General features: G+C 50.4%; 50 protein-coding genes. 23 read left to right on the top strand and 27 right to left on the bottom strand.

The window, feature by feature from the left end:
- Positions 1 to 47 precede the first annotated feature (47 nt).
- The 6 genes from O4H49_RS16005 to O4H49_RS15980 all read left to right on the top strand — a co-directional run bounded on the left by O4H49_RS16005 (position 48) and on the right by O4H49_RS15980 (position 8629).
- Positions 48 to 941 (top strand): MurR/RpiR family transcriptional regulator, encoded by an 894-nt coding sequence (locus O4H49_RS16005; RefSeq protein ID WP_269424445.1) that lies wholly within the window; start codon positions 48 to 50, stop codon positions 939 to 941.
- Between the two features lie 460 nt (positions 942 to 1401).
- Positions 1402 to 2370 (top strand): TAXI family TRAP transporter solute-binding subunit, encoded by a 969-nt coding sequence (locus tag O4H49_RS16000; RefSeq protein ID WP_269424444.1) that lies wholly within the window; start codon positions 1402 to 1404, stop codon positions 2368 to 2370.
- Positions 2371 to 2502: 132 nt separating this feature from the next.
- Entirely contained in the window at positions 2503 to 5325 is a 2823-nt protein-coding gene (locus O4H49_RS15995) for a TRAP transporter permease (protein ID WP_269424443.1), read from the top strand.
- A gap of 13 nt (positions 5326 to 5338) precedes the next feature.
- Positions 5339 to 5767, top strand: a complete 429-nt coding sequence (locus tag O4H49_RS15990) for a universal stress protein (RefSeq protein WP_020593083.1) — start codon at positions 5339 to 5341, stop codon at positions 5765 to 5767.
- Positions 5768 to 6257: 490 nt separating this feature from the next.
- Complete coding sequence (gene xsc / locus O4H49_RS15985) at positions 6258 to 8033, top strand: sulfoacetaldehyde acetyltransferase (protein ID WP_269424442.1); 1776 nt, start codon at positions 6258 to 6260, stop codon at positions 8031 to 8033.
- 191 nt (positions 8034 to 8224) lie between these two features.
- Complete coding sequence (locus O4H49_RS15980) at positions 8225 to 8629, top strand: DoxX family protein (RefSeq protein ID WP_269424441.1); 405 nt, start codon at positions 8225 to 8227, stop codon at positions 8627 to 8629.
- A 79-nt stretch (positions 8630 to 8708) separates the two neighbouring features.
- Here the strand turns inward: O4H49_RS15980 and O4H49_RS15975 are convergent, their stop codons facing one another.
- Positions 8709 to 9947: a multidrug effflux MFS transporter gene (locus O4H49_RS15975; protein WP_269424440.1), complete on the bottom strand. Its 1239-nt coding sequence runs from the start codon at positions 9945 to 9947 to the stop codon at positions 8709 to 8711.
- Between the two features lie 117 nt (positions 9948 to 10064).
- Positions 10065 to 11006 carry a LysR family transcriptional regulator gene (locus tag O4H49_RS15970; RefSeq protein WP_269424439.1) on the bottom strand — a complete coding sequence of 314 codons (942 nt, stop codon included), beginning with the start codon at positions 11004 to 11006 and terminating at the stop codon, positions 10065 to 10067.
- A gap of 175 nt (positions 11007 to 11181) precedes the next feature.
- On the opposite strand from O4H49_RS15970, the gene betC reads away from it, so the two are divergent.
- Both betC and O4H49_RS15960 read left to right on the top strand, forming a co-directional pair.
- The gene (betC, locus tag O4H49_RS15965) at positions 11182 to 12699 is read left to right on the top strand and encodes a choline-sulfatase (RefSeq protein ID WP_269424438.1); all 1518 of its coding nucleotides are present in this window, start codon (positions 11182 to 11184) and stop codon (positions 12697 to 12699) included.
- 243 nt (positions 12700 to 12942) lie between these two features.
- Complete coding sequence (locus tag O4H49_RS15960) at positions 12943 to 13836, top strand: ATP-binding protein (RefSeq protein WP_269424437.1); 894 nt, start codon at positions 12943 to 12945, stop codon at positions 13834 to 13836.
- Between the two features lie 94 nt (positions 13837 to 13930).
- On the opposite strand, the gene O4H49_RS15955 is transcribed toward O4H49_RS15960, so the two are convergent.
- The 11 genes from O4H49_RS15955 to O4H49_RS15905 form a co-directional block, all read right to left on the bottom strand.
- Positions 13931 to 15118 carry a PP2C family protein-serine/threonine phosphatase gene (locus tag O4H49_RS15955; RefSeq protein WP_269424436.1) on the bottom strand — a complete coding sequence of 396 codons (1188 nt, stop codon included), beginning with the start codon at positions 15116 to 15118 and terminating at the stop codon, positions 13931 to 13933.
- Positions 15119 to 15193: 75 nt separating this feature from the next.
- Complete coding sequence (locus O4H49_RS15950) at positions 15194 to 15502, bottom strand: STAS domain-containing protein (protein WP_269424435.1); 309 nt, start codon at positions 15500 to 15502, stop codon at positions 15194 to 15196.
- 19 nt (positions 15503 to 15521) lie between these two features.
- Positions 15522 to 16619 (bottom strand): methyl-accepting chemotaxis protein, encoded by a 1098-nt coding sequence (locus O4H49_RS15945; RefSeq protein ID WP_269424434.1) that lies wholly within the window; start codon positions 16617 to 16619, stop codon positions 15522 to 15524.
- A gap of 62 nt (positions 16620 to 16681) precedes the next feature.
- The gene (locus tag O4H49_RS15940) at positions 16682 to 17749 is read right to left on the bottom strand and encodes a protein-glutamate methylesterase/protein-glutamine glutaminase (RefSeq protein ID WP_269424433.1); all 1068 of its coding nucleotides are present in this window, start codon (positions 17747 to 17749) and stop codon (positions 16682 to 16684) included.
- Between the two features lie 12 nt (positions 17750 to 17761).
- The gene (locus tag O4H49_RS15935; RefSeq protein WP_269424432.1) at positions 17762 to 18430 is read right to left on the bottom strand and encodes a chemotaxis protein; all 669 of its coding nucleotides are present in this window, start codon (positions 18428 to 18430) and stop codon (positions 17762 to 17764) included.
- A 2-nt stretch (positions 18431 to 18432) separates the two neighbouring features.
- Complete coding sequence (locus O4H49_RS15930) at positions 18433 to 19281, bottom strand: CheR family methyltransferase (protein WP_269424431.1); 849 nt, start codon at positions 19279 to 19281, stop codon at positions 18433 to 18435.
- 47 nt (positions 19282 to 19328) lie between these two features.
- Positions 19329 to 22025 (bottom strand): methyl-accepting chemotaxis protein, encoded by a 2697-nt coding sequence (locus O4H49_RS15925; protein ID WP_269424430.1) that lies wholly within the window; start codon positions 22023 to 22025, stop codon positions 19329 to 19331.
- Positions 22026 to 22242: 217 nt separating this feature from the next.
- On the bottom strand, positions 22243 to 22812 hold the full coding sequence (locus O4H49_RS15920; RefSeq protein WP_269424429.1) for a chemotaxis protein CheW: 570 nt from the start codon (positions 22810 to 22812) through the stop codon (positions 22243 to 22245).
- Positions 22812 to 25040 (bottom strand): chemotaxis protein CheA, encoded by a 2229-nt coding sequence (locus O4H49_RS15915; RefSeq protein ID WP_269424428.1) that lies wholly within the window; start codon positions 25038 to 25040, stop codon positions 22812 to 22814. The genes O4H49_RS15920 and O4H49_RS15915 overlap by 1 nt, the downstream gene beginning before the upstream one ends.
- Positions 25041 to 25161: 121 nt before the next feature.
- Positions 25162 to 25530, bottom strand: a complete 369-nt coding sequence (locus tag O4H49_RS15910; RefSeq protein WP_269424471.1) for a response regulator — start codon at positions 25528 to 25530, stop codon at positions 25162 to 25164.
- Positions 25530 to 25832, bottom strand: coding sequence for an STAS domain-containing protein (locus O4H49_RS15905; RefSeq protein ID WP_269424427.1), 303 nt, complete (start codon positions 25830 to 25832; stop codon positions 25530 to 25532). The genes O4H49_RS15910 and O4H49_RS15905 overlap by 1 nt, the downstream gene beginning before the upstream one ends.
- A gap of 412 nt (positions 25833 to 26244) precedes the next feature.
- Here O4H49_RS15905 and phnD point away from each other — a divergent pair, with 412 nt between their 5' ends.
- The 4 genes from phnD to phnE (O4H49_RS15885) all read left to right on the top strand — a co-directional run bounded on the left by phnD (position 26245) and on the right by phnE (O4H49_RS15885) (position 29764).
- A complete protein-coding gene (phnD, locus tag O4H49_RS15900) occupies positions 26245 to 27222 on the top strand; it encodes a phosphate/phosphite/phosphonate ABC transporter substrate-binding protein (RefSeq protein WP_269424426.1) in 978 nt (325 codons plus the stop codon).
- 114 nt (positions 27223 to 27336) lie between these two features.
- Positions 27337 to 28140 carry a phosphonate ABC transporter ATP-binding protein gene (gene phnC, locus O4H49_RS15895; RefSeq protein WP_269424425.1) on the top strand — a complete coding sequence of 268 codons (804 nt, stop codon included), beginning with the start codon at positions 27337 to 27339 and terminating at the stop codon, positions 28138 to 28140.
- A complete protein-coding gene (gene phnE / locus O4H49_RS15890) occupies positions 28137 to 28946 on the top strand; it encodes a phosphonate ABC transporter, permease protein PhnE (RefSeq protein ID WP_269424424.1) in 810 nt (269 codons plus the stop codon). The genes phnC and phnE (O4H49_RS15890) overlap by 4 nt, the downstream gene beginning before the upstream one ends.
- Complete coding sequence (gene phnE, locus O4H49_RS15885; RefSeq protein ID WP_269424423.1) at positions 28946 to 29764, top strand: phosphonate ABC transporter, permease protein PhnE; 819 nt, start codon at positions 28946 to 28948, stop codon at positions 29762 to 29764. Before phnE (O4H49_RS15890) ends, phnE (O4H49_RS15885) begins: the two co-directional genes overlap by 1 nt.
- A 91-nt stretch (positions 29765 to 29855) precedes the next feature.
- On the opposite strand, the gene O4H49_RS15880 is transcribed toward phnE (O4H49_RS15885), so the two are convergent.
- Positions 29856 to 30554 carry an SDR family oxidoreductase gene (locus tag O4H49_RS15880; protein WP_269424422.1) on the bottom strand — a complete coding sequence of 233 codons (699 nt, stop codon included), beginning with the start codon at positions 30552 to 30554 and terminating at the stop codon, positions 29856 to 29858.
- A 122-nt stretch (positions 30555 to 30676) separates the two neighbouring features.
- On the opposite strand from O4H49_RS15880, the gene O4H49_RS15875 reads away from it, so the two are divergent.
- Positions 30677 to 31147: a flavodoxin family protein gene (locus O4H49_RS15875; RefSeq protein WP_269424421.1), complete on the top strand. Its 471-nt coding sequence runs from the start codon at positions 30677 to 30679 to the stop codon at positions 31145 to 31147.
- A 27-nt stretch (positions 31148 to 31174) separates the two neighbouring features.
- Here O4H49_RS15875 and O4H49_RS15870 read toward each other — a convergent pair whose 3' ends face one another.
- From O4H49_RS15870 to O4H49_RS15860, 3 genes are all read right to left on the bottom strand, one after another.
- Positions 31175 to 32689, bottom strand: a complete 1515-nt coding sequence (locus O4H49_RS15870; protein ID WP_269424420.1) for an aldehyde dehydrogenase — start codon at positions 32687 to 32689, stop codon at positions 31175 to 31177.
- A gap of 67 nt (positions 32690 to 32756) precedes the next feature.
- On the bottom strand, positions 32757 to 33680 hold the full coding sequence (locus O4H49_RS15865; protein WP_269424419.1) for an NAD(P)-dependent oxidoreductase: 924 nt from the start codon (positions 33678 to 33680) through the stop codon (positions 32757 to 32759).
- A gap of 76 nt (positions 33681 to 33756) precedes the next feature.
- Positions 33757 to 34941: a mandelate racemase/muconate lactonizing enzyme family protein gene (locus tag O4H49_RS15860; RefSeq protein ID WP_269424418.1), complete on the bottom strand. Its 1185-nt coding sequence runs from the start codon at positions 34939 to 34941 to the stop codon at positions 33757 to 33759.
- A gap of 213 nt (positions 34942 to 35154) precedes the next feature.
- On the opposite strand from O4H49_RS15860, the gene O4H49_RS15855 reads away from it, so the two are divergent.
- On the top strand, positions 35155 to 36072 hold the full coding sequence (locus O4H49_RS15855) for a LysR substrate-binding domain-containing protein (RefSeq protein ID WP_269424417.1): 918 nt from the start codon (positions 35155 to 35157) through the stop codon (positions 36070 to 36072).
- A 42-nt stretch (positions 36073 to 36114) separates the two neighbouring features.
- On the opposite strand, the gene O4H49_RS15850 is transcribed toward O4H49_RS15855, so the two are convergent.
- Positions 36115 to 37608: an aldehyde dehydrogenase family protein gene (locus O4H49_RS15850; RefSeq protein ID WP_269424416.1), complete on the bottom strand. Its 1494-nt coding sequence runs from the start codon at positions 37606 to 37608 to the stop codon at positions 36115 to 36117.
- 76 nt (positions 37609 to 37684) lie between these two features.
- A complete protein-coding gene (locus O4H49_RS15845) occupies positions 37685 to 38836 on the bottom strand; it encodes a mandelate racemase/muconate lactonizing enzyme family protein (protein WP_269424415.1) in 1152 nt (383 codons plus the stop codon).
- 174 nt (positions 38837 to 39010) lie between these two features.
- On the opposite strand from O4H49_RS15845, the gene O4H49_RS15840 reads away from it, so the two are divergent.
- The gene (locus O4H49_RS15840) at positions 39011 to 39889 is read left to right on the top strand and encodes a LysR substrate-binding domain-containing protein (protein ID WP_269424414.1); all 879 of its coding nucleotides are present in this window, start codon (positions 39011 to 39013) and stop codon (positions 39887 to 39889) included.
- Between the two features lie 34 nt (positions 39890 to 39923).
- Here O4H49_RS15840 and O4H49_RS15835 read toward each other — a convergent pair whose 3' ends face one another.
- The 3 genes from O4H49_RS15835 to O4H49_RS15825 form a co-directional block, all read right to left on the bottom strand.
- Complete coding sequence (locus O4H49_RS15835) at positions 39924 to 40466, bottom strand: glutathione peroxidase (RefSeq protein WP_269424413.1); 543 nt, start codon at positions 40464 to 40466, stop codon at positions 39924 to 39926.
- 97 nt (positions 40467 to 40563) lie between these two features.
- Complete coding sequence (locus O4H49_RS15830) at positions 40564 to 41442, bottom strand: DMT family transporter (RefSeq protein ID WP_269424412.1); 879 nt, start codon at positions 41440 to 41442, stop codon at positions 40564 to 40566.
- A 127-nt stretch (positions 41443 to 41569) separates the two neighbouring features.
- Positions 41570 to 42079 (bottom strand): Lrp/AsnC family transcriptional regulator, encoded by a 510-nt coding sequence (locus O4H49_RS15825; protein ID WP_269424411.1) that lies wholly within the window; start codon positions 42077 to 42079, stop codon positions 41570 to 41572.
- 167 nt (positions 42080 to 42246) lie between these two features.
- Between O4H49_RS15825 and O4H49_RS15820 the strand changes: the two genes are divergently transcribed.
- Entirely contained in the window at positions 42247 to 42576 is a 330-nt protein-coding gene (locus O4H49_RS15820) for a hypothetical protein (RefSeq protein ID WP_269424410.1), read from the top strand.
- 3 nt (positions 42577 to 42579) lie between these two features.
- On the opposite strand, the gene O4H49_RS15815 is transcribed toward O4H49_RS15820, so the two are convergent.
- Complete coding sequence (locus O4H49_RS15815) at positions 42580 to 44646, bottom strand: FAD-dependent oxidoreductase (protein WP_269424409.1); 2067 nt, start codon at positions 44644 to 44646, stop codon at positions 42580 to 42582.
- Positions 44647 to 44952: 306 nt separating this feature from the next.
- Here O4H49_RS15815 and O4H49_RS15810 point away from each other — a divergent pair, with 306 nt between their 5' ends.
- From O4H49_RS15810 to O4H49_RS15785, 6 genes are all read left to right on the top strand, one after another.
- Positions 44953 to 45963, top strand: a complete 1011-nt coding sequence (locus O4H49_RS15810) for an ArsJ-associated glyceraldehyde-3-phosphate dehydrogenase (RefSeq protein WP_419715233.1) — start codon at positions 44953 to 44955, stop codon at positions 45961 to 45963.
- Positions 45964 to 47211, top strand: a complete 1248-nt coding sequence (gene arsJ / locus O4H49_RS15805; RefSeq protein ID WP_269424407.1) for an organoarsenical effux MFS transporter ArsJ — start codon at positions 45964 to 45966, stop codon at positions 47209 to 47211. It abuts the gene before it with no gap.
- 79 nt (positions 47212 to 47290) lie between these two features.
- Complete coding sequence (locus O4H49_RS15800) at positions 47291 to 48487, top strand: TRAP transporter substrate-binding protein (protein ID WP_269424406.1); 1197 nt, start codon at positions 47291 to 47293, stop codon at positions 48485 to 48487.
- 108 nt (positions 48488 to 48595) lie between these two features.
- Positions 48596 to 49318 (top strand): DUF1007 family protein, encoded by a 723-nt coding sequence (locus tag O4H49_RS15795; protein WP_269424405.1) that lies wholly within the window; start codon positions 48596 to 48598, stop codon positions 49316 to 49318.
- Complete coding sequence (locus O4H49_RS15790; RefSeq protein WP_269424404.1) at positions 49315 to 50391, top strand: nickel/cobalt transporter; 1077 nt, start codon at positions 49315 to 49317, stop codon at positions 50389 to 50391. The genes O4H49_RS15795 and O4H49_RS15790 overlap by 4 nt, the downstream gene beginning before the upstream one ends.
- Positions 50392 to 50506: 115 nt before the next feature.
- Positions 50507 to 50818 (top strand): hypothetical protein, encoded by a 312-nt coding sequence (locus O4H49_RS15785; RefSeq protein WP_269424403.1) that lies wholly within the window; start codon positions 50507 to 50509, stop codon positions 50816 to 50818.
- Positions 50819 to 50999: 181 nt separating this feature from the next.
- On the opposite strand, the gene O4H49_RS15780 is transcribed toward O4H49_RS15785, so the two are convergent.
- Positions 51000 to 51983: a sensor histidine kinase gene (locus O4H49_RS15780; protein ID WP_269424402.1), complete on the bottom strand. Its 984-nt coding sequence runs from the start codon at positions 51981 to 51983 to the stop codon at positions 51000 to 51002.
- 371 nt (positions 51984 to 52354) lie between these two features.
- Between O4H49_RS15780 and speB the strand changes: the two genes are divergently transcribed.
- Positions 52355 to 53176, top strand: coding sequence for an agmatinase (gene speB / locus O4H49_RS15775; protein ID WP_269424401.1), 822 nt, complete (start codon positions 52355 to 52357; stop codon positions 53174 to 53176).
- A 69-nt stretch (positions 53177 to 53245) separates the two neighbouring features.
- On the opposite strand, the gene O4H49_RS15770 is transcribed toward speB, so the two are convergent.
- The 3 genes from O4H49_RS15770 to O4H49_RS15760 form a co-directional block, all read right to left on the bottom strand.
- Positions 53246 to 55324 (bottom strand): methyl-accepting chemotaxis protein, encoded by a 2079-nt coding sequence (locus tag O4H49_RS15770; RefSeq protein WP_269424400.1) that lies wholly within the window; start codon positions 55322 to 55324, stop codon positions 53246 to 53248.
- Positions 55325 to 55517: 193 nt separating this feature from the next.
- On the bottom strand, positions 55518 to 57218 hold the full coding sequence (locus O4H49_RS15765; protein WP_269424399.1) for a U32 family peptidase: 1701 nt from the start codon (positions 57216 to 57218) through the stop codon (positions 55518 to 55520).
- A 178-nt stretch (positions 57219 to 57396) separates the two neighbouring features.
- A complete protein-coding gene (locus O4H49_RS15760) occupies positions 57397 to 57648 on the bottom strand; it encodes a DUF1289 domain-containing protein (protein ID WP_269424398.1) in 252 nt (83 codons plus the stop codon).
- Positions 57649 to 57671: the final 23 nt, after the last annotated feature.

The raw sequence follows: 57671 nt of genomic DNA, 5'->3' as shown, positions 1-57671 counted from the left end.
TAACATTTGTTATTATATTGCCATTAGTGATCTGTGAAGGAAACTTGATGGGGTTGAAAACCAAGTCTCTGGTTGTTGAGCAGTTGACGAGCGCACTACCAAGCTATCCAAAGTCATTGCGTCGTGCTGCGATCTTTATCATTGATAATCCTGCGGAATTTGGAATGAATTCCATTCGGGACAGCGCTGAAGCCACAGGTGTCAGTACAAATACTTTGGTGCGTTTGGCACAAAAATTAGGCTTTGAGAGTTATCAACAGTTAAGAGAACCTTTTCGTCTCGCCCTGACATCCAATGTTGCGACGGCAAACACAAGCCAGTGGGTTAATGAGCTCTATGAACGTGGTGACAAAGAACGTATCAGGGCCGATACAGTAACCAGTGTTGTTGGCAATGTGACAGAAGCTCTTCGCCAGAATGATACTGACGCGATCGAACTGGCCGCTGAGTTAATTCTTGCTGCCGAAAATGTTTACCTAATGGGGACGCGGGCTTCATATACCTTGGTACATTACCTGTATTATATCGGACGTATGGCTCTGCCAAACCTGATTGTAGCTCCCCGCCATGCAAATTCTCCCTTAGATGAAATTCTTGGAGTGTCGTCCAAGGATATGGTGATCGCAATCTCTATCACCCCCTTCGCCAAAGAGACAATTGAGGCCTGCAGATACGCCAAATCGAGGGGGGCAAAGCTGTTACTTCTTTCTGACAGTACCGCTAACTCCCTGCCGCTGAAGCCGGATATAACACTTATTTCGCCGGTAGGGACGCCCCGGCATTTTGAAAATTTTTACGGCTTTGACAGTTTTGTCGGATTTTTTGCTCTTTCCGAGTGGTTGATTACCGCCTTGGTAGAAAAGGGAGGAGACAAGATAACTAAAAGAATTCAATCAGTTAATTATCTTAGGAAAAGTGCCAAGGTTTATTGGCAGCCATAACGTTAAAGTGAAAAAAACAGACGCCATCTTGTTGATCAATGATGCTGGAACGCTGTTATATCAAAAAATAACAAATGTTATCTGTTGACCTGAAATAATACATCCGCGACCATATAGCACAGAACAAACCTTATAGTTTCAAACTTATTCTTAGGGAGAAACATGTTGCTGAGTATCAAGCGGATCAAAAAGAATTCCGCAGTAACAATGCCTGCATCATAAATGTTCGGTAGAGGCGGGTTTCCTGCAGTTTAAGCTCATAAAACATGAGAAAAGCATCATTTTCCAGGGATGTTTTGTTACCGATTTTAGTTGCGGGTGAGATGTTTCCCCGTGGATATCAGTCGGCTGACAATCTTGTCCAAAAAAACCTGGAATGCCGGGGTGACTTAATCTTGACCCTGAACTCGGTATCTGTAAAACGTTCGTAACAAAATAGTATTCAAACAAGGAGTTAGGCATGTTTGTACGTAAACTGGCACTCACTGCGGTTGCAGGTGCGGCCCTGCTGTCATCCGCTGCTTTTGCTGCCGATACCAAACACGTTGTGATTGGTACAGGTGGGCAGACAGGAGTTTATTATCAGGTAGGTGGTGCAATCTGCCGTCTGGTAAACAAGGGCTCCAGTGATCACGATATCAACTGTACCCACAAAACCGGCGGATCCGTTGCTAATATCAATGGTATGCGCTCGGGTGATCTGGACATGGGCGTGGCCCAGTCAGACTGGCAGTATCATGGGTATAACGGAACTGCTCCCGATACCTTCCCGGATGGGGCTTATCAGGAACTCCGGGCTGTTTTCTCTGTTCACCCAGAGCCCTTTACTGTTGTTGCCAGATCTGATTCCGGCATCAAGACCTTTGAAGATCTGAAAGGTAAAAAAGTAAACGTCGGGGATCCGGGTTCCGGTGCGCGGGCGACCATGGAAGTCGTGATGGAGAAAATGGGCTGGGCCATGGATGATTTCTCCTTTGCCGGTGAATTGAAATCTTCCGAGCAGGCTGCTGCACTTTGTGATGGCAAGGTAGATGCGATTGTTTTCACAGTTGGTCACCCAAGTGGAACCATCAAGGAAGCAACGACTTCTTGCGAATCAAAATTGATCAATGTCGATAACGATGTGATCCAGAAACTTGCTGCTGATAATGCCTATTATGACATGACATCCATCAAGGGCGGAACCTATACAGGTACTGATGAAGACATCACGACCTTTGGTGTTGGCGCAACTTTCATCAGCTCAACCGCTGTTGATGAAGAAGTCGTCTATCAGATGGTGAAAGCAGTTTTTGATGACTTTGGTCGTTTCAAGAAAATGCATCCTGCATTTGAGCACCTTGAAGAAAAAGACATGATTGTGAAAAATCTGTCTGCTCCTTTGCACGAGGGTGCGATCCGTTATTACAAAGAACGCGGCTGGATGTAATCCGGTCCAGTGATGCGGGCGAGAGGACCTCGAGTCTTCCGCCCGTATTTGCGTTGATCTCAATCTGCACAAAATCCTGATCATGAAAGCTCGTAGAAGCCGACGCTCAGGTGAGAAAACAGGGAATTGGGGATGGCTAGAGATAATTCTGACAATGCGACGCTGAGCGAAGAAGAGCTCCAGGACCTCGTCGCATCGACCGATACGGGAGGGCGTATCCCGACCAACCGGAAAATTGTGTTGCTTATGGCCGCGACGGCGCTGATCTGGTCAATATTTCAGATCTGGATCTCATCTCCTGTCCCGTCGGCTATTTCCTGGGGATCGTTCTCAGCCAAAGAAGCTCGTCCCATTCACCTGGCGTTTGCCATCTTTCTGGCTTTTCTGGCTTATCCCGCATTCAAAAATTCCCCCCGTCGCAGCATTCCGATGTTTGACTGGGCTTTGGCGTTATTAAGTGCGTTTTGTGCTTTTTACATTTTTATTGCTGATACAGCCCTGGTCAATACATTGACAGGGTCAAGACTGTCCAGTCGCCCGGCAAGTCCAAACCAGATTGACATTGTTGTCTCCATTATCGGAATGGTACTTTTGTTGGAGGCAACCCGTCGGGCACTTGGCCCTCCGCTGATGGTGGTGGCTATGGTTTTTCTCGGCTACACCTTCTTTGGGCCCTTTGCCCCTGATCTGATCGCCTGGAAAGGCTCGTCGTTTGGCGGGGTCGTTGATCAACAGTGGCTGTCTTCCAATGGCGTCTTTGGCATTGCTTTGGGGGTCTCGACGGATCTGGTTTTCCTGTTTGTCCTCTTTGGAGCATTGCTTGATCGGGCTGGTGCCGGGAACTACTTCATTAAAGTTGCCTTCTCCCTGATGGGACATTTCAGTGGCGGCCCGGCGAAAGCTGCGGTTGTTGCCTCGGGTATGACCGGTCTTATCTCCGGGTCATCCATCGCTAACGTTGTGACGACGGGGACCTTTACAATCCCGATGATGAAGCGTGTCGGCTTCAGCGCTGAAAAAGCCGGAGCCGTCGAGGTTGCCTCTTCTGTGAACGGTCAGATCATGCCACCGGTGATGGGGGCAGCGGCTTTCCTGATGGTGGAATATGTAAATATTCCTTATTTTGAAGTCGTCAAACACGCCTTTTTGCCCGCAATTATTTCCTATATTGCACTGGTGTACATTGTTCATCTTGAAGCCAAGAAGCTTGGTATGCAGGGTTTGCAAAAACCAGGTGTATCGAAATCCGGCAAGGATATTTGTCTGTCCTGGGCCATCACGATGTCCGTCATTTTGACTTTAATGGGGGGGCTGTATTATCTTTCCGAGGTCTATGCGGTGCTCGAAACTACAGCAATGCGGCTGGGGGCGGTGCTGTTTATCCTGGTGGTTCAATTTTTCCTGATCAAGTTAACAAAACGCTTGGCCAGCGATGAAACCTTCGCCCGGACGATTTCTACCGGAGCGATTGTTCTAGGCAATCTGGTGATCGGCTCCTTTGGTCTGTTTTTCCTGACGGCACTGATTCAAAATTATGCCGGGGCTGTTTGGACGCCTTGGGTCATGGGCGGCCTGGTGCTGTTTGTCTATCTGCTTCTGGTCCGTTTCAGCTCATCCTATCCTGACCTTGTTTTGGATGATCCGAACGAACCTGTGATGACCTTGCCTGAGATCGGTGCGACACTTAAATCGGGACTGCATTTTCTGCTTCCCGTCGTGGTGCTGATCTGGTTGCTGATGGTCGAGCGCAAGTCGCCAAGTCTTTCAGCCTTCTGGGCAACTTCCTTGATGCTGTTTATCCTGCTGACACAGCGTTATGTTTTCGCTTTCTTCCGTCACGAAGACAAAACCGGGACTCTTGCCCGGGGGTTCAATGAACTGGTTGAAGGTATGATCGGTGGTGCCCGGAACATGATCGGCATCGGGATTGCAACGGCTGCAGCCGGGATTATTGTTGGTGCGGTTGATCAGACGGGTGTCGGCGGCAAACTGGCGGCATTGGTTGAGTTGCTTTCCATGGGGCAGATCATGTTGATCCTGATCTGGACGGCAATATTAAGTCTGATCCTTGGAATGGGCCTGCCGACGACCGCCAATTATATTGTGGTTTCAGCCTTGCTGGCCCCGGTGATTGTTGCTCTTGGACAGCAGAACGGATTGATTGTTCCATTGATTGCGGTCCATCTGTTTGTCTTCTATTTCGGGATTATGGCAGATGTAACGCCTCCGGTCGGGCTGGCTTCCTTCGCCGCTGCAGCGGTATCTGGGGGTGATCCTATCCGGACAGGCTTTGTTGCCTTCTTCTATTCCATGCGTACCGCGCTTCTGCCGTTCCTCTTTATCTTCAACACAGATCTTCTCTTGATCGACGTTACGATTATGGAAGGCATTTTTGTCTTTATTGTCGCGACGGCGGCGATGTTGATTTTTACTGCGGGGATGCAGGGGTATTTCCTGACCAAGTCAAAAATATGGGAATCTATCGCTTTGGTGCTGATTGCCTTCACCCTTTTCCGTCCGGGGTTTTGGCTGGATTACGTTATTCCTCCTTATGAGGAACGTGGGGGTGACCAGTTGGTGCAATCCCTGATGGATGCTTCTCCGAAAGATGAGCTACGGCTGCGGGTGGATGGTTTTGATGAAGTGGGGCAACCGATCAGTCTGACCATGCTTTTGGTTGTCGGAGATGAGCCGACAGGCGAGGAGCGTTTGGAGGCCTACGGGCTGGAAGTGATCGAACAGGATGGCAAACATATCATTGATGCGGTCACTTTCGATTCCCCAGCGGAAAAAGCCGGGTTTGATTTTGATCAGACAATTCTATCCATCGGGATGCCGGTGGAACGCCCCGCAAAGGAGCTTTTTTATATTCCTGCCCTGTTGTTTTTGGGGCTGGTTGTGATGTTACAGCGTCGGCGTGAGCGGACAGCTGATGGAAAACTGGTCTCGGCCTGAAGGAGAGAAACAGATGTTTAAACATATCCTATTGGCTGTCGATCTTCAGCAGGCGGATAGCTGGGACAAAGCTTTGCCTGCCGGGGTTGAATATGCCAATGCATTTGGCTCGACCTTGCATGTGATGACGGTGGTGCCGAATTTTGGCAGCAGCATTGTCAGCTCATTCTTTCCTAAAGATCATGAGGAAAAGGTGATGCAAAGTGCAACAAATGCCCTGAAGGCTTTTGTCATGGAGCATATCCCGAGCAAGATCAAGGTGCAGCATATTGTTGGCCACGGGAATGCCTATGAAGAAATTCTCAGAGTGGCCGATGAGATCAACTGTGATGTGATTATCATGGGGGCTCATCGTCCAAGAATGGAGGACTATCTGCTGGGTCCGAACGCTGCGCGGGTGATGCGCCATGCAAAGTGTTCGGTTCTGGTGGTGCGAAACTAGATGCTTCTGTTCTGATCTTGGCGGGGTGATACAAAAAAATCCGCTGAAGATGTTGTATGGATTATAATAGGGGGGCTGTCTCAACTGAGACGGCCTCCCTTTTTTTGTTGGGCCGTCTCGTCTGAAACATGTCTGAAGTAATAGAAAAGCGTTCTTTTTTCTGATCAAAAACAACCATTTTCGGAACGATTTTCTTGAGTGAAATATCTGGTCTCATTGATCCAACGATCTGGACCTATGCGCCTGACAATTTTGTTGCTTTTGTGAAGAGGTGATGAGTTGCAGGTGGTCGCAGTACAGGGTGAAGAGCGGCTCGGATGAGCCGGTGCTAACCAGACGCGGCAGTGCAAAGGTTACCGATTATTGAAACCGGCTGTTCTGATAATGCAGCCTCAAGGCGACAGAATAAAAATAACGGCTCAAACGGCCGAAACGGGTGAGAATTTTCTTGGTTCGAAGAGAAGAATTTTTAGGCAAGGGATTACGTAAGATGAAAATGACGACAGAAGAGGCTTTTGTAAAAGTCCTGCAGATGCACGGCATCGAGCACGGGTTCGGAATTATCGGTTCGGCTTTTATGCCGATTTCGGATCTCTTCCCCAAGGCAGGTATCAAGTTTTGGGATGTGGCTCATGAAACGAATGGCGGCATGATCTGTGACGGCTACACCCGTACAACCGGCAAAATTGCCATGTGCATTGCGCAAAATGGGCCTGGAATTACCGGTTTTGTCACCCCGATCAAGACGGCCTATTGGAACCATACCCCCATGTTGCTGGTCACCCCCCAGGCCGCAAACAAGACAATTGGTCAGGGTGGGTTTCAGGAAGTTGAGCAGATGGCTCTTTTCAGGGATATGGTCTGCTATCAGGAAGAAGTACGAGATCCTTCCCGGATGGCTGAAGTTCTTAACCGTGTGATTGAAAAGGCCATCAGAGGATCTGCCCCTGCCCAGGTCAACGTGCCGCGCGATCTCTGGACCAAGGTCATCGACATCGAACTGCCACAACGGGTCAAGATTGAACGTCCTGCAGGAGGCGCAACAGCAATTGCCGAGGCTGCAAGGCTGCTTTCCGAAGCAAAGTTTCCGGTTATTCTTTCCGGGGCGGGAGTGGTGATTGGTAACGCGATCCCTGATTGCCAGGCTTTGGCCGAGCGACTGGATGCGCCGGTTGCCAGTGGCTATCAACATAATGACAGCTTCCCGGGCAGCCACCCACTGGCCTGTGGTCCGTTGGGGTATAATGGATCCAAAGCGGCGATGGAGCTGATTTCCAGGGCTGATGTTGTCCTAGCGCTCGGCACACGTCTCAATCCATTCTCGACACTCCCCGGTTATGGTATCGATTATTGGCCGAAGCAGGCGAATATCATCCAGGTGGATATCAATGCAGACCGTATTGGCCTGACAAAAAAGGTAACGGTAGGTATCTGCGGTGATGCCAAGCTGGTTGCACAGCAGATCCTGGCCCAGTTGAGCCCAACAGCGGGTGATAAGGGGCGCGAAGAGCGTAAAGCGCTGATCCACCATACCAAGTCTTCCTGGTTGCAGACGCTTAGCAGTATGGATCATGAAGAAGATGATCCCGGAACCAGCTGGAATGCAGACTCTCGCAAACGAGATGCAGATCGCATGTCCCCGCGCATGGCCTGGCGGGCAATTCAGGATGGTTTGCCAAAAGAAGCAATCATCTCAAGCGATATCGGGAACAACTGTGCGATCGGGAATGCCTATCCAACCTTTGAGCAGGGGCGCAAGTATCTGGCGCCGGGGCTTTTTGGACCCTGTGGGTATGGTTTTCCTTCTATCATCGGAGCAAAAATCGGCTGTCCTGATACTCCCGTTGTTGGCTTTGCCGGTGATGGTGCCTTCGGAATCAGCATGAACGAAATGACTTCTGTTGGCAGAAAAGAGTGGCCTGCCATAACTATGGTGATTTTCCGTAACTATCAATGGGGTGCAGAAAAGCGCAATACAACCCTGTGGTACGATAATAACTTTGTCGGGACAGAGCTTGATCCGCACCTGAGTTATGCCAAGGTCGCCGAGGGCTGTGGCCTGAAAGGCGTAACGGTCAAAACCCAGGCAGAACTGACGTCTGCCCTGAAGGAAGCCTGTGCTGCGCAGAGCAGTGGTGTGACGACGTTTATCGAGGTGATCCTCAATCAGGAACTGGGTGAGCCTTTCCGTCGTGATGCGATGACCAAGCCGGTGCAGGTGGCAGGAATTGATCCCGCTGATATGCAGCCGCAGCAAGGTGTCTGATATTTTGACAGCCTTCACCTGATTTAAAGAAGAGAGCCATTCCTCTGGAGTGGCTCTTTTTTGTGTGTGCAATCAGATCGCGGATATGGCCAGTTATGCCGTTCTTGTCCTTCGTCGTCCGATAAAACAGCAGATCTGGAATTTATTCCGGATTTCTGTCATGCTCACGATGAAACAACATGGGGGCAACAATGCTTAGCATTTTCAACAATCCTGCTTTTGGTCTTTTATTGCTGCGTCTTACGCTTGGGGGGCTGATGATTTTTCATGGGTTTGCCAAGGTCGGTAATCCGGGTAGCCTTGATTTCATTGGCGGGAAGCTCCTTGAAATAGGGCTCCCTGGCTTTATTGCCTATGGTGTATTCCTTGGAGAGGTTCTTGGGCCTATCCTTATAATCTTCGGTGTATTCTCGCGGTTGGGTGCACTTCTTGTCGCGGGAAATATGATCTTTGCACTTATCCTGGTGCACTCGGACCAGTTTGCCAACTTCACCAAAAGCGGTGGTTGGGAACTCGAATTGCAGGGCTTTTTCCTGATGACAGCTGTGGTGCTGCTCTTTACTGGTAGCGGGCGTTACGCAATCAAGCCCGATTGATCTTATGATGCTTAAGTGATGAAACTCACAAGGGTCTCCGGATATATGACGGAGGCCCTTGTGGATTTAGCGCGCTGCCTCAGCGAGAAGTTGGCTGTGAGCCGATGGCAGTGGTGCTTTTGCGTTCTACCCAGAATACGATCAAGAGCGAAATCAGACCGAGTATTGCAAAAGAAGAAACCAGTGGCAGAACTGTGCCGTTATAGATCTGGCCAATGGTGACACCGATAGCCATACAGATGAAAGTTGTGACAGACCCAATAACAGCAGAGGCTATTCCGGCAATCTTGCCCAAGGGCTCCATTGCAAGGGCGTTAAAGTTGCTGAAAAGCAGGCCAATACAGAAAAAGCTTGTGATCATGTAGGCCATGAAGCCCCAGAGCGGGGGAGCACTGTTTGTCAGGGCAACCATAAGAGAGAAGCCCAGGGCCAGTATTGTCATGGCCACCAACGCTGTTTGTGAGAGCTTGCGCATACCGTGTTTGATAACAAGTTTCGCGTTGACGAAAGAGGCAATCCCGATTGAAAGGGCGAGGACAGCAAAATACAGCGGGAAGAGATCAGTGATAAAGTAAATGTCCTGGAAAATCTGCTGGGCGCTATTGAGATAGCCGACAAAAGCACCAAAAACAACGCCGGCTGCAATCATATAGGAACGCGATTGGCGATTGGCCAGAATGATTTTGATGCTGCCCCAGATATGAGTGCGGGAAAAGGGGCTGCGGTTTTCCAGTGAAAGTGTTTCCGGCTGACGCAGGGCGAACCAGATAAGGGCAATGGTGCCGAGAAGGCAGAAGCTGTAGAAAATACTGTGCCATTGGGCCAGTTGCAGGATCATCTGTCCGAGTGCCGGGGCGATTGTCGGAACCAGGATAAACACAGCCATGATAAAGGACATGATCCGGGCCATAGCCCGTCCTTCATATTGATCGCGGATCAGGGCGATGCTGATGGTTCTCGGACCAGAGGCCCCAATGCCTTGCAAGAACCGTCCGACCAGCATCAGTGTGTAATCGGTGGCCAGCGCAGAGATAACAGAGCCAGCCAGAAAAATGACGAGGCCAAGGTAGATTGCGGGCTTGCGACCATAGCTGTCAGACATTGGGCCAAAAAAGATTTGCCCGATAGCCAGCCCAAGGAAAAGAACACCGACCATCAACTGGGCATCATTGGAATTTGCCAGCCCGAGATCTTCTCCTATAAGGGGGAGTGCGGGTAAAATGGCATCAATTGATAAGGCGACCAGAGACATCAGCAAAGCCATTAGGGGAATGAATTCCCCGGCTTTCATCGGTTGGGCCTCGTGAGCTTGTTTCATAACGGATCACTTGCTTAGAGGAAATGTAGCTTGTGTCATACGCGTCCAAAAGCTGTTCAACAAGTCAGATTTGGATGCTCATCCATTCTGATCACCCCTTTTGCCGCTAAAAGGGGATTACTGTTTGGTAATCCAGTTGAAAACCGCTTCGACATTGGAACTTGTCGCTTTGCGGCGATAGAGAATATAGGCCCGGTTGCTTTTAACCGTGCCGGGGCAAGCGGGGACAAGCTGACCGCTTTCAAGAAACTTGTCGATCAGCCCATACCATCCCAGGGCGACACCCTGGTGATCCAGAGCTGCCTGTAGGACCAATGCGTAGTTGCTGAGGCTCGTGGGTGCATGCGTTTTGGGCCCGAGAATATCCTGGCTTTGAAACCAGCTGTCCCAGTTGTACCAGGGAGCTTCGGGGGCAGCAGAGAGGTTGAGAAGGGGAAGTTTCAACAAATCATGAGGGCTTGTAATCGGCCCATATTTTTCCAGAAATACAGGACTGCAAACAGCGAGGACCTCTTCGGCAAAGAGGATCTGGTTTGTTGGTGTGCTTTCTGGTGGCGTTGTCAGGGCAATGACCAAATCGCTTTCTATGTCCGATGAAAGGATCGTTACCTGTGCCGGATCTTTTGCCAGGGCGTCAGAAGGGGTTTGGGAGGTGAAGACCTGGATATCAAGATCCCGAAACTGGTCGCGAAGCAGTGGCAATCTGGGGAGTAACCAATGGGAGGCAAAGGCAAAGTCAGTGCTGATGCGAACGCGAGTGGTGGTTTTTTCGTTTTCAATCGAGTGAAAAACCTGAAGCAGGTCGTTAAAATTTTCCCGGGATGTTGCGTGGAGTAGCTGTCCCGCGCGGGTGAGGGTTATCCCGCGGTTCTGGCGGTGAAAGAGAGGTTCGCCCATATAGGTTTCAAGACGTTTGATTTTTTGGCTGAGGGCTGGCTGTGTCAGGCGTAACAGTTTTGCTGCTTTAGTCAGGCTCCCCTGTCGGGCGGCGGTGTCAAAGGCGTGCAGATCTGAAAGGTGATGGTGTAGTTTGTTGTACATATTATTTATGTCAGACATGAAAATTATCGATCTGTTGCCTGTTTTCTCTTTGGTGTAAGTTTTTTGAAGATAAAATATTTTATGAAGCAAGGCAATCGAAGCGTGAAGTTATGTCGTTTCTGGCTATCCAGAATGTCGCCACATGATACGCTGAAGATGTCTACCGGGGCCGATCTGGCTGAGAGGAAATTGTATGAGTAGCAAACCCAATATTCTGATTATCATGGTTGACCAGCTGAATGGTACTTTCTTTCCAGATGGTCCGGCTGATTTCCTGCATACGCCGCATTTGCGTGCTCTGGCAGAACAATCACTGCGTTTTAAAAACAATTATACGGCCAGTCCTCTCTGTGCCCCAGGTCGCGCATCCTTTATGTCCGGACAGTTGCCTTCCCGGACCCGCGTATATGACAACGCAGCCGAATATGCGTCTGATATCCCGACCTATGCGCACCACCTCCGGCGAGCGGGGTATTACACCTGTCTGAGTGGCAAGATGCATTTTGTCGGGCCGGATCAATTGCACGGATTTGAAGATCGTCTGACAACAGACATTTATCCGGCAGATTTTGGCTGGACGCCAGATTATCGCAAACCGGGCGAACGTATCGACTGGTGGTATCACAATCTGGGTTCTGTAACCGGAGCTGGCGTTGCCGAGATCTCCAATCAGATGGAATATGATGATGAGGTGGCTTATCACGCTCAGCAGAAGCTCTATCAACTGGCCCGAAATCAGGATGATCGCCCCTGGTGTCTGACGGCCAGTTTTACCCATCCCCATGATCCTTACGTCGCCAGACGTAAATTCTGGGATCTTTATGAAGATTGTGAATATCTCTCTCCTGTGATCCCTCATATTGCCTATGAGGATCAGGATCCGCATTCGCAGCGGCTATACAACGCCAATGATTACAGAAAATTTGATATTGCAGATGAAAATATCAGGCGATCCCGTCAGGCCTATTTTGCCAATATCTCCTATCTGGACGAAAAGGTAGGACAGTTGCTTGATGTGCTGGAACGATGCAGAATGCGCGACAACACGATTGTTGTTTTCTGCTCGGACCATGGCGACATGCTTGGTGAACGTGGCCTGTGGTTCAAAATGAACTTCTATGAAGGATCCAGCCGGGTGCCCCTGATGATTTCAGGCCCGGGGATTACACCAAGACTGGTTGATACGCCCGTTTCCAATCTGGACATCACCCCGACACTTGCGGCGCTTGCAGGCGTGGATCTTTCAGAAGTTCTGCCCTGGACAGATGGTGAATCTCTGCTGCCTTTGGGCAGGGGGGAAGAGCGAGCCAGTCCGGTTTATATGGAATATGCGGCTGAAGGGTCTTATGCGCCAATGGTCTCTATTCGAGAAGGAAGGTATAAGTTTAATCATTGTGAACTTGATCCTCCCCAGCTGTTTGATTTGGAAAGTGACCCTGGAGAACAGAGTAATCTTGCCGGTCTTCCGCAATGGAAAGAGCTGGTTGACAGCTTTATGCTGAAGGTTAAGTCCCGTTGGGATATGGCGTTGTTTGATTCTCAGGTCCGGGAAAGTCAGGCACGACGATGGGTTGTGTATGAGGCTTTGCGAAATGGAGGCTATTTCCCCTGGGATTTTCAGCCTCTGCAAAAGGCTTCAGAAAAGTATATGCGTAACCATATGGATCTCAATACGCTTGAAGAGAATGCCAGATATCCAAGAGGCGAGTAAAATACAGGGTTAAGTGCGATAGTGAAAACAGTTACAGGCGTCTCAGGTGAGATGCCTGTAACTGTTTTATCAAGAATGTGATAAGGTTTTTAGTAAAGGAATGTGTGACAACGATAACAATTTTGAGTGGTATTCATTCAGAATTTCTTTAGAAAATAAATCTAGAATTTCCGAAGGCTTATTGTTTCGTACCAAAGATCATCGGCAGGCTGCTTAAGTTGAACATATGGAGAATATGGGAACGTGGGATCACAGCGAATATTGCTTCTGGATCATGATGAAAAGACGCATTGTGATGTTTCACAAATACTCGGTGAAAAAAATCTGCAGGTGGTCACAGCTGAATGTCCTGATGAAGTTATTTTTGATTCCCTGGCCGAGACATCTCCTGTCAGTCTGATCCTCGTCTCTGATGATTTTGATCGAGAAACCCTGATGGCCTCATCCCTGTCAGGTGGTGGTAATGAAAAGCTCAAACAAAAAATTCCAATAATCGTGATGTCCCGGCAGGGGAAACGAAAACCAGCCTTTGAACGGCTTCTAGGAAGCTGCTTCCATATTATTTATAAGCCTCTGGTTCCCCAGAATCTCTGTTCTGCTGTTATGGCGGGGCTTGAACAATACAGCAATGTAAGGGACTTGCTGTTGCAACTGGAGCGGCGCTCTTCAGCTATCGGACTGATCACATCTGGTACCTTTGAGTTTCGCAGCCCAGAACAGGCCAGAAATTTAACGACCATGCTGGCGATTGCCAGTCCTTCGGCCGAAAGGGTGGTTATTGGGTTAAGCGAACTTCTGCAAAATGCCATTGAACATGGCAATCTCGAGATCGGGTATGCTTTAAAAACCGAGCTTCTCAGAAAGGGTAATTTACCCGAGGAAATTGAAAAGCGTCTGGCAACCGCACCTTACAAAGACAGACTGGTTACATTGTCATTCGAGCGTCGTGAAAAAGAAGTTATATTCATCGTTACGGATGAAGGAGCAGGTTTCGATTGGCGCAAGTACCTGTCCCTTGATGACGAACGACTTGCAGAGTCACATGGGCGGGGCATAGCTTTTGCCTCAATGATGGCTTTTTCAGAACTTGATTATAATGAAAAGGGTAACCAGGTCACAGCCAGAATGGAGATCTGATGCGCTTGAATGTTTTAGAGAATGTTTTGGTGAAAGCCGTGGGTTTTCGTTTGCTCTTTCTTCTGGTCAGAGACGCAAAATCGAAAAGACATTTTTAGTCGAGATAGTCAAAACTAACAGCGGTAAGGTCATCCTTGAGAAGGTGTCCTTTATTTTCATAAAAATCTTTCATGACCTGATCCAGAAGGTGTTTGTTTTCTGAAGCGGACGACAAACTTCTGACCTTTTCCAGCAGGAGATCACCTTCAAGGTATTTGCCATCTTTCATCTGGGTTTCGGTTAAGGCATCGCTATAGCAAAAGAGGAAATTGTCTTTAGAAAAAGCGATTTTTCTTGTTTCATAGCTTGCTTTCTCGCTTATCCCGAGAGGGAGGCCAGAGGTGTCGAGGTATTCGATGCTATCCGGGTCGGCCCATTTTCCATAAATCGGCTGTGGAGATGCGGCTGCTGCATAATAAAGGGTATTTTCTTCGCGTGAAATGATGCCGATCATCATTGTGGCAAACTGGCCAGTGGGAAGAATTCTGCATAGATCCAGATTGATCTGTTCGAGGATGGCACAGGGATTATCCCAATCATGATCAATGTTATACATGAGAGTATGCAAACGGACAGTATTGAGGGCAGAGACAACACCGTGGCCGGAGAAATCGGCGATATAAAATCCCAAAGAACCGTTTTTTAGAGGTTCTGCCCGCCAGAAGTCCCCACCGAGTTCGGAGGAAGGTTCGCAAACAGAGGCTATGTTGACTTGAAAACGGGATTTGATGTCTGCCAGAAACTGGGACGAGGGCAGCAAGTTTTGCTGAACATCTTTTGCCATGGCCAGTTCATCGGCGACACGGTTGAGATATCGTTCCTGTTTTTCGGCGAGGACAAGGTTCTGGAGATGTAACTTTGTCCGGGCAACGAGCTCCTGGGGATAGACGGGCTTGGTAATCAGGTCGCTTGCCCCGACAGCAAAGGCCTTGAGGCGTTCTCCCTGATTATCCATTGCGGTCTGAATAATAATGGGTATTGAGGCCGTATCTTCAATCTGGCGTGCCAGTCTGCAGACTTCCATGCCATCCATAATGGGCATCATCAGATCGAGAATGATCAGATCTGGGGGAGTGGCCGCGATTGTTGACATCGCTTCCATGCCATTTTCGGCCATGATTATATTGGTGAATCCCGCTTTTTTTAAAATTGAGTAGATTAGAACGCAAAGAGATTTTGCGTCGTCCACAACCAGAATTCTTCGGTTGAGAATGTCTTCTAGCGGAACTTTTTCGCTACTCACATGCAAGGATTATGTCCTTAGGTAAAAATCTGGAGGATGTCTCGAATGGTTTTTTGCGGGCAGACCTGGGCAGTTTTACTCATTAATTACCTGAATAAGTGTCTCCAGTTTTACCAGTTTGAACATGGTTTTTACCCGTTCTTTGGGATTGCTGATCCGGAGAGTCCAGTCTTCACTCTGGGCCCTCTCCTGGGCGACCAAAAACATACCCAGACCCGCAGAATCAACATAGTCTACGTTGGCGAGGTCAACCTGAATGGTGTGGGCACCTGTTTTGACGGCTTCGTCGATCATGCTTCTGAAGGTCGGATGATCGCTGAAGGTAAATTCCCCTTTCATGATGCACTTGACATTCTTTTTGTCGGGTAGAAGAGAATAATCCATGATGTTTTGATCTCCGGTTTTAAAATAGTTCTATATCGTCATCGTCAGCAGATACTTCATCACTTTCTGGGCTGTCTTTTGTGCTTTCGGTATCTTCATCATACAGTGCGTGCATGATAAATCTCTCACGCATCTCGCTGAGGTTGAAGCCATTGATCAGGGTGTCCAGCCATTCACGGTCAAGCTCCGGCGTGATATCCTCGCCCAAGGCTTCTTCTGTTCGTCTGATCATATCGTCATTGGCCTGTATCATGACCTGAAAGGCATCAAGAATATGGGCCAATCTTTGGCTGGTACGGTCTTGAAACTGCATCCCTTTGATCATCTCAGAGATTTTTTTAGTGATGGCATCAGAGCTTCCGGCGGATTGGGATATTGTGGCACTGAACTCTTTGTTCCGTTCAAGCATGCTGTTCATGATTTTGTCGATCTTATCTTTGGCCAGAATGTTTTCCGACATGTCGATCGATGTCACGTTTTCAAGAGTTATCCTGGTTTCTGCGAGACTCTTGGAAACGTTTGAAATCTCTTCCCGGATTTTTTTTGAAAGGTCTTTGACGGATTGGGACAATTCGCGCACGCCGTCTGCAACAACTGAAAAGCCTGCACCGGCGGAACCGGCTCGCATAGCCTCGATTTTGGCGTTGAGGGCAAGAAGATTGGTCTGCTTGTTGACCTTTTCGATGTCATCCACTCGGGTCTGTACTTTCTCGACATAGAGAAGGAGATCCTCAAGGGCGTAGGTCATACTCATACCGTGCTTGGAGATCCGTAAAATCTGCTCGACAACGCCCGATAGACTGTTCTCCAGTGTGGTTAATACTTCTGGCAGTGGTACATTGACCCCGTCGACAAGGACGTTGCCGGCAGTATCAACGATGTTTTTCAGCTCTTTTGCCTGTTGTCTGGAATATGTTGCCAGCTCTTGAAAGTTCTGCGAGAGATCATCTGTACTTGTTTCCACCAATGACGAGGCAATTTCGACCTCTTTTGTCAGGGCGCGGAATGTTCTTTTTTGCACATCGGACAGGCCGACCCAGAGTGTTATAAGCTGGTGCATGTCTTCAGCCTCCTGTCCGGAGGTGTCATTGAATTGTGCTTCTGCCGTCATTGCCATTGTTTTTTCTCCGCGGGGCCCTAGCTGCTCTGTATCTGGTTTCGTCTGCTTTCCCGTGCCGGTTAAACTCGAATATGCCTGTCCTGGATACTGCCGCAGGCATTCAGCATGGCCTCTGTAATGAGCCGAAGAGGAAGTTGCTGTTCAACTGCCCCAATTTCGAAAGCTGCCCGCGGCATGCCATAAACAACGCAGGATGTTTCATCCTGGCCCAGGGTTATTGCTCCGGCCTGGCGCAATTCCAAAAGGCCCGCTGCGCCGTCTTTTCCCATACCAGTCAATATGACCCCGACAGCATTTTTGCCTGCGGCCTCGCAGGTCGAGCTGAAAAGTACATCTACTGAAGGGCGGTGTCCTGACACGGGTGGTGTGTCGGACAACTGGCAGATATAGTTTGCACCAGAACGCTTTAACTTGAGGTGTTTGTTGCCGGGAGCGATATAGACATGTCCAGGCAGAACTCTTTCATCATGTCGTGCCTCACTAACAGAAACAGCGCTGACTTTATCCAGCCGCTCGGCAAAGGTCTGGGTAAATTTTTCTGGCATGTGCTGGGTAATCAGTACAGCCGGGCTGTTGGCCGGAAGTCGGCATATAACCTCTCGCAAGGCTTCAACGCCGCCGGTAGAAGCCCCGATCGCAATAATTTTTTCTGTTGTAGAGAAGTTTACAGAGGCAAGAAGGTTGGGCCTGTTCAATTCATGATCATTTTTTTGAAGGGCTTTTACGCGTGCCCCCGCGGCTGATTTTACTTTTGTGATCAGTTCGTCTGCGCGTTCCTCTATTCCTTTTTGCATTCCGAGTTTGGGTTTGGAGAAAAAATCAACCGCCCCGAGTTCAAGGGCCCTGATGGTCGCTTCTGCCCCTTTTTGGGTAAGCGAAGAAACCATGACGACCGGCATAGGGCGTAACGTCATGATTTTTTCGAGAAAAGACAGGCCATCCATTTTCGGCATCTCAATGTCGAGTGTGATGACATCGGGGAGCAGTTTTTTAATCATCTGGCGCGCCTGAAAAGGATCTGCGGCAGTGCCGACAACCTCTATTCCAGGATCCCGTGACAGGAGTGCCTGTAACAGTTCGCGCATCAGTGCTGAATCATCGACAATCAATACTTTGGTCTGTTTCAAGTCATCATCCTGTTAAAAGAGTTCTATGCTGCCTTCGATCGATTGCCTGTTCAGGGTGGTCAGCAATTCTTTTTCTTCAGTTTGCACCTGTGCATTTGAAGTGCGATCAAGGAGTTTCATCTTCACAATGCCGGTCCGGGGGAAATAGACGATCTTCCGTGCCTGTTCACCGCCCAGATGCTCGGCAAGAGTGGCGAGATGCTCGTTCTTAAGATATTTCAAGACAAACTTGATGTTTTTTTGCCCAACCTCGTTCGTGGTGTCGAGTACATGACCACCGCCAAAAAGCTTTATTTCCAGCCGGTTTTTAGCTCCACCCATCGACAATACGTCGTTCAGGAGTGTTTCCATGGCGTGGTTACCGTAACGCATGGCGGCATTTGCGCCGCTCCATTGACCTGTCTCGCTTTCTGGCAACATGAAGTGGTTCATGCCTCCTACTCCCAAAGCTGTGTCACGGATGCAGGCACTGACACAGGAGCCAAGGGTTGTGATTAACATTTCATCTCTGCGGGCTGTGACGTAATGGGTCCCTGGCATGATCTTGACAGCGAAGTGCTTGAATTTTGGATCAAAAAAACGTTTCGGTTCGCCGACATGCGGGTGTTGCAGGTCGGTGTCATCGGAGAAGTAGTGATCGACCTTGCCCTGCTGGTTTTTTGATGATGGAAGTACGGCCATCTCTATACCCGTTGATGTATGGTTTGCCCGATCAAAACTAGATCAGTGCGGTTATCCGAGAGACTTTCTGAATGACCGATGTACAACCATTTGCCGGGCCCGAGTTTCTCGGAGAAACGTCCGGTTAAGCTGAGCTTGGTGTCATGATCAAAATAAATCATTACGTTACGGCAAAAGATTGCATCAAAGGGACCCTTCATCGGCCAGGGAGCCATAAGATTTAGCTGCTTGAAGGTGATCAGTTTTCGTAACTCCTGATTCATCGTGCAATAGCCTGGTGCGTGTTCTCTTGTATAACGACTGCGGAACGGACGCGGCATGTCTTCGATTGCTTTGTGGCTGTATTCTCCCTCCATACCGGTTTGCAGCATTCTGGTATCCAGATCTGTTGCCAAAATCCTGACATCGACGGGACCAGTCTTCTTCATCAATTCATTCATGATGATGGCAATAGAATAAGGTTCTTCCCCGGATGAACATCCTGCTGACCAGATCCTCAATCGTTTCGGAAGACCTCTGGCGAGTTGGTCGGATGTTATGGCAAGGCAGGCCTGGTATAGGTGCCTGAAATGATGGGCTTCACGGAAAAATTTGGTTAGATTTGTCGTGATGGCATTAATCAGCATCCCGATTTCGGTATTCCCCTGATTTCCTTCCAGCAGGTCGAGATATTCCCTGAACGAGCTGAGTCCCAAGCTCCGTAACCGCCGGGCAAGACGTGCATAGACCATATCTTTTTTGCTCTCTTTCAGGACGATGCCTGTTTGTTGGTAAACCATGCTTGTCAAGGTTTTGAAGTCCTTATCAGTAAAGGGGAACTCCCGCTTTCTCAGTGATTCTGGCGCAGTCATTCAGGGGGGCTTTCCTCATTTTTCCACTGCTTGATCCAATCTGCGGTTTAAAACTCTGACCAATCGTCATCATCCTCAACTCCGACCGCTGATGAACGGGCTGCTGACTTGAGGACGGCAACTTTTCCAGGGGCTGAACCTGATCTGTGAGTGGCTTTTACTTCTTTCAGTGCTCTTGCAGGAGCAGCCCTTACATGGTCAGTTTTGAAGAAAGAAATCAGCTTGGTCAGGGCTTCTGCCTGCTCTTCGAGGGATCTTGCAGATGCAGAGCTTTCTTCAACAAGCGCAGCATTCTGCTGAGTCATTTCATCCATTGAAGTCACTGCCGTATTGATTTCTTCTACACCAGATGCCTGTTCTCTGCTTGAAGCGGCAATCTCTGCAATAATGTCTGCGACACGCTTGGAAGAGTCGACGATTTCCGCAAGAGTAGTACCGGTGTTATTTACAAGGCTTACTCCCTGCTTGACCTGATCATTCGCTTCAACAATCAGAGTTTTGATGTCCTTGGCTGCTTCACTGGAGCGTTGTGCCAGTGTACGAACCTCTGCCGCGACGACGGCAAATCCTTTACCTGCTTCTCCTGCTCTTGCTGCTTCGACGGCTGCATTGAGGGCAAGCAGATTGGTCTGGAAGGCAATCTCGTCGATGACGCCAATAATATCGGAAACTTTTTGCGAAGCCTGCTCAATGCCGGTGACAGCAATTACGGCTTGCTTGACAACTTCGCCACCTTTCCCGGCTGTTTCGCAGGCATTGATAGCCAGTTGATTGGCCTGTTGGGCGTTGTCAGCATTCTGTTTGACCGTGGTGGACATCTCTTCCATTGACGCAGCGGTCTGCTGCAGGCTGGAAGCCTGGGCCTCGGTTCTTTGAGACAAATCTATGGAACCTGCTGAAATTTCGGTTGAGGCACTACCTATCTCGTCAGCAGAGGCAATGATCTCTCCAACGGTTCTGGAAAGACGCTGTGCGGTTTGATTTACATCCTGTTTCAGGGTTTCATACATGCCCTTGTAATCGGTTTTGACCTGGTGAGTCAGGTCGCCACTCGATAGCGCAGCCAAGGCCGAGGCAACGTCGTTGACGACATTGTTAACATTGTTGTTTAGCGCATTGAGGGCATTAGCCAGGGCAAGCATGAAACCTGCTTTGCCTTCTGTGGAGAGAGATTTTGTGAAATCGCCTTCTGATATGGCATTGACCATGGAATCAACTTCCTGTTGGATTGCCAGTTCCTGGGTGATGTCACTCCACTCGACCACTGATCCAAGCCGCTCTCCCTGACTATTGACAATAGGGTTGGCGACCAGGTTGAAACTACGTCCACCGACAGAAATCTGACTTCTGTAAGTAGAGTTCAGAGCCTGTAAAATGGCCCGTTGATGGGCGGGGTTCTTGTGAAAGCGATCGATACTGCCGCCAAGGAGTGTCGCTGTGTTAAATTCGCGCAGATCTTTACGAAGATCAGCTTCGCAGTCTTTCATCATCGCGGTAACAGCTTCGTTCATATAGATAATGTTGAGATCGTTATCTGCGACCATGACATTGGCAGAGCAGCTGTCGAGGGCGACTCTCACGCGCATGTTTTCCGAGGCAATGCGCATGTTTTCGGTAACCATCTCATCCTGCTTAATCGCATTCTCCTTGAAAGTCTGAAGTGCAGAGGCCATTTCGCCGATCTCGTCACTGCGCTGCAGGCCTGTGATCTCGAAAGATTTATCGCCATTTGCCAAGAGCAACATTTCTGCGGTCGACTTCTGCAGAGGACGCACGATTGAGCGGGCGAATAGCCAGCCGAGTAAGGCGACGACGAGCAGGATGATTGACCCGATTACGAGAATGGCAAGCCCGGCCTGGTAAGCAGGTACGAGAACTTCTTCTTCATTGATTTTTGCGACGAGGGCCCATCTGACCCCTCCAAAATCAAAAGGTCTGTAGGCGGCGACCACAGAAATACCACGAAAGTCATTTAGGACCTCGATCCCGGTTTCTCCTTCCAAAGCATTTAAAGTTGGGCCTGCCTTGATTTCGGTTTTTAGAATTGTGGATTCCGAAGCAAAGCGTGAGTCACTTCGCATGAGATAATCGGAGCCGACAATATATGTTTCGCCACTTTCCCCGAGTCCGACAGGTGAGGTTAAAATCTGGTTGAGACGCTCGATTGGCATCTGAAAAATCAAAACGCCCTGAACTGCGTTGTTTTTTATAATAGGAGTTCCGATGAAACTGGCAGGGGCTCCATTGCTGGGGGCGTAGGCTTCGAAATCTGTGAAATTTGTGAAACCTGGAAGAGGATTGTTCACGGCTGCCTTGAATGTCCGTGCCAGGCCGCTATCGCGGTATTTTCCATTAACCAGATTGGTTGCGAAATCCAGTTCTTTGTACAAGCTGTAGATGACATTGCCTTCAAGATCGACAAGAAAAATGTCATAATACCCCCGCTTTTCAGCCGTGAGCCGGAACCAGGGATGAAACTTTCGATGTTCCTGATGATAGGTTCCCTCAATAGCCGGACCATCGAAAAGATGTTTTTGGCCGATTCGTTCGTTATTTCCTATAGGGCTTGTGGCTGTACTGTCACGTTCGTTTATATAGATGCTCTGAAGCGATTTCTGGGGGTCGCTATCGAAGCGTCGTTCCTCGCGAAACCCCAGGCTGAAACCTGACAAAGCCTGTTCGATACTGTCACTGGCTGCTGTTACAATGAGGTCCTCCTCAATAGAGAGAAGGTATTGCCGCAAGCTGGACTCCCTGGATTCCGACAAAACTTGAAGTTTTTGTTGTTGCAGCGAAACGAGGTTCTCTGTCGTGTTGAAAATACTGAAAATGCCTACGGATATGACGGATATGGTCGATATAAGTATAAACAAGATGGGTAATTTTCGTGAAATTTTCATCGAAAAAATATTGAACAAACCACGCATCTTTCTCTCCATTCTGCATCTTTGTATTCATCGCTTACGCTGAATCTGATTTCCATGCTCTGCCGGTGGCTACACCTTCTTCAATCAGCTGGCTATTGAAGAGACGCTCTTGGTTTAGCAGGGCGACCATTCGTTCTTTGATGGTAACGAGGCCTGTGAGGTATTCATCATCGACAATCCGCTCCATCCGTGGGACGGGCCGAATGTCGTTGATAGAAACGGTCAGAATGTCTGAAACCGTATCGACGAGTATGCCGATCATCCGGTTTTTTACTTCGATAATGACGATCACATGCATTTTGGTCGCAGAGGTTTTTCCTAGCCCGAAGCGACATCGCAAATCGAATATTGGGACAATAACCCCACGAAGATTCAGGACGCCTCGCATGTGTTGTGGCGTGTTCGGCAGGACTGTTGTTTCTACCCAGCCTTTGATTTCCCTTACGGACATGATGTCGACGCCGTATTCCTGGTCATCAATCGTGAATGTAATGAACTGTGCCTGTTCCTGAATAGCTGTTTTGGAGATAGCAGTTCCTGCACTGTCATCTGTTGTCAGGACTGCAGGCATCTTTTCCTCCATCATCTGTCTGTTGCCTTCCATTAATTCTGCTCCATGACAGCGAGTTCACGGGGATCTATCGTCGCCGGCTTGTCCAGAGGCAGGGCTGTTCCCTGGGGGATTTCGGAAAACCCTTGCCCGGATGTTTCTGGTGCCGATGTTTTGATTTCTGCTTTGGCCATGGCGTCAAGACCATCAACATCAAGGATCAGGGCAACTTTCCCGTTTCCAAGAATGGTTGCGGCTGAAATGCCTTCTACCGGATCATAATTTTCTTCGAGGCTTTTGATCACGACCTGCTGTTGACCAAGCAGTTCGTCAACCAGTACACCGACACGCCGACCGCCTTCTATTTCGACAACAACAACGATGGCCTTGCTGGGATCGTGTTGCGCACCGGGTATGTTGAAGAGATTGTGCAAAAGAACCAGGCGCAGGTATTCCCCGCGAATGGCGACGACAGTGGAACCATTTGAAAGAGGGTGGATGTCTTTTTTTGCTGGCCGCAGACTCTCGATGATCGAGGTGAGAGAGATGATGAACTTTTCCTGGCCAACAGAAACGATCATGCCGTCAAGTACAGCCAGTGTCAGGGGGAGCGACATAATAAATTTTGTGCCTTGCCCTGGTGTTGATTGAACCGCAATGCGGCCACCAAGATTTATGATGTTCCGGCGCACAACATCCATCCCGACACCGCGCCCGGAGACGTCTGTTACTTCATCTGCAGTGGAAAAACCGGGGCTGAAAATCAGTTCGTCGATCGCCTCGTCACTCAAAGAGGCATCTGAACTGATAATGCCTTTTTCTATCGCCTTGATGCGGACACGCTCCCGGTTTATCCCGCGACCGTCATCAATTACGATAATGTGGATACGGCCACTGCGGTGCTCAGCAGACAGGGTAACGGTTGCTTTTGCGGGTTTTCCTGCTGCAATGCGATCGTTAGCTGTTTCTTCGATACCATGATCCAGAGAGTTCCGGATCATATGTATCAGAGGATCCGCCAGCTGTTCGATCACGGTTTTATCAACTTCGGTATGTTCGCCGAGGGTGATTAGCTCTACCTGCTTGTTCAGCTTGGACGCCAGTTCCCGAACCAGTCGCGGAATCCGGGAAAAGACGGATTTGACCGGTTGCATGCGAACCGCCATAACAGATTCTTGGATTTCCCGGGTATGCATACCCAGATCCTCAAAGCCTTTGGACATGTACTGGGCAAATTCCGGGGGAAGATTTTCGACCTGTTGTTTGAGCATGGCCTGGGTGATGACCAGTTCGCCAACCATGTTCACCAGGCGATCAACCCGATCGAGATCAACGCGGATTGAGGAAACCTTTGCCGTGGTGGGCGCTGCTCCTGCAGGGGGGACCGGGCCCGGGGTCGTGGTCAGAGGGGGGGCGGCCTGTACTGGAGCGCCTGTGTTTTCAAAAGTGCCTGGGAGAGCAGAAGTTTGCTCAGCCGGGTCTGGATCCTCAGGAGAGGGCTGTTTGGCTGTCCCGGGTTCTGTGTCGAGAGTCTCTACCTTGATTTCGAGGTCACAATCATCTGTTACAAATTCAAATACTTCTTCGATATCTTCGAGAGGACGATCAGTAACAAGCTCAAAAACCCAAGAGAAATAGGCAATATCAGGCTCTATTTTTCGAATATTGGGCAAGCGTTCGGTGTTGACTGTTGTGCTCAGTTCACCCAGTTGCTTCATTTCCCTGACGAGCAAGAGGGGCTCGTTTGCATGTTGAAACAGATGCGGTTTTGGTGAGAAGCTGATGATATACTTCGATTTGGCAGTGGAGTTTTTTTCTTCCTGTTCTGCTGGTTCCTGAGCAAGAGGCCGGGCAGACTCTGTTTGCTGTTCTCCGGGGCCACCTTCTGCGAAGAGTTTGAGCTGGCTGGTTATGTCCTGGAGGCTCGTATCTGTAAGAGTGACACCATCCTGAGCTGCTTGAATAAGGCGGGTGAGAATATCATTTGCGGCCAGCAAAAGGGTTATCAGTTCTTCGGTAACCGGGATTGTGCCCTGACGCATCTTGTCTAACAGGGTCTCGTATATATGAGCAAAGCCGACGAGCTGATCAAAGCTAAAGGCTCCGGCCCCACCTTTTACAGAATGAACAACACGGAAAATTGCGTGAAGATCTTCAACATCGACTGCATCAGGATGTTGTTGCAGCAGAGCCAATCTTGTTTCTGCATCTATCAGCAGTTCGGCACACTCTTCAAAATAAGTGGCTTTAAACTGATCAAGATTGAATTCGTTGTTACTCACAACTCCCCCTTCACAAGTTTGCGCAAGATGGTGAATTACCTGTGCAGTGCTATTGATAAACTCCTCTGAACCGACTTACGTATGCTTGGGACAAGTTGGTCCCGGTTGCTTCTGCCCGGGATTACGGACAAACTTTCTGGACCACCTGAAGCAGCTTTTCCGGATTGAAAGGTTTCACGATCCAGCCTGTTGCCCCAACGGCGCGACCTTCATCTTTCTTGGCGCCGTCGGCTTCTGTGGTCAGAACCAGGATCGGCGTCAGGCGGTGGGTCGGGTTTGCTCTGATTTCCTTCACCAGTGTCAAACCGTCCATATTGGGCATGTTGACATCCGTGATGACCAAATCGACCCGGCCGCTGCCGGCAAGTTTTGTAAGGGCGTCGCGCCCGTCAGAGGCCTCTATAACGTCGTGTCCGGCGCTTTTGAGGGTAAAGGAAACCATATCCCTCATGGTTTTTGAATCGTCTACAGCGAGAACTTTTAATGCCATCATCCTTCATCCATCATCGTAATGTTTGAATAGAGCCCCAAGTCTTTAAAAGCGGTAACAAGCGTTTCTGATGCTTGGCTTATTTGAAACGCTCTTCCTGCATCAATACAGCTCACGGCTGCAGAATGAATGACCTGGATACAGGCTGTTGAGGCCTTTTCAACTGCGCTGGCATCTATCTTCAGATTTAATGCCCTGTTGTCGCAATCAAGGAAAATTTCTAGCAAACTCTCTGCTGAAGCCATGTCCAGGCAGGGATTTAAGCTTATTGTGGCAGTTTGCTCAGATACTTCCAATTTCATCTGTTTGAATCACCTCTCTGGAATAAGGAACGATTCAGTGTATTGGGTCTTTATAATTACATCACAATAGCATCATACAGCTTATGAGTGTAGGTTGAAGTTCTTAAGAAGCAATTAAGCAAGAGTTCTTGATAAATTTAATTAAAATTATATTCAGATGAGGGGTGAGCATGAGTATTTCGAGCTTGTTGCTCCTCTGCTACAGAGGTCAGGAGAACAGCAAATACTGATTTGTGAAATTTTATTTCAAATGAAGCCAAGTTGTGTTTCAATTGAAGGTAAGGTTGATAATAACACGCAATAAATTACTGGTTTTCGTCAGGTCTTCGTCCTGATCTGGTTTCTATTCGAACTGGTAATGATCAAAAACAATAATCAGATTCAATTCTGGTTTTGATACTGGGAGGTATTAATGAAACTTCGGGACATTCTCTTGGGTTGTGCAAGTGCGCTGGCCTGTTTTTCTCTTAACCTGACAACAGCCGCCGCGCAGGATTGTCCTCGCGGAGCTCTCGACACCCGTTTTTGTGATGTTGATGGCGATCTGATTGCGGATACCCCAACGGATCCGTCAGAATGGCTGGATCCGGATACATTGATTTTTGCCTATACACCCGTTGAAGATCCTGCGGTGTATAAAGAAGCCTGGTCAGATTTTATTGATTATCTTGAGGAAAAGACCGGCAAGGAAGTTGTGTTCTTCCCGGTTCAGTCCAATGCAGCTGAAATTGAAGCCATGCGATCTGGCCGACTTCATATCGCGGGCTTTAACACAGGATCAAACCCGCTTGCCGTGAACTGTGCCGGTTTCAACCCCTTTACCATTATGGCCAGTGCCGATGGCAGTTACGGGTACGAGATGGAAATCATCACCTACCCTGGCAGTGGTGTAGAAAAGGTCGAAGACCTGCGGGGTAAAAGCCTTGCTTTTACGTCTCCGACATCAAATTCAGGTTTCAAGGCACCCTCCGCCATCCTCAAGGCCGATTTTGATATGATCCCGGAGCGGGACTTTGAACCGACTTTCTCAGGCAAACACGATAACTCTATTCTCGGTGTCGCCAATAAGGATTATGTGGCGGCCTCCATCGCCAACTCTGTGAAATTCCGGATGATTTCACGGGATGTGATCAAAGAGGATCAGCTTGTGACCATTTACAAGTCACAGACCTTCCCGACAACCGGCTTTGGCGTGGCTTATAATCTGAAGCCGGAGCTTCAGGCTCAGATCAAGGATGCTTTCTTCAGCTTTGAGTGGGCCGGGACGTCTCTGGAAACAGAGTTCTCCAAGTCTAATGAAGCCCAGTTTCTGCCTATGAATTACAAAGAATTCTGGGACGTCATCCGTAAAATCGATGCAGCAAATGACGTGTCCTATTCCTGCCAGTAACGTGGCAGGAAGCAGGTCGTCTTTTCCAGTTAACTCCTGATAGTTCCCTGGCGCCTTATGGTGCCAGGGTTTTCGGGCACAGGCATTTTATTGCCACAGGTACAGGTAGAGTAGATGTTACACCTGAATAAACTGACCAAACAGTACGCCACGGGCGATAAAGCGTTGACTGATGTGGAGTTGCAAATCCCCAAGGGGCAGGTTGTTGCCCTGATCGGCCCTTCCGGCGCGGGCAAGAGTACCCTGATCCGCTGTATTAACCGTCTGGTAGAGCCGACATCGGGTGCGGTTGTGCTGAACGGAACAGAATTGACTCGTTTGGGTGCTGGTGCCCTGCGCAAGGCACGTCGCCGGATGGGGATGATCTTTCAGGAGTACGCCCTGGTCGAGCGCTTGACAGTGATGGAAAATGTTCTGTCGGGGCGTTTGGGGTACGTTGGATTCTGGCGGTCCTTTTTCCGCTGGTATCCGCAGAGTGATGTGGATGAGGCCTTTCGCCTGCTCGAACGTGTCGGACTGGATCATATGGCGGACAAGCGGGCAGATGAGCTGTCCGGTGGTCAGCGACAGCGCGTGGGGATCGCCCGCGCCCTGATACAGGATCCGGAGTTGCTTCTGGTTGATGAGCCGACAGCATCACTTGATCCAAAGACCTCACGACAGATCATGCGTCTGATTTGTGAACTTTGTGCCGAACGCGGGCTGGCGGCAATCATCAATATTCACGATGTGGCTTTGGCACAAATGTTTGTTCAGCGGGTGGTCGGTCTGCAGTTGGGTGAGGTGGTCTACGATGGTCCGCCTGATGGTCTGTCGCCAGATATCCTGACCCAGATTTATGGCGAGGAAGACTGGGAAGCAACCATAGCCAAGGTTGAAGATGACGATGATGATCTGGCAGAGGGGGCTGTTGCATGAGCGCAGTTCTTGCGTCAGAGCGGAGGAAGTGGCGGAAGCCGCCTTTTATTCGAAATCCCCTAGCCCGCTGGGGCTTGATTGTTTTTGCCCTGGTCTATCTTGTTCTGGCAATCGGGACGATGGAGGTGAACTGGGCGAGGGTCTATGAAGGGTTAGAGCGAGGAAAACAGTTTATTCTTGCCTTTTCTCATCCCGATTTCGCCAGCCGTTGGTCTGATATTTCTGCTGGAATGATTGAATCGATCATCATGACGATTACCTCGACGGCAGCTGGGATCATCATATCTATTCCTATCGGGCTCGGAGCGGCGCGCAATATTGCACCTTTGCCAGTGTATTATCTCTGCCGGGGGATTATTGCTGTTTCCCGAGCCTTGCATGAAATCATTGTTGCAATTTTGCTGGTGGCAATTTTTGGTTTCGGGCCCTTGGCCGGGTTTTTGACGCTTTCTTTCGCGACCATTGGTTTTCTTGCAAAGCTGCTGGCTGAAGATATTGAATCAACTGACCGATCCCAATCTGAAGCGGTAAAGGCAACAGGAGCTTCCTGGTTGCAGTGGATCAATTACGGTATTCAGCCACAGGTCATGCCGCGACTGATCGGACTTTCCATGTACCGGCTGGATATCAATTTCCGAGAATCAGCCATCCTTGGCCTTGTTGGCGCGGGGGGGATCGGTGCCACGCTTAATACGGCCTTTGACCGTTATGAGTTCGATACCGCTGCCGCCATTATTGTGATCATTATTGTGGTGGTCATGGCGCTTGAATACCTGTCCGGGATGATCAGAGCGAGGTTACAGTAATGGCTGTTTCTATCAAGAATAATGGCCAGAAGATCTGGCAACTCCGGGACAGGAATAACCAGATCCTGCGCTGGTTTTTTCTCTTTATTGCTGTTGCCATCATTATGTATTGCTGGCAGAAAATTTCCAGCCAGACCGAGTGGTTTTTTGTCTGGGATGCGCCACGGATTGCGGGTGATATCGGGTCCCGTGCTTTGCCGCCCCGCTGGTCCTATATCGACCAGCTTTGGGAACCGCTGTGGGATACAATCAACATAGCGACACTGGGAACTCTGTTGTCTCTGTTCTTTGCGGTTCCTGTCGCTTTTTTGGCGGCGCGTAACACGACGCCACATCCGGTTTTCTGTCGCTGGCCGGCGCTTCTGATTATCGTTTCCTCACGGTCGATCAACTCTCTGATCTGGGCTTTATTACTGGTGGCCATCATTGGTCCGGGGATCTTTGCCGGGACCATTGCCATTGCCCTGCGATCCATTGGCTTCTGTGCCAAGCTGCTTTACGAGGCGATCGAAGAGATTGACGAGAAGCAGGTTGAGGCAATAACGGCGACCGGGGCCAGCCGCTGGCAGGTGATGGCCTATGCCATTGTTCCCCAGATCATGCCGTCCTTTGCCGGGATCACGGTATTTCGCTGGGACATCAATATCCGTGAATCAACGGTGCTGGGTCTGGTGGGGGCAGGCGGGATCGGTTTGCAAATGCAATCCTCGCTAAACGTATTGGCCTGGCCCCAGGTCACCCTGATCCTGTTGATTGTCTTTATTGCGGTCATTATCAGCGAAATGGTTTCAGCCAAGGTACGCGCTGCGATTATCTGATCCTGGTTCAGGTATGTTTTTGGAAAAGCCCTTCGAAGAAATTCGAAGGGCTTTTTGGTTTCAGGCTAGAATCGCGATGTGCAAGACCGGGTCAGGCGTAGTCGTGCGCGCTTCTGCCGGAGACGTGACCCCAGAGCATCTTTTCGTCAGAGAGCATGTGCTCGATCATCCCGGCGGCATCGGCTGGGGACATGGCGATTTGCAAATCACGGTCGATCCCGGCAGAGGCGTACATCTGGCTGTCAACTTTTCCAGGGTAAAAACCCATGACCCGAACCCCCTTGGGGGCGCACTCAACTTCCAGGCAGCCGGTAAACCCACGGATTGCCCATTTGCTGCCACTGTAGACAGCTATTGATTTCCGGCAATAAAGTGCGGCAGTCGAGACCACATTCACAACGGCTCCGCTTTTCCGTTCGAGCAGGCCGGGCAAGACGGCATGGGTCATGAGCATGGTGCCCAGTGTATTGGTTTCCATGACACTGCGTATATCAGCGGGAGTGTGGGTTTCAAAATTCCCCTCAAGCCAGATACCGGCGTTGTTGACCAGCCCCCATAGAGGCCCGACTTCTTGTTCAACCTGGGCAACAACCTTGCTGCAACTGGTTTCCGAGGATACGTCCAAAACATAACCTGAAGTCCCCGTTTTTTGTGCGCACTCGGCGACCTTGTCAGGGTTTCGACCTGTGAGAACCACATTGTATCCAGATGATTTTAAAGTCTGGACAGTTGCCAGTCCGACACCGCTGGTCGCCCCCGTTACCAGCACAGTGCGATTTTTATTTCCCATAACCCTCTGCTTTCGAATAGACTCTTGTAACAAAATAGCCGAGCTATCCTAGTCAGTAATAACTGCTAAGGGTATCGTTTTGTTATCATTTTATCCCCCACTTGCGAAGGTCGTAATTGGATATGTCGAATAAATGCCTGTTGATCGTTGCCCATGTGCCTTCGCCGAATACACAGCAACTGTGTAATGCGGTGGCTCAAGGGGCAAGGCATGAGGATATTTCTGGGATTGATCTGGTGGTTCGAACGCCTTTTGAGGCGGGACCAGAAGACGTACTTGCTGCCGATGCTATCATCCTGGGTACAACAGAAAATCTGGGATATATGAGCGGTGCGCTGAAGGATTTTTTTGACCGGATCTATTATCCCTGTCTTGAGAAAAAACAAGGATTGCCCTACGGGCTTTATATCCGCGCGGGGCATGATGGTACTGGCACGCGTCGGGCGGTCGAGACGATTATCACCGGTTTACGCTGGAAGGCTGTGCAGGAAGAGCCGCTGATCTGTCGCGGGGCCTATGACGAAGCATTCCTCAACCAGTGTGAGGAGCTGGGGTTGTTGATGGCAGCAGGGCTTGAGGCGGGTGTTTTTTGAGGTGACCGCCTTCGGCTCAGCTTTGTTTTATTCCAGACTAAACCAGGCAGACTTGCTCTGGGTGTAGCTCATGAGACTGGCAAAACATTTATCTCGGGCGTTGCCTGACTGTTTGTAACCGCCAAAAGGCTGGGTCATGTCACCATCCCCAAAACAGTTGACCCAGACGACTCCTGCTTCAATTTCCTTGACCATGCGGTGTGCCGTGGTCACGTCCTGGGTCCAGACACTTGCGGCCAGACCGTAGATGCTGTCGTTGGCGATTTCCAGGGCTTCTTCTTCAGTATCGAATGTGATGAGCGATGCAACCGGACCAAAAATCTCTTCGCGGGCCGGGCTCATGTCTCTGGTCACGCTGTTGAGAAGTGTTGGGGCGACATAAGCACCGCTTTCCAGCCCTTCGGGAGCCTTGCCGCCAAAAGAAAGTCTGGCACCTTCACTTATGCCGCGCCCGATTTTTTCCAGTACGGCCTGCTGTTGAGAGCTGCTGACCATGGGCCCCATAGATGTGACAGGGTCAAGTGGCTCTCCGGGTTGATAGGCCGCCAGTGCGCGCTGTTCGAAACGGGCAGAGAATTCTTCCTGCAAGGATTTGTGGACCAGCAGGCGCGACCCAGCATTGCAGACCTGCCCGGCATTGTCATAGATACCTGCAAAGGCATAGTCGACTGCCCGGTCAAGATCTTTGAGGTCGGGCATAAAGATCTGCGGACTTTTTCCACCGCATTCCAAGGAAACGCGTTTCAGATTGGATTGTCCGGAATAAATCTGCATCAGTTTACCCACCGCGGTCGAGCCGGTGAAGGTGATCTTGGCGATATCATTGTGCAGGGCCAGAGCTTTGCCAGCTTCCGGACCAAAGCCGTTGACCACGTTAAAAACCCCGGTCGGGCCACCTGCTTCAACGAAGAGTTCAGCCAGACGCAGGCAGCTCATGGGGGCCTGTTCGGCAGGTTTCAGCACCACACAGTTTCCGGCTGCGAGGGCGGGGGCAAACTTCCACGTCGCCATCAGCATGGGGTAATTCCAGGGCGAGATGGCACCAACCACACCGAGCGGTTCCTGTAGAACAAAGTGCAAGGCATCTTTGACCGTGTTGGTGACCGTCCCTTCAATCTTGTCGATGCATTCGGCAAAATACCGGAGAGTGACGATGACCTCTGGCAGGTCGATGTTCAAAACATCACTGATGGGCTTGCCCATATCCAGCGTTTCAAGAACGGCAAGTTCAGCCGCATTGGCTTCGACCAGATCAGCCATGCGCGAGAGCACAGCCATTCGTTTCCGCGGGGGCATATGACGCCAGCGACCATCGCGCCAGGCGTTCTGGGCTGAGGTAACCGCCAGATCTATATCCCTTGTACTGCCCTTTGACATTTCGGCCAGGACTTCGCCATTGACCGGGTTTGTGGTCGAAAAGCGGTTGCCATCGACAGAAGGGACAAAGCACCCATCAATAAACAAGCCTGTTTTGATCTCCAGGGCCTGTGCTTTTACCTGCCAGTCAGCCTTGGTTAAGGAAGATAATGCATTTAGTCCCATGTCAGTACCTTTTTGAAAATCACTTCAACTTGTTCATTATGGAGGCTTGCCAGAGATAGGGCGTTAGCTATCCGACATTCTCTTCGGTCAACTCAACCGGGTAGCCTTCTGCTCTGAGATCAATTCCACAGGCCTGTTCAATCATTCTGGCAACTTCCGGGGATTGCGCCTGCCCGCCAAAAAGTCCTTTGGCGCGGCGGTAGATCTGTTGAGTGGCGCTGCCCAGTTCGAGGGGCACACCGGTTTTTTCTGCAATACCTTGCGCGAGGCCAAGGTCTTTGAGCACTAGGTCGATGGGGAAGTTGACATTATAGCTGCCACTGAGAATCAGCTTTGATTCGGTTTCATGGACAAAGCTGTTGCCGGAACTGTGGCGAATGGCTTTCCAGATTGCATCCATATCGACACCAAATTTTCGGGCGAGCATCATACCTTCACTGGCGGCGACGAGATGGATAAAGGCGAGCATATTGGTGACAACCTTGACCACGGTCGCGTGACCAATCGGCCCCATATAGATGATTTCGCCCCCGATGATCTGTAACACTGGCCTGACCCTGTTGAACACAGATTCCTCGCCGCCGACAAGGATGGTGATCTGGCCGGAGTGCGCACGGTGAACACCGCCTGTGACGGGGCACTCCAGTACGTCGATCCCTCTGGTTTTGGCCTTTTCACTCAGGCGTTTCAGGTCTTCGAAATCGGTCGTGCTCATTTCAATCCAGGTGCTGCCTGCCGGGAGGCTGTCGAATATTCCCCCTTCACCTTCGGCGACTTTCCGGGAGGCTTCGGGAGAAGGCAGCACGGTGATGACCGTTTCCGCAGAACGGCAAATTCCGGCGATGTCGTCAGACCAGATCGCACCTGCAGACAGTAAGCGTTCGGCATTTTTCCGGTTGAGATCTGTAACCGTTACTTCGTGTCCGGCCAGCACGAGATTCATTGCCAGAGGTTCGCCCAGACTTCCAAGTCCTACAAAGCCAATTTTCATTTTTCTCTCCTGAATGCGCCGCTGATGCAGGGCGATCTGATGTTTTGGGAATTATTGATTTGCTTCAGTTGTCCGCTCACACCGGATGCTGGTGCATTTCCAGGTGCAGCATGTCCCCGTTATAGGGGTGAGCCTCTGCAACAACCTCGTTCAGTTCGACCCCAAGTCCGGGTTCATCCGACGGAATGATGTAGCCATTTTCCCAGCGAATTGGCTTTTTGAGGATTTCAGTGTGGAAGCCTTGCCACTGTTGGATGCTTTCCTGAATCAGGAAGTTGGGGCTACAGGCGCCAATCTGGATATTCGCAGCACCTTCAATAGGGCCACAATAGAGGTGTGGAGCGATCTGGGCATAGCTGGCTTCGGCCATGGCAGCGATTTTTTTTGCTTCGAGAATGCCGCCAACCCGGCCCAGTGCAAACTGGAGAATAGAGGCAGCGCCACTTTGCAGGACACGCTGGAATTCATATTTGGTTGCCAGGCGTTCGCCCGTCGCGATCGGAATGGAGGTGCCGCGGGCGACTTTGGCCATCTCTTCCTGATTATCAGGCGGGGTGGGTTCTTCAAGCCAGAGTGGGTCATAGGGCTCGAGGCGTTTCGCCAGGCGGATGGCGCCTGCTGCTGTCATTTGCCCATGAGTGCCGAAAAGCAGGTCACAACGGCTGCCTACGGCTTCGCGAATTTTTCGGGCAAAAGCTTCGGAGCGATCCAGTTCTTCAAGTGAAAGCTGGCGGGGATCAAACGCGGTGTAAGGCCCGGCGGGATCAAACTTTACAGCGGTGAAGCCTTGGGACGCGTAGTCCGCAGCACGTTCGGCGGCAAGATCCGGATCCATATAAACATCGGTCTTGTCGCCGTCCTGCGGATAAAGATAGGTATAGGAGCGGAGTTTTTCATGTACCTTTCCGCCAAGGAGTTCATAGACGGGTTTGTCGAGTGACTTGCCAACAATATCCCAAAGGGCCATCTCCAGGCCGCTTAGGACGCCCATGATCGAGATGTCGGTACGTTGGGTGAAGCCGCTGGAATAAACCCGGCGCCAAAGCGTTTCGATCCGGAAAGGGTTCATGCCCTCGACGTAACGTTCAAAAACATCGCGGATCATACTTTCCACCACATGTGGATGAAAAGGAACAGAATAGACCTCTCCAATGCCTTCAATGCCGTTGTCTGTGGTCAGCTTTGTGAAGATCCAGTAGCGGCCACCAAAATGGGGTGGTGGATTGCCAACAACGAAGGTTTTGAGTTCTGTGATCTTCATTCTGTCCTCGTGATCATGCTGCAGGGGATCTGTATATTAACAGATGATCTGCCGGGCATGGTTTTGGTTAAGCCGCTAGACTGACGCAGTGACTCTGCGCCTGAACCTTTATTTCGACAAATGATGTTTTTTTGCTGATTGGAATATTTTTTGTTCCAATCAGCGTCAGTTGGTGGAAAGAATACCGGATATTTTAACAAGGAGTCTGGAAACATGGCCGGACGATTGGATGCGACCAAGCTTCCGCCCCTTAAGGCACTCAAGGGTTTTGAATCTGCCGCACGACTAGAGAGTTTTCGTGGGGCTGCGGATGAACTGAATCTTACCCATACAGCCATCAGCCATCAGGTGAGATTGCTGGAAGAAAGTCTGGCGGTTGCCCTGTTTGTTCGCGCGGGGCGTTCGGTCAAGCTGACACGAGAAGGTGAAATTTTTTATCCGGTTGTTCGCGAAGCCCTGGGGCAGTTATTGAACTGTGCCGAGATCCTGCGGCGATCAGGGCAATCCCGGAATCTGAGAGTCCAGGCCTATGTGACACTCTCTATCCGGTGGTTGGCCCGACGCCTACACCGCTTCCGCGCCTTGGAAACCGGGTTTGATCTTCAGATTATCTCGAGCATACTTGATGGATCCTTTGATGAATCCCTTGCCGACATCGGGATGATTTATACGGCAAAACCTTTAGCTGAACACCTGCACTGGGTTCCGCTTTTTGAGGCGCGGCTGACAACTGTGTGCAGTCCCGATTTTTTGGCAGCGCAGGGAGGTAAAATGGTTGCTGCCGATTTACTGCATCTGCCGTTGCTCAAGGTCTATACTGCGGACGATCACTGGAATGAATGGTTCCAATCCGCAGGGGTTACAGCACCGTCTGCGCGCTCATCTATCGGGGTCGATACTGTTGCGATCGCGCTGGAAATGGCGATGGATGGGGAGGGTGTAGCCATGGTCAATGGACCTTTTGCTGAAGGGGACATCAAGGCGGGACGTCTGGTGCAGCCGGTTGACCATGTTGCCCTCGCTCCGGGAGGTTGGGGACTGGCCTGTCGAAATGATCTTAAGGACGATCCTCGGATACAGGTTTTCATCAACTGGATGAAGGATGAAGTAGCCCGCTATTCAAGCAACTGATTTGTCCATGGCAGACCTGTCATTTGCTGTTCCGGAAGCGTTCTAGATTTTTGCAGTTACTGCCTTGACCCGACAATAGCTCCGCAGGGCCTCCAGACCTTTTTCCCGCCCGAAGCCTGAAAGCTTGTTGCCACCGAAGGGAACTTCTACCCCACCAGCAAAATATTCGTTGATGTAGAGCTGGCCTGCATCAATGTCCCGGGCGAGGCGCAGGGCTTTGCTGATGTCTCGGGTGTAGATCCCGGCTGCGAGGCCAAAATCAGTGCCATTGGCCAAATCCAGCGCTTCGTCTGTTGTATCAACCACCTGTACCGAAAGCACAGGGCCGAAAATTTCCTGCTGAATCAGCCTGTCATCCGGAGAAATCTGGTCGAGAATGGTTGGCTCGAAGAACCAGCCCTTCCCCGTTTCAGGGTCATGGGTTTTATTGCCGCCATGGGCAATAGTGATGCCGCGTTTTTTGGCATCAACTAGAAATTCATCAATTTTCCCAAGCTGTAATTCTGAGCTGATGGCTCCGACAGAAGGATTGCGCAGACCGTGTCCAAGGCTGAGGCCTTTTGCTTTCTCGACAATTTTTTCGAGAAGCTGCTGGTGAATGGAGCGTTCGACAATCAGGCGGGAGCCTGCGGAACAGATTTGTCCGGCATTGGAAAAGATGGCCCAGAGTGTTCCTTCGGCGGCGGCGTCCATGTCGCAGTCAGAAAGGGCAATGATCGGTGATTTTCCGCCAAGTTCCAGCGTGACACTGGCAACATTGCTGGCGGCTGCTTTCATGACATTGATCCCGGTATCAACCGACCCGGTAAAGGTGACATGGCGCACTTTCGGATGCGAGACAAGTGGTGCGCCTGCGTTGGCGCCGGTGCCATTGATGACATTGAGGACACCATCGGGAAAACCGGCCTGTTTGAAAATTCCGGCTATCAACAGAGCGGTAAAAGGCGTGGTTTCTGCAGGTTTGACGATGGCTGTACAGCCTGCGGCAAGGGCAGGAGCTATGCCCCTGATCATCGTTGATGTTGGATAGTTCCAGGGAATGATGTGGGCCGTTACCCCGACAGGTTCGTGGAGAGAGAAAGAAAGATAATCTGGCCCGAGGGGGAAGGTTTCACCCTCGAGTTTATCAGCGGCACCTGCGTAGTATTCAAGCAGACGTGCCGAGCTGTTTATATCTCCTTGAGCCTCAGCCAGCGTTTTTCCTGAATCGATTGTTTCTGTAACCGAAAGCAGATCGCTGTTTTTACGCAGCAGAGCGGCAGCCCGGTTAAGCAGTCGGCTTCGCTCTGCAGGAAGTGTTTTGCGCCAGACATTACGATATGCTTTTTCAGAACTTACGACCGCCCGTTCAACATCTTCTTCTGTTGCACAGGCAAAGCTGGCGAAAGCCTGGGCCAGACCGGGATCGAAGGATTCCATCTGTTCATTGTTGCTGCCTGCACAGTATTTCCCATCGATGAACAGGTCCGTCGGCAAATCAGAAATCCTGCCGTGTTTGTAATAATCCTGGATGAGTTGCTGCAAGTTGCCGGTCATGACGCAGATTCCTTGTCGCCCGAGGGGGCGTTAGTATGTTTGTTGTCTGAAATTTTTTCTGGGTTTTACGTGAAACCTAAAGACCTGCACGCAGCTTCAGATCAGGGAAGTCCTGCCCAATCCGACTGATTTGATGTTGCTGTCGTGCCAGCCAGTCAGGGTTGAGCTCAATGCCCCAGCCGGGGGTGTCGGGAATTGCCAGATTGCCGTCTGTGATCATGAAGCCGGGGGTGAAAATATCATTCTGCCAAGGATAATAGTCGAGGCCTTCAATCGAAAACTCGAGGTATTTTCCGGGATTGCTAATCCCGCCCATCATATGGAGGGAGAAAAGCGTCACAAGAGAGAGGTTGGCAGCATGAAGCGTAATCGGCATTCCAGCCTGCTTTGCCAACTCGACAACCCGGAGCGTGCGGGTGATGCCGCCCATATAACAGATGTCCGGCTGGGCAATGTCGACAATTTTTTCGCGGGTGATTTTTTGCCAGATAGGCAGATAGTTGTCCTGCTCGCCCCCGCTGACATCAATATCCAGGCTATCGGTTACCTGTTTGGTCCATTCCAGCTCCCAATAGGGGCAGGGTTCTTCGAAATGGTTGATTCCGTGTTCCTGGAGCAGTTTGCCAACTTCGATGGCACGGGGAGGACTGTAGCTGCTGTTGGCGTCAACCAGCAGGGCAACGTCATCGCCCAAACCTTTGCGGATGGTCGGGATGATTGCTTCGGTTCTGCCGGGCCATTGATCCTGATCGTGCCCGCACTCTTTCCCGATGCGGAATTTAAAGGAGCGATAGCCGTGGAGATCTTTTAGTTTCTGGAACCGGGCCAGTTCCTGTTCTGGAGTGATGTTCCGTTGCATGCTGGAGGCATAGGCAGGAAAGGAGCTCGCGCTTCCGCCCAGAAGTTTGCAAACACTTTTATTCTGGATCTTTCCCCGGATATCCCACAGGGCGGTATCAACACCACAAAGCGCGCGGTAGAGGTAGGAACAAGGGAATTTGTGCTCGCGCTCAAGAACCTCGTCCGTGGCAGCGTCAAGATCAGCGAGCGATAATGTTCCTAGATCCCTGCCAAGCAGCCAGGGGGCGACCTGTCGGTGAACAACCTGTGCAGTAATGTCGGCGAGATAGGGGGCAACCTGGCCCCAACCTTCGTGGCCTTCGTCGGTTCTGACGCGAACGACGGAGACAAATTCATTGGTGAAAGTTTCGATGCTTTCAATTTTCATCTTGTATCGCGCCTTGCCTGCAACGGGATGGATCGGTTTCGGAAATGTCGGGCCCTCAGTTGTAAATTCCTTGAATCACCGACTGTTCATGAGGGCATGATTTATCAATCTTGACCAAAAAACAAATGAAGTATTATTCTGCTAAGGCCTAAATTAATTTTTGGATAAAGTTTGATGTCGTACCAACTGCCTCCCCTGATCTGGCTTCGGGCTTTTGAAGCTGCTGCCCGTCGTACCAGTTTTACTGCTGCGGCGGAGGAACTGCAGTTAACCCAGGCGGCAATCAGTTATCAGGTACGGTCACTGGAGAAGCATCTTGGCTTTCCGTTGTTCGAACGCCTGCCGCGCAGTTTGCGTCTGACAGATATGGGGAAAGCTTACTTACCAGCTGTACGCAAGGCATTTGACGAACTGTCGGCAACCACAGTTGGTTTGTTTGGCCCCAAACGCGACAAGTCGGTAACAGTTCGGGCAACCATATCTTTTGCAGTACTGTGGCTTGGGCCACGGTTGAAAAATTTTCGCCAGAAATACCCCGAGGTGAACATCCGGCTTTGCACCTCAATCTGGGCTGAAGGATCTAGTGAAGATGAGATGGATCTGGAGATACGTTTCGGCGACGGGCACTGGAGTGGCTTCAATGTGGAATTGCTTTGTCATGACAAGATAATTCCGGTCTGTTCGCCCTTGCTTGAGGAAAAGCTGGAGCCAGGGTCTGACAATCTTCTGCACATTATGGGGAGTGAGGATGTTTGGAAACGCTGGTTTGAATCCCATGGTCCGGAAGAATATGACTTTGTGAAAGGCGTTCGGGTTGATAATTCCCTCACCGCTCTGGAAATGGCGGCGACCGGATCTGGTTTTACGGCTGTGCAGAAATGTTTTGCAGAGCCTTATCTTGAAAACGGGCGTTTGATCCGCCCCAGCAAACATGAACTCCCTGCTTTACAGTCCCACTATCTGTTGATGCCTGAAAGTCAGTCCCGTCCCAAACCGGAAGTTATCTGGTTTCGTGACTGGCTCTGGGCCGAAGCCAAGGCGTACTTTAAATAAGAAAACGATAGCGAGACTGGTTCGCAGTTTTGACCTAGCGGGTTCCGGGTTTAAGCAGTTTTTCGATTGCCTGGATAACTTTGGGGGAGTTTGGGGGGGTAACTGTACTGAACCAGTCAACCAGTTTGCCATCCGGTCCAACAAGGTATTTGTGGAAATTCCATTTTGGCGCAGCAACCATCCCCAGTTCCTGTCGGGCCCATTTGTAGAAGGGGTGCGCGTCCGGGCCTTTGACACGCTCTTTTTCCGTGATGGGGAAATCAATGCCGTACTGCATCTGACAGAATTGTTTTATATCTTCCTTGCTGCCGGGTTCCTGTGCTCCGAAATCGTTGGAAGGGACCGCAAGGACGATCAACTCTTTTTCACCATATTTCTCCCAGAGCTTCTGAAGATCGGCGTACTGTTTGGTGAAGCCACAAAAAGAGGCGGTGTTGACCAGCAGGACCGCTTTTCCTTTGTAATCTGCAAGGCTGATGCTGCCACCCTCGATCGCCTCAAAAGAGAAGTCGTGGGCTGATGAGGGCTGGGACGCCGCAGAACTCGCCGCGAATAACCCCATGATCAAATTTATCACAATAATCAAATTCCTGAACATCGGGATCTCGCTTCTGCCTTTTGGGATTTTTTGCCAAAGAGCGTTTACCTGAGAGCGCGTAGCTGATCGCGATAACCTATTTATAAGCCTTCGAGACGGTAATCAGTCCTATGCCTGCTAATACAATCAGCCCTGCAAAAGCCATATGCAGTGTGAATGGTTCATCAAATACCATAACAGTGGCGAATACGGCAATGACGGGGACACTCAATGTCAAGGGCGCAAGGAAAGAGATCGAATGTTGGCGCAGCATCCATGCCCAGGAGCCGTGACCGATGATGCTGGAGGCAATCGCGGCATAGGTAACACCAAGCCATCCGTTCAGACTGGCTGCTTCCATCGAAACAATGATGCTGGGTTCAAGCAGCAAGGCCAGTGTCAGCGAGAAGGGAATTCCAAGAGCCGAGCTCCAGCAGATGATTGCCAGTGGAGAGATCTGGCTCTTGCCCCGGATCAGAATGGTATAAAAGCCCATAAAAAAAGCAGACGCCAATCCGGCGAGCAGGGCATCCATACTGTCGAAAAAAGTGGGTTCATAAAAAAGTATCACGACCCCGATAAAGCCAAGAGTCAGACCGGAAATTCTTTTGATGCCGGGAACGTCCTTGAAGAATATCCAGGCCAAAAGTACCGAAAAGGCCGGGCCAAGCTGGATGATCACCGAAATGGCACCAACACTGGCCGTGTGCTGGATAGACCAGAACAGCAGGCCAAAATGTCCCGGGATCAACACCAGGCTGATGGTGAGCAATGAACGGAATTGACCTTTGGGATATCTTACAAAAGGGGCAAGCAGCAGGAAGATGATCGTAAAACGAATCGCCAAGGCCGTCCAGACAGGGAACTCGCTGACCCCTATCTTGATCGCGATATAGTTCAGACCCCAGAGCAGGAAAATCAGCGCAAGGATGCTATAGTCCCGGAGGCTAACCGGATGGTCCAGGTTCTGGGTCATTGAATTTTTTCTATGTTGTGAAGGGCGCCGGAACATACCGGACGCCTCAGGGAGCCTATACGACAGGTTTTTCAGGCTGATGACCAGCAAGATCTGTATTATTTAAGTATTTTCCGGTTCGTCAGGATCATGACGTCTTTTTGTTACTCTGGTTGTTATTCTGGTACAGCTGTTCAAGAGGAAGCCGGGTTGTGTCGACAAAGCGGGTTAGGGCCGTAGAGGAACTGATCTCCTGTACACCTTCGATCTGGGAAAGTTCCTGCCAGAAGAAACGTTCGTATTCTTCTATATCTCCGACTACGATCTTTAGCAGAAAATCGACGCTGCCCATGAGAGTGTGACACTCAATAACTTGAGGACACTTCCTGACTGCTTCGACAAAATCGGGCAGAGCACCTTTGACGTGGTGATGCATTTTTACCTGGGCGAAAACGGTGACGCCCAGACCGATTTTTTTCTGGTCAAGGATGGCAACACGTTCCTTGATCACACCATTATCGAGCAGACGCTGGATACGCCGCCAGCAAACAGATTTGGATGAGCCAAGTTGTTCTGCAAGTTCTGTCACAGGGATTGTGACATCCTGCTGCAGGACTTCGAGGATACGTATGTCGAGATCATCAAGGGTTTCGGTCATATTTCCCGTATTTTTTTGATAATGTGAAATTCTGATCCTCTTTGTATCACTTTTCTCTTGGCTTAGGGAAGATTTACCGCCTGCAATAGGAGATACTGCATATCAGGGGAAGGCCCGGGCTGTGTTCTTGAGCAGCTGATTAGTGAATGTTTTTGTGGAGAATGGCTGTGAGTAAAAAGCCGGTTGCGACCTATCAGATCCTTGCCGAGAGTGAGCCGGGAACTTTGCCCCGTATTCTCGAACTTTTTGCCTTGAACAGTTCTGTCCCCTTTTCTGTCGTGGCAATGCGGGCTGGAGAGGAAACCCAGAGAGTTGTTATCGAAACGGACGATCTGACAGAACAGCGGGCTCGGATCATTGAAGCGAAACTCAAGGCTGTCTTTACCGTGTATGCAGTCAGCTGCAGCTTTGTTCCTCACAAAAGCCAACATCTGGTGGAAGCTTTTCATGATAGCAAAGCTGCAGTTGGTCAGGACAGGATGGCACTTACGGCGTGACTGTCAGTTGACAAGACCGGGACGTTCGCCCTCAAAAAGAGCCGCGTCCCAGCTTTCTCCTTCAAAGCAACGGGCCGCCAGATGACCATAATACACAGCTGAAGCCAGAGATCCCGGTGCATAGGCATCACCGATTACTTCCACCGTTTTGATGCCCGCTGCAGCAAGCGCGGCAGGGTTGCTTTTCAGACTGTGATAAAGTGCGTCATTGGCATCGCGGGCCGTGACCAGGAGCAGGGCATCTGCAGGAAGCGTGCTGGTTCGTCCTGTATAGCAGCAAGCCAGTTCCACAGCGTCTGAGGTGACAGCGTTGACGCTGTGACTGGTAATAATCCTTACGCCAAGCTTCATCAGGCGGGACTGGATTTTTTCCTGTTCCAGCGTGAATTCCGTCCAGGCAGAAACCTTTACATCCGGTGTGACCAGCGTCACCTTCTGGCCTTCTGTGATCAGCTTTTCTGCCAGAACCCCGCCCATATAGTAATGGTCATCATCAAAGATCACGACTTCTCCTGCCGGACTGTTGCCATCAAGCAGGTCGTCGGGGGTAAAGACGGGAAGCAGTTCCAGACCGGGTAAGGGAGCGTGGTGTTGTCTTCCGGTGCCATCCCTGCGCCAACGGGATCCTGTGGCGAGCAGGATATGTTTAAAACCAAACTCCAGCAGAGCTGCTTCATCCAGTTTGCTGTCGAGGTAGATCTCCACGTTGCTCTTTTGCTGCAGCAGGTTGCTGCGGTAGTCCCTGACACGGGCATAGCTGGAAAGGCCGGGAAGCCTGCTTTCTCTGGTCGAACGCCCGCCCAGTTCTGTTCCTGCTTCGGCCAGGGTAACCTGATATCCCCGATTTGCCAGTTGCAGGGCACATTCCAGACCAGAAGGACCACTTCCGACGACAAGGACGGCATCGTCAGACTGTTTTGGCGCGATTTTTTCCGGGTGCCATTTTCTGCGCCACTCTTCCCCCATTGTCGGATTCTGGGTACAGCGGATCGGGACACAGAGATTGTCGCCAGTGACACAGATGTTGCAGCCGATACATTCGCGGATTTCATCATGGCGTCCCTCGGCAATCTTGTTGGGCAGGAAGGGATCGGCAATAGAGGGACGGGCCGCCCCGATCAGATCCAGGACGCCGCGTTTTATTTGCGAAACCATCGCATCGGGAGAGGTGAAGCGCCCAACCCCGACCACAGGTTTGCTGGTCAGGGATTTGACAAAAGTGGTGTATTTTTCCTGATACCCTTCGATAGGCTCAAAACGGGCGGTAGAGGAATCATTGGTCCAGCCGCTGATGTTGACGTCCCAGAGATCCGGATGCTCTGCCAGCATACCGACAACATCTCTTGCTTCGCCTTCTGAGGTCATACCGTCTTTACCCAGCAACTCATCCACGGCAAAACGGAAGGCGATGGCGCACTGATCACCTACGGCTTCTTTTGTCTCTTCGAGAATTTCCCGGGTCAGACGGACCCGGTTTTCCAAAGATCCGCCATAGGCATCACTGCGCTGGTTATAGCGGGGGAGCATGAAGTGCATCAGCGTGGTCATGCAGTGTCCGGCATAGACGTAGACGATATCGTAACCAGCTTCACGGGCATTCAGGGCGGCCTGGCGGTACCACTTGCGCAGATTTTTGATGTCGGTCAGATCCATGGCACGGGCGTGCACAGGGTCATAGGCACTTACCGGCATGGCCGAGGGCGCCATCGGCGGAAGGCGAGATGTACGGTTGGGTGCGTGAAAGCCATTGTGAACAAGCTCAACCCCGGCAAGAGAGCCGTGTTGGTGTACGGCCTCGGTCATGAGGCGATGGGCAGGGATGTCCCGTTGATCCCAGAGGCGACCTTCAATGTAGGGAGAGATTTCCGATGAAGGATGAATCTCTACCTCTTCGGTGCAGACTGCGCCCCATCCGCCTTCCGCTTTCATGCCACGCATGGCAGCGAGGCTCCTGGGGCGGGCGTAGCCCAGCCCATTGCAATGTGGAACCTGATAGAAACGGTTTTTGATTGTAACAGGGCCGATTTGCAGCGGTTCAAAAAGAATATCGTATCTGGGGTCGCGAGGCATTTTGTACTCTCTTTAGTCTCTGGCTGACAGTTCCTGCCCGGATTAATAATAGGTTTCCGGGAAATTTTGGTGGATGATGTCAGATCTTGAGCAGGGCAACCAACCAGAATTACTTATCAATCTTTTGCTCTGCTTATGACCGGCCTGAAAAATTGACTGGTCTGAAAAATACCTTTCAGGATAACGACATCCAAGAATAGTGGAAAATATCGTGGAATATGTCGATTACGTCATAAAAGATTCACATATAATCTTTATATTTCCGGAAATATAGAATTATGGATGTGCATATAGAGGATGGCACCAATGGCAATACGCGTTGGAATCAATGGTTTTGGACGGATGGGACGCTTGGTGCTTCGGGCAGGATGGGGTGTTCCGGGGATTGAGTTTGTCCATGTGAACGAAATTCAGGGCGGGGTTGAATGTGCAGCACATCTGCTGGAATTTGATACTGTCCATGGGCGGTGGAACAGGGAGGTTGTTGCCTCTGCAACAGGCTTCTCGATTGGCGACAGCGAGATCAGCTTTTCCGAAGAGCGGGATCCGGTAAAGGTCGACTGGAAAAGCCGTGGTGTGGATGTTGTTCTCGAGTGTTCCGGAAAGTTCAAGACGCTAGAAACACTGGCGCCGGTTCTTGAAGCTGGCGTAAAGAAGATTATGGTTGCGGCCCCTGTGAAATCCGAGGGAGTGCTGAACCTCGTTTATGGCGTCAATCATGATCTGTACCGACCAGACCAGCACCACATTTTGACTGCGGCCTCCTGTACGACCAACTGTCTGGCTCCGGTGGTCAAGGTGATCCACGAGGCTCTGGGTATCGAGAGGGGGTCTATCACGACGATCCATGACGTCACAAATACCCAGGTCATGGTAGATGCCCCGCACAAGGATCTGCGGCGTGCCCGTTCTGCCTTGAACTCGTTGATTCCGACGACAACAGGGTCTGCAACCGCGATTACAATGATCTATCCTGAACTGAAGGGAAAACTGAACGGCCACGCAGTACGGGTTCCGTTACTTAATGCATCATTGACGGATTGTGTCTTCGAACTGCAGCGCAAGACGACAGTTGAAGAGGTCAATCAGCTGTTCAGGGCAGCAGCAAAGGGATCCTTGAAAGGTGTACTGGGTTTTGAAGAACGTCCACTGGTCTCGGCCGATTTTGTTAATGATCCCCGCTCTTCAATCATCGATGGCCCCAGCACCATGGTGGTTGATGGACAGCACCTCAAAGTTTACGCCTGGTACGATAATGAATGGGGATATGTTAACCGGATGGTCGACCTGTTGCGTTTGATCGGGCAGGATCTCTAGATGACTGATTTACGTGGTTATGCGGTTGTAACAGCAGCCTATTGGGGCTTCACTCTCACTGATGGGGCCTTGCGAATGCTGGTCCTGCTGCATTTTCACCTGCTCGGCTTTTCACCTCTGGATCTGGCAAGTCTGTTCTTGCTGTATGAAGCCATGGGGATTGTCACAAACCTTGCCGGGGGCTGGATTGCAGCCCGCTTTGGTTTGCGGTTGACCCTGTTAATGGGGCTGGCAATACAGGTCTTTGCCCTGCTGCTGCTTTCTGCACTGGATACAGGATGGTCCATCGGCTTTTCCGTGTTTTATGTCATGGTGGCTCAGGCTCTGTCAGGTGTTGCCAAAGACCTGACTAAAATGAGTTCAAAATCTGCAGTCAAACTGGTGGTAAAAGAAGACAGCGGAGAAATCTTGAACACCAAGCCTGGCTTGCTCTTTCGCTGGGTAGCCTTGCTGACAGGATCAAAAAATGCCCTCAAGGGGCTGGGTTTTCTCCTGGGTGGGCTGTTGCTGGAAGGGTTCGGTTTCCAGCTTTCGCTTTGGGTGCTGGCCTTTGGCCTTGTTCTGGTTTTGCTCGGGAGTTTTTCTCTGGCCGAACGCGAATTGGGGCGGGTGAAGAGCTCTGTCGGGGTTCGGGATCTCTTCTCTAAAACCCGGGAAATCAATCTTCTATCGTTTTCCAGAGTTTTTCTCTTTGCCGCCCGGGATGTCTGGTTTGTGGTCGCGCTTCCGGTTTTCCTCTACTCTGCTTTTGGATGGAGCTTTGAAGAAGTCGGCGCCTTTATGGCTGTCTGGGTTATAGGGTACGGTCTGGTACAGGCCGTGGTTCCCAGATTTACCCGTGGAGTGGTAACACCAGAGCTGGGGGTGAAGGCTGCCGGGTTTTGGGGAGGTACGCTGGCGACTGTTCCATTGCTCATTGCCATGGGGATCTGGATGGATACAGCGGCGAGCCTTTATATTCTGATCATCGGGTTGCTGGTTTTCGGTTTTGTTTTTGCAGTGAATTCTTCCTTGCATTCCTATCTTATTGTCGGCTTCTCGGATGCAGACAAGGTGGCGTTAAATGTCGGATTTTACTACATGGCCAACGCAGTGGGGCGCTTGGGCGGGACTCTTTTGTCCGGTGTTGTCTTTCAGCTTGCCGGGTTAACAGCCTGCCTTGTCGTCTCGGCGGTAATGGTCCTGATTGCAACTGTTCCTCTGTTTCTTCTTTCCCAATATGGGGAAAAATCTGCTGAAGACAGCTAAATTCCGGCCTTCTCAATGCTGGGGAGCTTGTGGCAATCCGGGAATAATGTTCCGGGAAGTGCAGGAGATATTGCGTCTTATGCGTGAAGAGCTAAAGTGGATTAAAATATCCATGGGGGCTGATATGTCTGATACACGGAAAAATCAAAGAACGTTAGAAAAACAGAATAATTCCAGGGTTAAAGGAATCAGCCGGCGAGAACTGCTGGGTGCGTTTGCCGTTGGCGGAGCAGCCAGTCTTGCGGCCCCTGCTGTTGTGCGGGCGGATGAAAAAATTGTCTGGAAAATGGCCATGAGCTGGCCGCGCAATGTGCCGGGGGTCGGGGTAAATGCCCAGCGGCTGGCCGAGATGATTACGACAATGTCCGGAGGACGTTTGACGATCGAGCTCTTTGCTGCTGGAGAATTGGTGCCGCCCTTTGAAGTATTCGATGCGGTTTCAAACAATGTTGCCCAGATGGGGCATGCGACCCCCTATTACTGGCAGGGAAAAAATCAGGCTTTCCACTTTTTTACCGGGGTCCCTTTCGGCCTGACAGCTGCGGAACATAGTGGATGGCTGTATTTTGGTGGTGGCCAGGAACTCTGGCAACGCGCCTATGAACCCTTTGGGGTGCTTCCTTTCTATGCGGGATCTTCCGGGCCACAGGCTGGTGGCTGGTTCCGCAAGGAGATTAACAGCCTTGCAGATCTCCAGGGGATCAAAATGCGCATTGCCGGACTGGGCGGGGAAGCCATGCGGCGGCTTGGCGTAAATGTGGTATTGCTGCCTCCAGGCGAAATTTTCCCCGCCATGCAGGCGGGAACTGTGGATGCGGCTGAGTGGGTTGGCCCCTGGAATGATCTGGCTTTTGGTCTCTACAAGGTTGCCAAATACTATTACATGCCTGCTTTCCATGAGATTGGCCCGGCGCTGGAGGCGATTGTAAACAAGGAGGCCTATGCGGCTTTGCCGGAAGATTTACAGGAGCTGGTAAAGCGGGCCGTGATGGCTTCAGCAACAGAAAGTTACGCAGACTTTACCTATGGAAACGTGAAATCCTTTGCCCCGCTTCTTGCGAAAGAAGGGGTGGAGCTCCGAACTTTCCCGAACGAGGTAATGCAGGCGCTGTACAAGGCGTCAGAGGAAACGTTGCTGGAGATCAGCCAGACGAGCGCTTTGGCAGAAGAAATATACAAGAGCTTTATGACCTACAGGCAGGAGGCAGACGGATACGCCCGTCATGCGGATCTTGCTGCCCTGAACATGCGGGCCATGGTTATGGGGGAGGGGTGATTTCCCGATTAAAGTTATAAGCGGGATTGAATTATAATAATGTTATATTATAACTAAAGCTCTGAGGCTCGACTTTTGGGTTCGGGCGATTGTGATGAGGCTGTATCAATGATTTTGTCACAGCCTCGTTCTTCTTGTGAGTTGATTACCGTGATTCAGCCGTCTCTCTCCCTTCTGAAAGTCTGTTTCAGGAAATTTCTAACCGGAACGGTTGTCGCGATTTTGTGGGGATCTGCGGCTCAGGCGCATCCCCATGTCTGGGTTGACGCTGCGGTGATTGTTCACCTGAATGACAGTGGTCGAATTGTTGCGCTTGAACCCGTCTGGATATTTGATGATCTTTATACTGAAACGCTGTTGCAAGATCTTGATCAGGACCTCAGCGGGGTAGTTGAAAAAGCAGAATTGAACAGCTTTGCCGGGGATGCCGTGCGCAACCTCCATGAGTGGGATTATTTTCTTTCTGCCCGAAAAGCTGGGGCCGAAAAGCTGGTTTTTACAAAAGAAATCACCGCGGATGGTGACCTGTTGAATAATCGCCTTGTGTTGCGTTTCAAGCTGACACTTGATCAGCCGATTGCTTTCTCTCAGGCAATAGAGCTCAAAATGTACGACCCTTCCTATTTTATCTCGATTGATCTGGTTTCAGAAAACACGGCAAATTTTGTTCCCAGTGATGCAGAAGGCTGTACTCATCAGGTAATTAAACCGGATGATGTAACGGGTACGGAAAAACCACTTTCAGATCTTTTTTTCAGCGATGAGGAAGTTGCCGCCAACCCCGAGCTGGGATCAATTTTTGCCTCAACCTTGCGGGTGAGCTGTTCATGATCAGGATCGCGCGGGGCCAAACCTGGTTACAGGTATTGTTTTTTCTCTTCTTGTTGGCGGGAACAATTCTACTGGCCGATGCACTGTTTGGCGTTGTTGGTATCTTTCCCTCTGAAGAAGCAGGCATCTGGGCCAGCTTTCTCGAGACCCTGCGAAGCCAGCAACGTGCGTTTTCTTCCATTCTGGGCGATGGGGTCCGAGCGCTGGGAGATGGGCTTGGTTTTGATTCCCTGATTCATCTGGTTTGGATCTGTTTTCTCTATGGTGTTTTCCATGCCCTGGGACCTGGTCATGGCAAGGCCGTAATTGCAACCTATACACTGAGTACAGATACCAAAATAAGATCTGTCGTCGGGCTGTCCATGGCCGCATCTTTTATGCAGGGGCTGACAGCTATCACGATCGTCGGGTTGTGTTATCTGTTGATTGATAGCGGCGTTCGTTCTGCCTCTTTAGCGGCAGAATCCGTGATGGAACCGCTCAGCTATGGTGCCGTTGTTGTAGTTGGGGGCGTTTTGTTATGGCGCGGACTGCGCCTTCCTGCATCACAGTGCTGCGCCCATGACCATAGCGATGAGCCTGGCCACAGCCATGTCTCTGTTCCGCAAAAGCCAAATTCAGAGATTACGCATAGCCATTCTCATGTCCACCGTCATGACGGCCTCTCAGCGGGCAATGCCAAGGGGCATGATTGCTGTGCTTCTTCTGTGCCACGGAGCCGCCTTTCCGGGCTGAAGCCGTATCGGGATATTGTTGCAATTGTTCTGGCAATCGGGATTCGTCCCTGTACCGGGGCTCTTCTGGTTCTGATTTTGGCCTTTGTGCTTGGACACTGGGCTGGGGGGCTGGCAGCTGTTTTGGCAATGTCGCTTGGCACGGGTCTGACAGTGTCCCTGTTGGCTCTGGCTGCCAAGGGCGTCCGGTTTCCCCTGCTTAAAATTCTTGATGAGCTGGGGGTGCAAACAGCCATTATTGCGCGGGTGGTTTCTATCGGCGGGGGCCTGTTGATTATCCTTATTGGCGGGACGCTTCTGCTTGAGGTTCTTATGACCCCGGATCACCCTTTCATGTGAGAGTGATGAGCGGGAACCTGACCGCCCTGATTGTATCAAACAGGTATTATGATGGGAGCATTTGGTTACGGGAGAGCTTTCCTGTAGATTGTTGAAAACAGCTCGAAGGTCCTTCATGTCAGACCTGTTCAAACAGTCGCTTACAATTGCTGCCCTGATGGGGCTTGTTGTTCTGGTTTATCTCGGATTTCTGGTGATAACCGGCCAGTTTAACCAGGTCTTGCTCAAGCACGAAAAATTCTGGAATGGGATCTGCCGGGACGAAAAACATGGACCTCCCGCCGTGCTGGCTGTTGTTGCCGGGGTTTTGCTTCTCACAGGTTTGTTACGTGAAAACCCCTGGCTGCTGGGGGGAGGCTTTGCCGTGGTGGTCTGGTGTTATGTCAAGCACAGGCAATCTTTGGTCGAAGATCCCTTTGACGAATAAAAAGTCCACGGGGATCAACAGCTATACCGCTATTGATCCCCGTGGAATATTCGTGGGTAATCCGTCACAAACAATGCTGAGTAAGCTGGTTGTTCAGCCGGGCAGTTTGCGTGACAAGGACCCAAAGCTTTTCGGAAGCGGTGTCGTGATCTGTACTGAAACAGGTAAAGGGTGCTGTAGCCTAACCTTGGGCTGGCTTATCCCGGATTGTAGGAAAGGTTATTGTTACGGTTGTGCCTTCCCTGATTTTACTTTTCAGGCGTAGAGATCCGCCGTGTAGTTCTATATATCTCTTTGAAATTGTCAGTCCCAATCCAAGCCCAGTTGATGATGTGAGGGCATTTCGGTCGATCTGATTAAAGGGTTCAAAGATTCCTCTGAGCGCATCCTTAGAGATACCTGGACCTTGATCTTGGATCGTTATGCGAAGTCTCTTGTGAAGATCTCTGTCAATTTTTATAAAAATCTCAGTATTTTCTGGGCTGTTGAGAACTGCATTATTCAGAATTTCAACGAAGGATTTTTTGATCATTGCCGGATCAAGAGTTAACACCGTGTCCTCGCAGGAGCACTTAAGAGTGATTTCGATACCTTTTGAACTTGCCTGTATCTTCGATGCTTCAATACTCTCCTTCAGGAGAGAGAGGACACTCTGCTCAGCTTCCAGCAGTGTGATCTTGTACGTATCGAGATAAGACAGAGCGAGTAATTTGTCGATGATGGTCAGAAGCTGTCCGGAGGATTCATGAATATCATCAATGTAGGCCTTGTATTTTTCAGGTGAAATTGGTCCAAAAATCTCGTTACGCATCATTTCACTGAAGCCGATAACCGCATTCAAAGGAGTGCGGAGTTCGTGGCTCATAGATGTCAGGAACTCATATTTTGCGCCGTTTTCCATCGTTAGTTGCGTGATTTCTCTTTCTGAGGAAAGGGCCTTTGCCGAGGCACTTTTAAGAGAAAAGAGAAGAAAGAGCAGGTAGTTGAACGCCATTCCCAAAAGCAGCAGAAGCAGTTCGTCCAGTTCCCATTCCTCATACTCTCGCGTGAAATCATAGATGGTTTCGAGCGCATCTACGTAGATCAAGCCCGAATAAAAAACGATACTAAACAGGAGAAAGATCCAGAATTTAATGTATCGGCTATTGACGACCTTTTTGATCATTGGCGATGGACTTGATAATCTTTTAGAGGACATTGTCGAGCTACTTTTAAGGATAACGGGGGCAGGAGGTCATTACATTCTTTCGGCTATGGCCCAATCCCTTTGTGCAAGACTGAAATAACCGATAGCAGCATTACGCATTTCCTTTAGCGTATGTGGGGGAGGGGGTGCAGCCAAATGAAATACTTCAATTAAAGAGTTTTCTTAGATATCTTTCCGTTCTTAAATTAGATACCAAACAAGATCAATTTACAGCGCTGTAATGTGTACGTTATTGCATTTTTTACGCGAGAACTGCGAATGTAAAGACCTGATTTTGTTGTTCGGATCCATTTGTGAAAAATCAGTACCTGGCTGTAGGGAGAAAATTGGTGGCGAATCAAAATTTAAACAGGGGTGATGTCGCTTTGCTCGGAATCCCGTTGGATCATAATTCATCGTATATGACAGGGCCAGCCTTGGCCCCCCAGCGTATCAGAGAGGCCTTGCATTGCGGCTCAGCCAATATGACCAGCGAGACCGGGTATGATCTTGGCGCTGACTCCCGTTTTAAGGATTTTGGGGATCTGAAATTTTCCGGCAGAGAAACGGCATTATCAGAAATTTCAGACCGGGTTGCGGCGATAATTGCTCTGGGGGCAAAGGTCCTCAGCCTTGGGGGAGATCACTCTGTATCTGCACCACTGATTACAGCGCATGCCAAAGCTTATCCGGGGCTTAACATTCTTCATTTTGATGCCCATTCCGATCTCTATGACGAGCTGGATGGCAATCGGGACAGTCATGCCTGTCCCTTTGCCCGGATTATGGAAACCGGGCTGGTCAAGCGACTGGTCCAGGTTGGGATCCGGACATTGAATCAGCATCAGAAAGAACAGGCCGAGCGTTTTGGGGTGGAGATTATCCAGATGAAAGACTGGAAAGCGAATCTGGACCTGAGCTTTGACGGGCCGCTTTATCTTTCGATCGATCTGGATGTTCTTGATCCCGCCTTTGCGCCGGGCGTTTCCCATCATGAGCCCGGCGGGATGTCGGTCCGTGAACTGATCAATAGCCTACACAAGCTGGATGCGGATCTTGTCGGGGCGGATATTGTTGAACTAAATCCACATCGGGATCTGGTTGGAATGACAGCCATGGTTGGGGCAAAGCTGGTGAAAGAAGTTGGTTCCAGATTGCTGAAGAACGGGTAGGGAAAGCTCTGAAGTAAAAAAGCCCTGCACCAACCGGTACAGGGCTTTTTTTATTCGCAACGCGCTTAATCAGGCACCGCGGACTTCGGCTACCAGACGATTGGCTTCTTCATTCAGAGCACGGACTTTCTGGTCAAGGTTGGTTATGGTGTCAACAACAGAGCGTGCTGCTGAATCGGTCTGTTCCGAGACCTGATCAACCCCGGCAATACTTTCGCGGATAGAGCTGACACCTGTTGCCACCATCTGGATCTTTTCGGAAATATCCTGGGTGGCTGCGCCTTGTTCTTCAACGGCCCCTGCGATAACCGTGCTGATTTCATCTATCTGCCCGATCACGCGGCTGATTTCACCGATGGATTCCACAGCATTATTGGTCTGGGTCTGGATGGCAAAAACCTGCTGTTCGATTTCGCCCGTGGCATTGGATGTCTGGGTCGCAAGTGACTTCACTTCGGAAGCAACAACGGCAAAACCTTTACCGGCTTCTCCGGCCCGGGCAGCTTCGATGGTCGCGTTCAATGCCAGAAGGTTGGTCTGTTCAGCAATATCCGAGATCAGTTTCACCACCTCGCCAATACGCTGGGCAGCCTGCGCCAGAGACTGGACGTTTTCATTGGATCGGCCAGCTTCGCCGACAGCTTTGTTGGTGATGGTGGTTGCCTGTCCAACCTGTTGACCAATTTCACCGACGGATGCGGCCAGCTGTTCAGAAGCGCTGGCAACGGCCTGGGCGTTGTCATTGGCATTTTCGGAAGACTGGGAGGCCTCGGAGGCTCTCGAACGGGTTTCCTGTGCCATACCTGTCATGGTATCGGCAAAAGTCTTCATGTCCCTTACAGAGCCTTCGATGTCCTGGATCAAACCGCTGACACCCTCATGGAAACGGGTGGCAATCTTGTCGAGGGTCGATTTGCGCTCAATGACAGCAGTTTCTTGTTGATGCTTCTGTTCTGCCTCGAGTTTTTGTTTCTCAAGGGCATTCTCACGGAAAACCGCAACAGTTTGTGCCATGGCCCCGATTTCATCCCGACGGTTCCGACCTGGAATTTCAAGATCGGTTTGTCCGTCTGCAAGGTTACGCATGGTGTTGGTTACCTTGCCGAGCATTGCCATAGCCTGAGTTCCGATCAAGGCGTTGATGGCAATGACAGCAATTACAACGAGAAGGGAAATGATAATCATCAGGTTTCTTGCCTGATTGGCCTGGGCCATGATTTCACTTTCAGGAACCGAGACCACAATTCCCCAGGTTGTTTCTGCCATGCCAAAGCGCATGGACTGGACAGACACAAAACGTTCGCCCCCAACAGCCGGATCATCAACAACCCCAAAGAAGTCTTTCCCGGCCTTAAGAGCAGCTAAAACCGGTGTAAGTGCAGGGCTTTTTTCCAGCTGTGCCAGCTTTGTATCATCCGGGTGAGAAACCCACATCCCCTCTGCGGTGATCAGGGAAACTGTTCCGGTTTCAAAGAGCTTTAGTTCGGAGAGACGGATCTGGATATCCTTCAGGGCCATGTCTGTTGTGGCAACACCGACAGCACGATCCTGTGCATCAAAAATCGGTACTGTTGCTGTGGTCATGACCACGTCTTCCCCATTCACGGGATAGACATAGGGTTCTGTCACCACTTCCTGTTTGGTGGTTTTGGGCAGGTCGTACCAAAGTTCCGACCCACTGTCTCCGCCAAGAGCCAGAGGTTCCCAGGCGACTCCCCCTTTTCCATCCTGGTAGAAATAGGGAAGGAGCCGGCCAGCATCATCATTATACCCTTGCCCTGCAACGTCACTGTCCTGTCCTGCAATGTTAGAATCAAGACCAACAGCACCGCCAACGATACCTGGGTAGCGACGGATGGTATTTTCGACAATCCGGGCAAAAGCGGAACGATCTGTGGATCCGCTTCTCAAGGGGCCTTCAATCGCGTGGGCCATGCCCCGGGCAGCAACCAGAGCTTCCTCAATATCAATACGGACATCCAGTGCGTACTGTTCTGCCAGACTGGAAAGATACCGCTGGGCATCTTCCTGTGAATTCTTCACCTGACTGTAGGTTGAGTAGGAGACCAGTACGGCAAAGCCGAGGATAACCATGATGGCCGTGAGGCCAACAAGCCTGAAGCTCAGGCTGTGGAAGGCAAGACGCATTTTCTTTTCCCGATGTTGCGATGAACAAAGACAAGCCTTTGATTTTAGGTGTTTTTATTCTTGTCTCGTTTGTGGATTAACTTAAGACGCATCAGTGTCGGTCAAAAAAGCTAACAAAGCCTTTAGTTCAATGGAAAGTTGTGAGGATTATCCAATTTATAAAACTGACTCACAGAAGAAAAATTGTAACGGGTCACGGTGTGGATGCTGGAAGCGAGGTGCCGGGAATATCCTGTTCCGAAAGAAAAAGATCATCGCGCATATCGCGATCAAACAACTCGCCCTGTTTTTTCCGGGCAAGAAGTTTCCGGGCTTTGTCATAGAGCGGGTCATGCCAGAAAATCATGCAACCATTACAGCCTCTTCCACAACACCCACTGGTCCCAATCCGTGGTGTTTTGGGTATCCGCTCGCCATTTTCAACAAGAAGACTGCTCTGAAGGCGGTCTTTTTGTTTTTCATAAAGAGACTCACTCCCATGTCCGAGTTCAATCTTCCGGGCAGTCTGGTCTAACCGGAGCCGGTCCCATTCTGCCTGTGACAGGGATTTTTCTTTTCTGATCACCGTCAGGGGGCAGAGAGCCTGTTGCAACCGCTTGATGTTTTCCTGATCAAACAGGGACCAGCGGAGGAGGATGACCGGCTTTTGCCCGGCATTGACGACCTCATTTTTTTGACCCGTTCTGGCATCTTCGAAGCTATAGAGCCGGATCAGAATAGCCTGAAGCCCTCCTGGAGGAAGAAGCTCAAGAACATCTCCCGCTTCAAGGCGATTTTTTACGGCAACATGAATGCCGTTTTGATCCAGCTCGGTGACGAGACCTGCAAATTCATAATCGGCAAAGGTTTTGGTGTGGTCATAATTGTGCGCATGGTTACGCAGGCGTCCATCATGGAAAGCCAGGGTGTAGCCTCGACTGGGGATCGTGGAAAGCTCTTCCATGTAGGGCTCGGGGGACCAGTCCTCAGGGGCCTTATACCAGTCGTCTATTGCCTGACGATAGGCCCGAGCGGTTACCGCAGCGTAATAGGCGCTTTTGTTTCTGCCTTCCACTTTCAGGGAATCGACGCCGATTTTCAGATAGTCATCAAGCCGGGGCATCAGACAAAGGTCTTTGGAGTTGAGAATATAGGAGCCGCGCTCGTCTTCTTCTATGGGCATAAGCTCGCCCTGACGACATTCTTCCTCAAGTAGAAATTCAAACAGTCCAAGATTTTCTTCGGTAAGCTCAAGCTCTTTCACAGTACCATCCTTGAGCTTCATATGTACTTTGTAGTGCCAGCGGCAGGAGTTGGCGCAGCTGCCCTGGTTTGCCCCCCGTTCGGCCATGAAATTGGACAGGAGGCAGCGTCCGGAATAGGTCATGCACATGGCACCGTGAACAAAGGCTTCAAGTTTGATATCCGGACACCTTTCCCTGATTTCACAAAGCTCGTCGTAAGTTACCTCGCGGGCAAGAACGCAGAGGCTGGCGCCCTGTTTTTGCCAGAAATCAACAGACAACCACGAGCAGACATTGGCCTGGGTTGAAATATGTAATTCCAGTTCGGGGGCCTGTTCGCGGACATAATTGAAAATACCTGGATCCGCAATGATGACACCATCGGGTCGAACGGCCCGTATGGTTTCGATAAACAGGGGCAGCTTGGCAATGTCCTTGTTATGAGAGAAGAGGTTCAGTGTGAGATACGCGCGTTTGCCGTGGTCATGGGCAAAGCGGACACCTTCAATCACCTCTTCCAGGCTGAAATCCGATTTGGTGCGTAAAGACATGTCTGGTGTGCCGAGATAAACGGCATCGGCGCCATACAGTATGGCGATTTGCAGTTTCTCAAGAGAACCAGCAGGCATTAGAAGTTCTGCGCGATGGGGGCGGGGCACGATCTTGACCATATTTTTGAACCAGCGTTAACAGGAGTTTTCGCTGTTATGCTGTATTCAACGGCGCGTGCAATTGATCTAGGACAAAAGCTCTGGCCCGTGGAGAGCAATATCCTGAAGCAAGTCTTGTGAGAAAAGACAGTCTGTCATTGCGGGAACAGCAGTTGCATGCTGTCCGGCCCGGTACAAATCAGGCAACCATACTGGTCCGGCGCTGTTCGATGATATTCAGCAGGGCTTTTTTTTCTTCGCCAGTCATGATGACCCAGTCCCGGATTTCATCGATGTTGCGCTGGCACCCGATACAGAGCTGGGTCAGGTCGTCCATTTGGCAAACAGAAGTACAGGGAGACGGAATCGTTGAATCCAGCTCCTGCAGTAGTTTCTCTTTCCGCTGTTGCCTTCTGGCGGAACGTTCTTCTCTGGAAAGTCCTGATACCAAATTCCTGTTTCCTAACGCTGGCT

The sequence above is a fragment of the Kiloniella laminariae genome (genome assembly GCF_027214005.1).
In the GTDB taxonomy this organism is placed as follows: Bacteria; Pseudomonadota; Alphaproteobacteria; order Kiloniellales; family Kiloniellaceae; genus Kiloniella; species Kiloniella laminariae_A.
This window is presented reverse-complemented; position numbering and strand designations above follow the sequence as displayed.

Bases quoted from the DNA above. Each gene is read 5' to 3' on its own strand.
- O4H49_RS16005 (WP_269424445.1), top strand. From the start codon at position 48: ATGGGGTTGAAAACCAAGTCTCTGGTTGTTGAGCAGTTGACGAGCGCA.
- O4H49_RS16000 (WP_269424444.1), top strand. From the start codon at position 1,402: ATGTTTGTACGTAAACTGGCACTCACTGCGGTTGCAGGTGCGGCCCTG.
- O4H49_RS15995 (WP_269424443.1), top strand. From the start codon at position 2,503: ATGGCTAGAGATAATTCTGACAATGCGACGCTGAGCGAAGAAGAGCTC.
- O4H49_RS15990 (WP_020593083.1), top strand. From the start codon at position 5,339: ATGTTTAAACATATCCTATTGGCTGTCGATCTTCAGCAGGCGGATAGC.
- xsc (WP_269424442.1), top strand. From the start codon at position 6,258: ATGAAAATGACGACAGAAGAGGCTTTTGTAAAAGTCCTGCAGATGCAC.
- O4H49_RS15980 (WP_269424441.1), top strand. From the start codon at position 8,225: ATGCTTAGCATTTTCAACAATCCTGCTTTTGGTCTTTTATTGCTGCGT.
- O4H49_RS15975 (WP_269424440.1), bottom strand. From the start codon at position 9,947: ATGAAACAAGCTCACGAGGCCCAACCGATGAAAGCCGGGGAATTCATT.
- O4H49_RS15970 (WP_269424439.1), bottom strand. From the start codon at position 11,006: ATGTCTGACATAAATAATATGTACAACAAACTACACCATCACCTTTCA.
- betC (WP_269424438.1), top strand. From the start codon at position 11,182: ATGAGTAGCAAACCCAATATTCTGATTATCATGGTTGACCAGCTGAAT.
- O4H49_RS15950 (WP_269424435.1), bottom strand. From the start codon at position 15,502: ATGGATTATTCTCTTCTACCCGACAAAAAGAATGTCAAGTGCATCATG.
- O4H49_RS15945 (WP_269424434.1), bottom strand. From the start codon at position 16,619: ATGGCAATGACGGCAGAAGCACAATTCAATGACACCTCCGGACAGGAG.
- O4H49_RS15935 (WP_269424432.1), bottom strand. From the start codon at position 18,430: ATGGCCGTACTTCCATCATCAAAAAACCAGCAGGGCAAGGTCGATCAC.
- O4H49_RS15930 (WP_269424431.1), bottom strand. From the start codon at position 19,281: ATGACTGCGCCAGAATCACTGAGAAAGCGGGAGTTCCCCTTTACTGAT.
- O4H49_RS15920 (WP_269424429.1), bottom strand. From the start codon at position 22,812: ATGGAAGGCAACAGACAGATGATGGAGGAAAAGATGCCTGCAGTCCTG.
- O4H49_RS15910 (WP_269424471.1), bottom strand. From the start codon at position 25,530: ATGGCATTAAAAGTTCTCGCTGTAGACGATTCAAAAACCATGAGGGAT.
- O4H49_RS15905 (WP_269424427.1), bottom strand. From the start codon at position 25,832: ATGAAATTGGAAGTATCTGAGCAAACTGCCACAATAAGCTTAAATCCC.
- phnD (WP_269424426.1), top strand. From the start codon at position 26,245: ATGAAACTTCGGGACATTCTCTTGGGTTGTGCAAGTGCGCTGGCCTGT.
- phnC (WP_269424425.1), top strand. From the start codon at position 27,337: ATGTTACACCTGAATAAACTGACCAAACAGTACGCCACGGGCGATAAA.
- phnE (WP_269424424.1), top strand. From the start codon at position 28,137: ATGAGCGCAGTTCTTGCGTCAGAGCGGAGGAAGTGGCGGAAGCCGCCT.
- phnE (WP_269424423.1), top strand. From the start codon at position 28,946: ATGGCTGTTTCTATCAAGAATAATGGCCAGAAGATCTGGCAACTCCGG.
- O4H49_RS15880 (WP_269424422.1), bottom strand. From the start codon at position 30,554: ATGGGAAATAAAAATCGCACTGTGCTGGTAACGGGGGCGACCAGCGGT.
- O4H49_RS15875 (WP_269424421.1), top strand. From the start codon at position 30,677: ATGTCGAATAAATGCCTGTTGATCGTTGCCCATGTGCCTTCGCCGAAT.
- O4H49_RS15870 (WP_269424420.1), bottom strand. From the start codon at position 32,689: ATGGGACTAAATGCATTATCTTCCTTAACCAAGGCTGACTGGCAGGTA.
- O4H49_RS15865 (WP_269424419.1), bottom strand. From the start codon at position 33,680: ATGAAAATTGGCTTTGTAGGACTTGGAAGTCTGGGCGAACCTCTGGCA.
- O4H49_RS15860 (WP_269424418.1), bottom strand. From the start codon at position 34,941: ATGAAGATCACAGAACTCAAAACCTTCGTTGTTGGCAATCCACCACCC.
- O4H49_RS15855 (WP_269424417.1), top strand. From the start codon at position 35,155: ATGGCCGGACGATTGGATGCGACCAAGCTTCCGCCCCTTAAGGCACTC.
- O4H49_RS15850 (WP_269424416.1), bottom strand. From the start codon at position 37,608: ATGACCGGCAACTTGCAGCAACTCATCCAGGATTATTACAAACACGGC.
- O4H49_RS15845 (WP_269424415.1), bottom strand. From the start codon at position 38,836: ATGAAAATTGAAAGCATCGAAACTTTCACCAATGAATTTGTCTCCGTC.
- O4H49_RS15840 (WP_269424414.1), top strand. From the start codon at position 39,011: ATGTCGTACCAACTGCCTCCCCTGATCTGGCTTCGGGCTTTTGAAGCT.
- O4H49_RS15830 (WP_269424412.1), bottom strand. From the start codon at position 41,442: ATGACCCAGAACCTGGACCATCCGGTTAGCCTCCGGGACTATAGCATC.
- O4H49_RS15825 (WP_269424411.1), bottom strand. From the start codon at position 42,079: ATGACCGAAACCCTTGATGATCTCGACATACGTATCCTCGAAGTCCTG.
- O4H49_RS15815 (WP_269424409.1), bottom strand. From the start codon at position 44,646: ATGCCTCGCGACCCCAGATACGATATTCTTTTTGAACCGCTGCAAATC.
- O4H49_RS15810 (WP_419715233.1), top strand. From the start codon at position 44,953: ATGGCAATACGCGTTGGAATCAATGGTTTTGGACGGATGGGACGCTTG.
- arsJ (WP_269424407.1), top strand. From the start codon at position 45,964: ATGACTGATTTACGTGGTTATGCGGTTGTAACAGCAGCCTATTGGGGC.
- O4H49_RS15800 (WP_269424406.1), top strand. From the start codon at position 47,291: ATGCGTGAAGAGCTAAAGTGGATTAAAATATCCATGGGGGCTGATATG.
- O4H49_RS15795 (WP_269424405.1), top strand. From the start codon at position 48,596: ATGATTTTGTCACAGCCTCGTTCTTCTTGTGAGTTGATTACCGTGATT.
- O4H49_RS15790 (WP_269424404.1), top strand. From the start codon at position 49,315: ATGATCAGGATCGCGCGGGGCCAAACCTGGTTACAGGTATTGTTTTTT.
- O4H49_RS15785 (WP_269424403.1), top strand. From the start codon at position 50,507: ATGTCAGACCTGTTCAAACAGTCGCTTACAATTGCTGCCCTGATGGGG.
- O4H49_RS15780 (WP_269424402.1), bottom strand. From the start codon at position 51,983: ATGATCAAAAAGGTCGTCAATAGCCGATACATTAAATTCTGGATCTTT.
- O4H49_RS15770 (WP_269424400.1), bottom strand. From the start codon at position 55,324: ATGCGTCTTGCCTTCCACAGCCTGAGCTTCAGGCTTGTTGGCCTCACG.
- O4H49_RS15765 (WP_269424399.1), bottom strand. From the start codon at position 57,218: ATGGTCAAGATCGTGCCCCGCCCCCATCGCGCAGAACTTCTAATGCCT.